53 protein-coding genes (1 of these 53 running past the window's edge) are annotated in these 57671 nt (G+C 30.0%); 5 read left to right on the top strand and 48 right to left on the bottom strand.

The window, feature by feature from the left end; genetic code table 11:
- The 9 genes from clpA to CLCHR_RS12865 all read right to left on the bottom strand — a co-directional run.
- On the bottom strand, nt 1–179 hold the 5' end (the start) of the coding sequence (gene clpA / locus CLCHR_RS12905; protein ID WP_079440215.1) for an ATP-dependent Clp protease ATP-binding subunit ClpA. The gene continues 2101 nt to the left of window position 1, outside the view; only the first 179 of its 2280 coding nucleotides appear in the window; its start codon is at nt 177–179; its stop codon lies off the left edge, out of view.
- A 3-nt stretch (nt 180–182) separates the two neighbouring features.
- A complete protein-coding gene (locus CLCHR_RS12900) occupies nt 183–482 on the bottom strand; it encodes an ATP-dependent Clp protease adaptor ClpS (protein WP_079440214.1) in 300 nt (99 codons plus the stop codon).
- 104 nt (nt 483–586) lie between these two features.
- A complete protein-coding gene (locus CLCHR_RS12895; RefSeq protein ID WP_242966027.1) occupies nt 587–2041 on the bottom strand; it encodes an aminotransferase class I/II-fold pyridoxal phosphate-dependent enzyme in 1455 nt (484 codons plus the stop codon).
- Between the two features lie 92 nt (nt 2042–2133).
- Nucleotides 2134–3156 carry a threonine aldolase family protein gene (locus CLCHR_RS12890; RefSeq protein ID WP_079440212.1) on the bottom strand — a complete coding sequence of 341 codons (1023 nt, stop codon included), beginning with the start codon at nt 3154–3156 and terminating at the stop codon, nt 2134–2136.
- A 13-nt stretch (nt 3157–3169) separates the two neighbouring features.
- On the bottom strand, nt 3170–4411 hold the full coding sequence (locus CLCHR_RS12885; RefSeq protein WP_079440211.1) for a M16 family metallopeptidase: 1242 nt from the start codon (nt 4409–4411) through the stop codon (nt 3170–3172).
- A 527-nt stretch (nt 4412–4938) separates the two neighbouring features.
- Nucleotides 4939–6300, bottom strand: coding sequence for a thioether cross-link-forming SCIFF peptide maturase (gene scfB / locus CLCHR_RS12880; protein ID WP_079440210.1), 1362 nt, complete (start codon nt 6298–6300; stop codon nt 4939–4941).
- 218 nt (nt 6301–6518) lie between these two features.
- On the bottom strand, nt 6519–6656 hold the full coding sequence (gene scfA, locus CLCHR_RS12875) for a six-cysteine ranthipeptide SCIFF (RefSeq protein WP_009172015.1): 138 nt from the start codon (nt 6654–6656) through the stop codon (nt 6519–6521).
- A gap of 817 nt (nt 6657–7473) precedes the next feature.
- The gene (htpG, locus tag CLCHR_RS12870) at nt 7474–9408 is read right to left on the bottom strand and encodes a molecular chaperone HtpG (protein ID WP_079440209.1); all 1935 of its coding nucleotides are present in this window, start codon (nt 9406–9408) and stop codon (nt 7474–7476) included.
- A 144-nt stretch (nt 9409–9552) separates the two neighbouring features.
- Complete coding sequence (locus CLCHR_RS12865; protein WP_079440208.1) at nt 9553–11265, bottom strand: methyl-accepting chemotaxis protein; 1713 nt, start codon at nt 11263–11265, stop codon at nt 9553–9555.
- Nucleotides 11266–11461: 196 nt separating this feature from the next.
- Here CLCHR_RS12865 and CLCHR_RS12860 point away from each other — a divergent pair, with 196 nt between their 5' ends.
- Nucleotides 11462–12223: a MerR family transcriptional regulator gene (locus CLCHR_RS12860; RefSeq protein ID WP_079440207.1), complete on the top strand. Its 762-nt coding sequence runs from the start codon at nt 11462–11464 to the stop codon at nt 12221–12223.
- Between the two features lie 156 nt (nt 12224–12379).
- Here the strand turns inward: CLCHR_RS12860 and CLCHR_RS12855 are convergent, their stop codons facing one another.
- The 15 genes from CLCHR_RS12855 to pdxR all read right to left on the bottom strand — a co-directional run bounded on the left by CLCHR_RS12855 (nt 12380) and on the right by pdxR (nt 28872).
- Complete coding sequence (locus CLCHR_RS12855) at nt 12380–14122, bottom strand: HD domain-containing phosphohydrolase (protein ID WP_207652317.1); 1743 nt, start codon at nt 14120–14122, stop codon at nt 12380–12382.
- Between the two features lie 272 nt (nt 14123–14394).
- Nucleotides 14395–15207, bottom strand: coding sequence for a purine-nucleoside phosphorylase (locus tag CLCHR_RS12850; protein ID WP_079440205.1), 813 nt, complete (start codon nt 15205–15207; stop codon nt 14395–14397).
- A 138-nt stretch (nt 15208–15345) separates the two neighbouring features.
- The gene (locus tag CLCHR_RS12845) at nt 15346–15717 is read right to left on the bottom strand and encodes a GerW family sporulation protein (protein ID WP_079440204.1); all 372 of its coding nucleotides are present in this window, start codon (nt 15715–15717) and stop codon (nt 15346–15348) included.
- A gap of 113 nt (nt 15718–15830) precedes the next feature.
- The gene (locus CLCHR_RS24785; RefSeq protein WP_169896792.1) at nt 15831–15998 is read right to left on the bottom strand and encodes a hypothetical protein; all 168 of its coding nucleotides are present in this window, start codon (nt 15996–15998) and stop codon (nt 15831–15833) included.
- An 84-nt stretch (nt 15999–16082) separates the two neighbouring features.
- The gene (locus tag CLCHR_RS12835; protein WP_079440202.1) at nt 16083–17876 is read right to left on the bottom strand and encodes a sensor domain-containing diguanylate cyclase/phosphohydrolase; all 1794 of its coding nucleotides are present in this window, start codon (nt 17874–17876) and stop codon (nt 16083–16085) included.
- A 282-nt stretch (nt 17877–18158) separates the two neighbouring features.
- Nucleotides 18159–20186, bottom strand: coding sequence for an ABC transporter permease (locus tag CLCHR_RS12830; protein ID WP_079440201.1), 2028 nt, complete (start codon nt 20184–20186; stop codon nt 18159–18161).
- On the bottom strand, nt 20176–20943 hold the full coding sequence (locus CLCHR_RS12825; protein ID WP_079440200.1) for an ABC transporter ATP-binding protein: 768 nt from the start codon (nt 20941–20943) through the stop codon (nt 20176–20178). The genes CLCHR_RS12830 and CLCHR_RS12825 overlap by 11 nt, the downstream gene beginning before the upstream one ends.
- A 243-nt stretch (nt 20944–21186) precedes the next feature.
- Nucleotides 21187–21903 (bottom strand): cell wall-binding protein, encoded by a 717-nt coding sequence (locus tag CLCHR_RS12820; RefSeq protein ID WP_079440199.1) that lies wholly within the window; start codon nt 21901–21903, stop codon nt 21187–21189.
- An 89-nt stretch (nt 21904–21992) separates the two neighbouring features.
- Nucleotides 21993–23006, bottom strand: coding sequence for a sensor histidine kinase (locus tag CLCHR_RS12815; RefSeq protein WP_079440198.1), 1014 nt, complete (start codon nt 23004–23006; stop codon nt 21993–21995).
- Nucleotides 23003–23674: a response regulator transcription factor gene (locus CLCHR_RS12810; protein WP_079440197.1), complete on the bottom strand. Its 672-nt coding sequence runs from the start codon at nt 23672–23674 to the stop codon at nt 23003–23005. The genes CLCHR_RS12815 and CLCHR_RS12810 overlap by 4 nt, the downstream gene beginning before the upstream one ends.
- Before the next feature lie 35 nt (nt 23675–23709).
- A complete protein-coding gene (locus CLCHR_RS12805) occupies nt 23710–24636 on the bottom strand; it encodes a DMT family transporter (protein ID WP_079440196.1) in 927 nt (308 codons plus the stop codon).
- 128 nt (nt 24637–24764) lie between these two features.
- On the bottom strand, nt 24765–25559 hold the full coding sequence (locus CLCHR_RS12800; protein ID WP_079440195.1) for an AraC family transcriptional regulator: 795 nt from the start codon (nt 25557–25559) through the stop codon (nt 24765–24767).
- A 646-nt stretch (nt 25560–26205) separates the two neighbouring features.
- Entirely contained in the window at nt 26206–26997 is a 792-nt protein-coding gene (locus tag CLCHR_RS12795) for a carboxymuconolactone decarboxylase family protein (RefSeq protein ID WP_079440194.1), read from the bottom strand.
- The gene (locus CLCHR_RS12790) at nt 26975–27364 is read right to left on the bottom strand and encodes a MerR family transcriptional regulator (protein ID WP_079440193.1); all 390 of its coding nucleotides are present in this window, start codon (nt 27362–27364) and stop codon (nt 26975–26977) included. The genes CLCHR_RS12795 and CLCHR_RS12790 overlap by 23 nt, the downstream gene beginning before the upstream one ends.
- A gap of 98 nt (nt 27365–27462) precedes the next feature.
- A complete protein-coding gene (gene pdxR / locus CLCHR_RS12785) occupies nt 27463–28872 on the bottom strand; it encodes a MocR-like pyridoxine biosynthesis transcription factor PdxR (protein ID WP_079440192.1) in 1410 nt (469 codons plus the stop codon).
- A gap of 131 nt (nt 28873–29003) precedes the next feature.
- On the opposite strand from pdxR, the gene CLCHR_RS12780 reads away from it, so the two are divergent.
- Both CLCHR_RS12780 and CLCHR_RS12775 read left to right on the top strand, forming a co-directional pair.
- On the top strand, nt 29004–29915 hold the full coding sequence (locus CLCHR_RS12780) for a DMT family transporter (RefSeq protein WP_160357988.1): 912 nt from the start codon (nt 29004–29006) through the stop codon (nt 29913–29915).
- 131 nt (nt 29916–30046) lie between these two features.
- Complete coding sequence (locus CLCHR_RS12775; RefSeq protein WP_079440190.1) at nt 30047–30682, top strand: glycosyltransferase; 636 nt, start codon at nt 30047–30049, stop codon at nt 30680–30682.
- A gap of 167 nt (nt 30683–30849) precedes the next feature.
- Here the strand turns inward: CLCHR_RS12775 and CLCHR_RS12770 are convergent, their stop codons facing one another.
- The 9 genes from CLCHR_RS12770 to CLCHR_RS12730 form a co-directional block, all read right to left on the bottom strand.
- Nucleotides 30850–31482 (bottom strand): amino acid ABC transporter permease, encoded by a 633-nt coding sequence (locus CLCHR_RS12770; RefSeq protein WP_079440189.1) that lies wholly within the window; start codon nt 31480–31482, stop codon nt 30850–30852.
- 2 nt (nt 31483–31484) lie between these two features.
- Nucleotides 31485–32213: an amino acid ABC transporter permease gene (locus tag CLCHR_RS12765; protein WP_079440188.1), complete on the bottom strand. Its 729-nt coding sequence runs from the start codon at nt 32211–32213 to the stop codon at nt 31485–31487.
- Complete coding sequence (locus CLCHR_RS12760) at nt 32213–33031, bottom strand: transporter substrate-binding domain-containing protein (protein WP_079440187.1); 819 nt, start codon at nt 33029–33031, stop codon at nt 32213–32215. The genes CLCHR_RS12765 and CLCHR_RS12760 overlap by 1 nt, the downstream gene beginning before the upstream one ends.
- 53 nt (nt 33032–33084) lie before the next feature.
- Entirely contained in the window at nt 33085–33807 is a 723-nt protein-coding gene (locus CLCHR_RS12755) for an amino acid ABC transporter ATP-binding protein (RefSeq protein WP_079440186.1), read from the bottom strand.
- A gap of 20 nt (nt 33808–33827) precedes the next feature.
- Complete coding sequence (locus tag CLCHR_RS12750; protein WP_079440185.1) at nt 33828–35501, bottom strand: acetolactate synthase large subunit; 1674 nt, start codon at nt 35499–35501, stop codon at nt 33828–33830.
- Between the two features lie 240 nt (nt 35502–35741).
- Nucleotides 35742–36632, bottom strand: a complete 891-nt coding sequence (locus tag CLCHR_RS12745; protein ID WP_079440184.1) for a response regulator — start codon at nt 36630–36632, stop codon at nt 35742–35744.
- Between the two features lie 27 nt (nt 36633–36659).
- Nucleotides 36660–37922, bottom strand: a complete 1263-nt coding sequence (locus CLCHR_RS12740) for a sensor histidine kinase (RefSeq protein WP_079440183.1) — start codon at nt 37920–37922, stop codon at nt 36660–36662.
- A 138-nt stretch (nt 37923–38060) separates the two neighbouring features.
- On the bottom strand, nt 38061–38381 hold the full coding sequence (locus tag CLCHR_RS12735) for an AzlD domain-containing protein (protein ID WP_079440182.1): 321 nt from the start codon (nt 38379–38381) through the stop codon (nt 38061–38063).
- The gene (locus CLCHR_RS12730) at nt 38378–39112 is read right to left on the bottom strand and encodes an AzlC family ABC transporter permease (RefSeq protein WP_079440181.1); all 735 of its coding nucleotides are present in this window, start codon (nt 39110–39112) and stop codon (nt 38378–38380) included. Before CLCHR_RS12730 ends, CLCHR_RS12735 begins: the two co-directional genes overlap by 4 nt.
- Nucleotides 39113–39232: 120 nt before the next feature.
- On the opposite strand from CLCHR_RS12730, the gene CLCHR_RS12725 reads away from it, so the two are divergent.
- Entirely contained in the window at nt 39233–39784 is a 552-nt protein-coding gene (locus CLCHR_RS12725) for a helix-turn-helix domain-containing protein (RefSeq protein WP_079440180.1), read from the top strand.
- Here CLCHR_RS12725 and CLCHR_RS12720 read toward each other — a convergent pair.
- Nucleotides 39765–41333, bottom strand: coding sequence for a bifunctional lysylphosphatidylglycerol flippase/synthetase MprF (locus CLCHR_RS12720; protein ID WP_079440179.1), 1569 nt, complete (start codon nt 41331–41333; stop codon nt 39765–39767). The genes CLCHR_RS12725 and CLCHR_RS12720 overlap by 20 nt on opposite strands.
- A 237-nt stretch (nt 41334–41570) precedes the next feature.
- Here CLCHR_RS12720 and CLCHR_RS12715 point away from each other — a divergent pair, with 237 nt between their 5' ends.
- Nucleotides 41571–42206 carry a VTT domain-containing protein gene (locus CLCHR_RS12715; protein WP_139376237.1) on the top strand — a complete coding sequence of 212 codons (636 nt, stop codon included), beginning with the start codon at nt 41571–41573 and terminating at the stop codon, nt 42204–42206.
- Between the two features lie 173 nt (nt 42207–42379).
- Here the strand turns inward: CLCHR_RS12715 and CLCHR_RS12710 are convergent, their stop codons facing one another.
- The 14 genes from CLCHR_RS12710 to CLCHR_RS12645 all read right to left on the bottom strand — a co-directional run bounded on the left by CLCHR_RS12710 (nt 42380) and on the right by CLCHR_RS12645 (nt 57305).
- Nucleotides 42380–43294 carry an AEC family transporter gene (locus CLCHR_RS12710; RefSeq protein WP_079440177.1) on the bottom strand — a complete coding sequence of 305 codons (915 nt, stop codon included), beginning with the start codon at nt 43292–43294 and terminating at the stop codon, nt 42380–42382.
- Nucleotides 43295–43905: 611 nt separating this feature from the next.
- Nucleotides 43906–45594, bottom strand: coding sequence for a sulfate adenylyltransferase subunit 1 (locus tag CLCHR_RS12705; protein ID WP_079440176.1), 1689 nt, complete (start codon nt 45592–45594; stop codon nt 43906–43908).
- A gap of 1 nt (nt 45595) precedes the next feature.
- A complete protein-coding gene (gene cysD, locus CLCHR_RS12700; RefSeq protein ID WP_079440175.1) occupies nt 45596–46495 on the bottom strand; it encodes a sulfate adenylyltransferase subunit CysD in 900 nt (299 codons plus the stop codon).
- Nucleotides 46496–46583: 88 nt separating this feature from the next.
- Nucleotides 46584–46901 carry a 4Fe-4S dicluster domain-containing protein gene (locus CLCHR_RS12695; protein ID WP_079440174.1) on the bottom strand — a complete coding sequence of 106 codons (318 nt, stop codon included), beginning with the start codon at nt 46899–46901 and terminating at the stop codon, nt 46584–46586.
- Nucleotides 46885–48594 (bottom strand): adenylyl-sulfate reductase subunit alpha, encoded by a 1710-nt coding sequence (locus CLCHR_RS12690; RefSeq protein WP_079440173.1) that lies wholly within the window; start codon nt 48592–48594, stop codon nt 46885–46887. Before CLCHR_RS12690 ends, CLCHR_RS12695 begins: the two co-directional genes overlap by 17 nt.
- Nucleotides 48595–48742: 148 nt before the next feature.
- On the bottom strand, nt 48743–49807 hold the full coding sequence (locus CLCHR_RS12685; protein WP_079440172.1) for a sulfate/molybdate ABC transporter ATP-binding protein: 1065 nt from the start codon (nt 49805–49807) through the stop codon (nt 48743–48745).
- Nucleotides 49808–49810: 3 nt separating this feature from the next.
- Entirely contained in the window at nt 49811–50626 is an 816-nt protein-coding gene (cysW, locus tag CLCHR_RS12680; RefSeq protein WP_169896793.1) for a sulfate ABC transporter permease subunit CysW, read from the bottom strand.
- Nucleotides 50627–50653: 27 nt separating this feature from the next.
- Nucleotides 50654–51478: a sulfate ABC transporter permease subunit CysT gene (gene cysT, locus CLCHR_RS12675; protein ID WP_079440170.1), complete on the bottom strand. Its 825-nt coding sequence runs from the start codon at nt 51476–51478 to the stop codon at nt 50654–50656.
- A 60-nt stretch (nt 51479–51538) separates the two neighbouring features.
- Complete coding sequence (locus tag CLCHR_RS12670; protein WP_079440169.1) at nt 51539–52576, bottom strand: sulfate ABC transporter substrate-binding protein; 1038 nt, start codon at nt 52574–52576, stop codon at nt 51539–51541.
- 428 nt (nt 52577–53004) lie between these two features.
- Nucleotides 53005–54054, bottom strand: a complete 1050-nt coding sequence (locus tag CLCHR_RS12665; RefSeq protein WP_079440168.1) for a sulfate ABC transporter substrate-binding protein — start codon at nt 54052–54054, stop codon at nt 53005–53007.
- 353 nt (nt 54055–54407) lie between these two features.
- On the bottom strand, nt 54408–54572 hold the full coding sequence (locus CLCHR_RS12660) for a FeoB-associated Cys-rich membrane protein (protein WP_079440167.1): 165 nt from the start codon (nt 54570–54572) through the stop codon (nt 54408–54410).
- Nucleotides 54573–54635: 63 nt separating this feature from the next.
- Nucleotides 54636–56792, bottom strand: coding sequence for a ferrous iron transport protein B (feoB, locus tag CLCHR_RS12655; protein WP_079440166.1), 2157 nt, complete (start codon nt 56790–56792; stop codon nt 54636–54638).
- Nucleotides 56793–56861: 69 nt separating this feature from the next.
- A complete protein-coding gene (locus CLCHR_RS12650) occupies nt 56862–57083 on the bottom strand; it encodes a FeoA family protein (protein WP_079440165.1) in 222 nt (73 codons plus the stop codon).
- A gap of 12 nt (nt 57084–57095) precedes the next feature.
- On the bottom strand, nt 57096–57305 hold the full coding sequence (locus CLCHR_RS12645; RefSeq protein WP_079440164.1) for a FeoA family protein: 210 nt from the start codon (nt 57303–57305) through the stop codon (nt 57096–57098).
- Nucleotides 57306–57671 lie beyond the last annotated feature (366 nt).

The raw sequence follows: 57671 nt of genomic DNA, 5'->3' as shown, positions 1-57671 counted from the left end.
CTTAAGTTATATCTTAAGCTTTCTAAACTGCCGCCACATTCTTTAATAGCATATTCAACATTTTTATCAAATGTTGCTGCGTATAGAAGATGCTCTGGAGTAATGTACTCACAATTCTTCTCTTTAGCTTCTTCATATGCTCTAAGTAATATCAAATTAACCTCATTAGTAATCTTCATATTTTACGCCTCCTCCACAGTAAGCTTAAATGGAAAGCCTTGTTCCTTAGCCATAGACATTGCAGTTCCAACCTTCGTTATTGCAATATCATAGCTATATATTCCGGCTACCCCCCTGCCTTTTTCATGTACATCCAGCATTATCTTCTCAGCCTCTATTAACTTTTTATTAAACACACTTACTAATATATTAATAACAAACTCCATTGTAGTATAATCATCATTGTACATAACAACTTTATAATTTTTAGGTTTCTTGACTTTAACCTTATCTTTTTGTTTGGTTACAACATTTGTCTCCATAATATAATCTCCAATCCCTCCTTCATCGCATCACAATATATATTATTCTAAATAGATATATTTTAACACAATATAAAAATCCATATCAACATAATAAATTTTCTTTATTTCAAGTTGACAATCTGAGTCTTTCCGTTTTTGATTCCTATTATTGTTTTCTTATTGATGATGTATTCTTTTATTATTTTTATGGAGCTTGCAGATATTCTTTCACCAGAGCACACTAATGGTATTCCAGGTGGATATGGAATAATAGCTTCTTTGGCAATACAATTCTCGCATTTTTCAATTTCTATCCATTCACCACTTAACTTGAATACCTGATATGGCTCCAAAACTTTTTCTGGAATTTCAGATGAATACTTTGATTCACTTTCTCCACAAATATCATTTAGCTCTAACCTTAAAATACTACCATATATTGTTTTAAAATCTTCTTCATTATTAAATGGAGACAAAATTAAAACAACGCCTCTAGAAAAACTCATTTCTGCTTGTATCTTTTCTTTTCTTAAATATTCAAAGAGCTTATGTCCGCTATATCCCTGAGGAAGAATTAATATATATCGAGTCAAATCAATATCATATTCTTTGGAGTGATCTTCAACTTTTTTTATCATTTTATATCTATGCTCTCTATTTAAATCATTTTTGCTTAATATATGTACTTTATTTAATTTATTTATTTTTTCTTTCCATCTTTCAGCATTATTTATTAACGCCTCATATTCTCTTTCACCATAATTATCTAGATAATGTCTAGCATAATCTAAGGATGCCATAATTAAATACGAAGGTGATGTTGTTGTAAAAGCCTTCAAATAAAATTCTAATTGCTCATTTTCCTCATTTGCCAAAAGATATGCCCCTTGGGTCAAAGCTGGCAAGGTTTTATGGGCGCTTAAAATTGTATAATCTACTAGCTTAGCAATAGACTTAGGCAACCTGTCATTTATACCAAAATGTGCTCCATGGGCACAGTCTATAACAACTTTCATTCCTTTTAATTTTAAATCTATTACAATCTCATCAATATCATAGGTAATTCCAAAATAATTAGGATAAGTCAAAATTATACCCTTAGGATTTAAGCATTTATATAGCGCCTTATAAATATTCTCCTTGTCTGGAGGTAAAAACACACCATTTTTTTCATCTATAACCGGCTCAATATATATAACCTTTAACTTCCTCATAATTAACCCGTTATAAATTGACTTATGACAATTCCTTTCAACTAGAACTTCATCCCCCTCATCAAATGCCGAGAACATGGCTGCCATATTCCCTGACGAGCTTCCATTTACTAAGAAATAGGCCTTTTTCACTCCATAGGTTTTCGCTAATAATTCTTGCGCTTCTTTTATTACTCCTTCTGGATAGTGTAAATTATCTAAAGGTTCTACCTCAGTTATATCTAAAAAACCTAATCTGCCTACAAATTGTTCTCCTAGCTCATCGTTTAAAAAACCTGCACCTGATTTATTTCCTGGCATAGAAAGTGGCATATTTTTTTCATCATGGTATTTTAGCAATTGCTCCAACAGTGGTATTTTCAAAACTTTCCCTCCCATCCAAATTCTTAAAAAGCCTCATATCACCGCTAAAATGATACAAAGCTTTCTATATAATATCCTTATTTAAACAAACACTAAATACATTTTAAGTATTCTATAAATTCTATTACATTTTCTTTTTTTGTTGCCCAAGATGTAACTAATCTAATTGCAGTAGTATCCTCATCAATTATTCTCTCAATATTAAATGAGTACTTCTCACTTATCATTTTAACAACATTATTAGGTAAAATAGGGAACTGTTGATTTGTACTCGAATTAGTTAAAAATTTATATCCTTTTTCTCTTAAAGCATTTTTTAAAAGAATAGCCATTTCATTAGCATGCCTTGCAAGCTCAAAATATAAATCATCTTTAAATAGTTCTTCAAATTGTATTCCAAGTAGTCTTCCTTTTGCAAGTAATCCACCTTTTTGTTTTATGTAGTATCTAAAATCTTCTTTTAATGCATCGTTACAAATTACAAGTGCTTCTCCAAAAAGAGCACCATTTTTTGTTCCCCCAATATAAAAAGCATCAGTTAAATTAGCTATATCTTCTAAAGTCAAATCATTTTCTTCAGATACAAGAGCAGATCCAAGACGTGCACCATCTAAGAATAATAATAAGTTATTTTCTGTGCAGCATCTATGTAACTCAACTAACTCTGATTTTGTATATAATGTTCCTAATTCTGTAGAATTTGATATATACACTAATTTAGGTTGAACCATATGTTCACTTTCATGAGAATCTAATACTCTTTGAATTAATTCCTTAGTAAGCTTTCCATCATCAGTTTTTGTTGTAATAACTTTATGTCCAGTTGCCTCAATTGCTCCAGTTTCGTGACAGTTAATATGACTTGTATCAGCTCCTATCGCTGCTTGATGTGGTCTTAAAAAAGCTGATATCGCAGTAAGATTCACTTGTGTTCCACCTACTAACAAGTGAATATCTGCATCTTCTCTGCACATTTTCTTTTTTAATAATGCTTTAGCATTTTCTGTGTATTCATCTGTGCTATATCCATCTGTTTGCTCGTAGTTTGTTTTAATTAATGCATTTAATATTCTTTCGTGTGCACCTTCACTATAATCATTTTTAAAACTATACATATCTTACCTCCATCTATTCCGTCTCAATTATTTGTATTGTCAGCTTTTCTAATACTTTTGTACCTACTTCAAAAATATCATTAACAGTTAACTTTTCTAATTCTTCAACCTCATCAGTGTATATTTTATAATTTCCAAACATTGAATCATAAGTTGCTAGTTCCTTTGCTAAAACTATACTTTGTTCTTCTCTAAATAACCTTTTTAATTTAAAGTTTTTAATCAGCTTTCCTAATTCATCCGTATTGACGCCTAATTTCAGCAATTTTAAATTCCTTATGCACTCCTTGATTAAAGATATTGATTTACTTACATTCTCCTTTGAAGTGCTAAAAGTAATTTTATATAGCTTTATATAACTTTCATGTGCAATTTTAGTAATCACATCATATATTAATCCATTTTGAGTTCTTAAAGTATCATAAAGAATTGAATTAACACCATCTCCAAAATATTGATTAAAAATTCTCAGACATTTAATTTCTTTGTTACTTAAACCATCTATAGGACATAGCATCTCAATTTTACACGACTTTATGCCAGTTCTTTTATTGTTAAATATCTGCACTTTTGGCTTTTCATATTCAATACTTTCAGTATTCACTTCTTCGTTATTTATTTTTTGATAACAAGACTTCTCCCAATTTCCGAAATAACTACATATAATATCTTTAACTTGCTCAAATGCCTTTGATGATATAATAACAATAGATGTATTTTCCGGGAAATAATATTTATTATAAAACTTCTTTATATCCTCCATTGTTATATTTTCCAGACTAACCTTTGTGCCTATAATAGGATACTTTATTCTTCTATCCCTAAAACAATTAAAAAACAACTTATCCTCGCAATATTGTTCTAATTCTTCGTCCCATTCGTAAAGCTCTTCTTTAATTACATCCATTTCTTCTCTAAATCCGTTTTCATTAAAGCTAGGATTACAAATTATATCACTTAATAGTTCTACACCTTTTTCTAAATCATCTTTTAGCAAAGTTCCATAATATATTACATAAGGGTAATTAGTCATTGCATTATTAAATCCAAAAAGATTGCTTAATTCTTCATTAATATCTTTTTCAGTTCTATTTTTAGTTCCCTTGTATACCATATGTTCAGTTGCATGAGCAATCCCATATTTCTCTGTCTCAACTCCAGCACCTGCATTTAAGGATATACAAATTGATGTAAGTTCAGAATCTGTATTCTTATATATCAACTTTAAATTATTCTCAAAAATATACTCTTCCAATCAATATTTCTCCTTGCATATTTCAATTGATAGTAACATGCTTTAATAAAATAACTATTTCATTTATCATACACTAAATATGATTATAAAATATAAAATTAGTATTTTCTATTTTTACATCATGAATTTTCAACATAATTTCCATAATACTTACGCGCAAAAAACACTCAACTAAATTTTCAATCTATATTTGTATATTTATTAACTGATAAATGAATTTTCTATTTTAATATATGATGATCTTAAATATTTATCTGATTAAAATTCATATTACATCTATACAAACTTAAGCGTACATCCACCTAGAAATCAGATACATTTTTCTGAAATAGGCATATGAAAATAAGTTAATTAAGTTTCTTAATGGCAGGTTGTTCCATCTTTGCTTGTCCGAATGAATATTCGGAGCAAGCAAAGATGGGTGCAACCTGCCATTTAGAAACTTACAACGAAATTTTCATTAGTCCTATGGAAGAACAATGTATCTGATTTCGGTTTACATACGCTTAGTCTACGTGTTATATAAATTAATTTTCCTCAGCTTTTAGTGCGATTGCACATTCGATTCTCTTCTTTTGCATTTTACATCCAATTTCATATGGAATATTCATATCCCCGTTGAAATTAAAGTTATTTGCTTGGCAGCCGCCACTGCAATAGAATTTAGCCCAACAGTCTCTACACTTAGGCTTGTTATATATATGAGCTGTCTTGAATTTCTTAGCTAAATCGGTATTGTATGTATCATCATAGATACTTCCTAATTTAAATTCTTCTTTTCCAACAAATTGATGACATGGGTATACCTCACCTTGAGGAGTTATAGCCACATATTCAAATCCCGCACCACATCCTGAAATTCTCTTATAAACACATGGGCCGCCTTGAAGATCTATATTAAAATGGTAAAACTTAAATTCATCTTTGCTTTCTCTTTTTCTTCTTGCCATTTCTTCATACAATTTATCATAATTATCAAAAATTGTATCTATATCTTCCTCTCTAAGTGCAAGCGGATGACCATTTTCTAAAACAACTGGCTCTATCGATAATTCTCTGAACCCTTCATTTACCATAGCCATTACATCTTCATAAAAATCAGTATTTTGTCTTGTAAAAGTACCTCTTACATAATAAGTTTTGCCCTTAGTTCTTCTTTTGATCATTTCTTTGATATTAGGAATTATATCATTATATGAGCCGCTACCATCAGCCTTAATTCTAACATTATCATTAACATCCTGTCTTCCATCTAATGATAATATAATATTCCCCATTTCCTTGTCCATAAAATCCATCATTTCTGGAGTTAGAAGAGTAGCGTTTGTAGTCATAGTAAATCTAACATTCTTCTTCCACTTTTCTTCATTGTCTCTTGCGTATTGAATTATTTCCTTTATGGTATCCATTATTAGAGTTGGCTCTCCACCAAACAAATCAATTTCTATGTTTTTTCTTGGGCCGCTTCTTTTAATAACATAATCAATTGCTTTTTTCGCCGTATCAGCACTCATGACACCACCGTGTCCATGATATTCACCCTCATCTGCAAAACAATATTTGCATCTTAAGTTACATCCATGAATTACATTTAAACAAATAGCTTTTATATAATCTCTATCATCCATAGAACTATGTGCTATTTCTTCATATTGGTCTTCTGAATAAAGAATACCTTCCTCCGCTAATTCTTGAATTTCATCATAAGCTTCTGAAAGTTCTTCTTCGTTATACTTACTGTTCAGCTTATCTAAAATTTCCTTCTTATTTCCTAATTTATTATCATCTAATATATCATAAACCATTTCATCAACAACATGCACTGCACCTGTATTTACATCTAAAACAAAATAGTTTTCACCTTGCTTAAATTTATGTATCAAAGACAAATCGATTTCCTCCTAAACATATAAAGTAAGCAGTAACTATATAGTTACTGCCTGAGGCACTATCAAGAAAATAATAGACCAGTATGCCTGTATATTTCGTGTCATACTGCGTCAGTAAAGTTTGCTAATAAGCTCACTATGAGCAAACTTTACTTCCTTGTCTAGCACGAAATATACGTTACATCTTTGGTCTATTATTTTATTTCATATGCCTAAATTTAGTTTTCACATTCTAAGTTTGCAACTGTACAAGATGTCTTACAAGCTGATTGACATGAGTTTGCACATTCTTTGCATCCTGGCTTACATAAACTATTCTTAATATTTGGTTTGTTTATTGTTTTTATATGTTTCATAAATAAAAACTCCTCCATTTAAAAGATATCCTTAAGTATTATAACATTACAGCTAACAATTTACAATGTAGATATGCAATTCAAATTAAGAATTAAATTCCCAGAAATTGACTACTTCTTCCACTACGTAGATAAACAATATAAAGGTATTGTTTATCACCGAAATATAAAAATACTTGCAGTAGGAGATTAATTTAAGTTTACTACTGAACAACCGAAAGTGGATATATGTGTTTACTCCGGTTCCTTGAAGATTTTTCTGGATGATTCTAAGAATATAAGTTGTGCCCAAAGTGCTTGCTTCAAGGACTACACCTTGAACAAGCACATTTGAAACAACTTATATTCTAAGAACCATAGCCAGTAAAATCTTCTGATAAACACTGCGTAAAAACATATATCCACTTTCTTTGTTTAATAGTAAGCTTAAATAGCAATATATTTATAAAAGTATTTATATATATCTCTGGTTACAATACCTTTAATGAATGAATATTCAAGACTTTTCATACAGTTTATATATTCATAATACAATACTCATATATTCTTTGGTATGTATATGTGAAATAATTAAAGTGATAGCAAAACAAAGAAATAGAAGACATATATGTGAAGCAGGCATTGAAAAATAAGCTGCTGAAATATCTTAATTAAAAGTTGTTCCGCTTTCGCTTGTCCTGTGCATGTCACAGGAGCATGCAGAAGTGGTGCAACTTTTAATTTAGATATTCCCAGCGAGATTTTTCATAGTCCTGAGGAACATATATGTCTTCTATTTCGGTTGCTCTCGCTTCACTTTAAGTGCTTCACAATAACTTTATAGTGCAACAACTTTAGTTAAAAGCATGTTATTTCTCTTTATAAACTCATCCATCTCAGCAGCATCTAATTCTTTATTTGCAATCTTAGCTAAATCTAAAATGTGTTCACAAATAAATTTAACATCTTCTTTCTTAGTTTCATCTTTATAAACTTCTAAAAGTTTTTTAATAATTGCATTCTTATTATTTACAACTAAAGTCTTTTCTTCATCAAACATACCAGGGAAGCTCATTCCTGATTTTGCGTACATTTTACTCATTTGAGCCATTCTTCTTGACTCTTCTGAAACTAAAATAAGTGCTGGAGTCTCTTCATTCTTTAATCCCTTAATAGATAAATTCTTTATTTTATCTCCAAGTGAATCCTTAAACAAATCTTCTATTTCTTTATTTAGCGCTTTTACAGTTTCATCATTTTCATCATTTTTACTTCCTAATGTATCTGAAATATCAGAATCTATTCTATTAAACTTAACGCCTGACTCATGCATCTCTAAGAATGAAATAAAGTGATCATCTAGTGAACAATCTAATATAACAGCATCTAAATCATACTCTTTAAACATCTTTATATATTGAGATTGTTGCTTTTCGTCATTAGCATAAAACACTTTATTTTCATGCTTTTCTTTATTAGCTTCAAGATAATCCTTTAATGTTACGAATTCACCCTTTAAATTCTTAAAGATTACTATTTCTTTAATCTTATCATAGAATTTCGGATCTCTTAAGCATCCATATTTAATAAATATTTGTATATCTGGCCAGAACTTATTAAATTCTTCTCTATTATTTTTAAATAAATCGACTAATTTATCAGCTACCTTTTTAACTATATGATTAGAAATTTTTGAAACTTCCTTATCATTTTGAAGGAAACTTCTTGATACATTTAAAGGTAAATCCGGACAATCAATAGTACCTTTTAATAATAACAAGAATTCAGGTATTACTTCCTTAATATTATCCGCAACAAAGACTTGGTTATTGTATAACTTAACTTGACCTTCTGTCGCTTCAAATTCATGAGTTAATTTAGGAAAATATAGTATTCCTTTTAAATTAAATGGATAATCTACATTTAAATGAATCCAAAATAACGGTTCATTGAAATCCATAAATACTTTTCTATAGAAATCCTTATACTCTTCATCTGTACAGTCCTTAGGTGCTTTTACCCATAAAGGATTCGTGTCATTTAAAGGTTTTTGTGCTTCTGGCTCTACTAGTTCTTGATATTCAGTTCCATCTTCATTTTTCTTAGTTTCATATTTAGGTTCTTCTTTGGGTTTATTTTCATCTTCTAAATATATTTCTGTAGGTAAGAACGAACAATATTTCTTTATTATTTCTCTAACCTTATATTCTTCTAAAAACTCTGTGCTTTCATCATCAATATACAATGTTACTGTTGTACCTCTTGTTGTTCTTTCATCAGAAGATCCAATCTCATATTCAGTACCGCCAGAGCATTCCCATTTTACTGATTCTGCCCCTTCTCTAAAGGATAAAGTATTAATTTCCACCTTAGTAGCTACCATAAAAGTTGAGTAAAATCCAAGTCCAAAGTGACCAATTATATCTTTACCTTCATCCATCTTATCTTTATATTTTTCCATAAAGTCGGTTGCACCTGAAAACGCAACTTGATTGATATACTTCTTAACCTCTTCCTCAGTCATTCCAATACCATTATCACTGAATTTAAGAGTCTTCTTTTCTTTATTTATTGATACAACAACTTTATATTGCTCGTCTCCGTTTATTGTTGCTTCTCCTAGAGAAACTAACCTTTGAAATTTACTAATCGCATCACATGCATTGCTTATAACTTCTCTGATGAATATGTCTTTATCAGAGTATAGCCATTTCTTAATAATAGGAAATATGTTTTCTGTGTCAATTGATATGTTACCATTTTCTTTAATCATAATATTACCTCCTGTTATTTTTTCTAAAAAATATTTTAATGCAAAGATTATTTATTGTCAAATTCTTCTTATTTCTGAATATAGTCCACTTCCAATATAACACTCTGATAAGTTCCAACTACTAAATTAAATATATAATAATTATTATAATTTAAATTTTTGTACCATATCATTAAGTCTTTCTGAAAGTTCAGCTTGGCTATGTGCAGATTTAGCTATATTATTAACAGCTTCATTTATTTTGCCAATGCTATTTAATACATCCTCCGAACCTGTTTCCGCTTCTGCTGCTGTTGTTGATACATTTTGTATTGCATTATTTATCTGATCTATAACTTCATTTATCTGTTTAGAAGAATATGCAAATTCCTTTGTTATATTATCAACAAATTCTGCGTCTTTTTCGTATTGAATTCCTGTATTCATTAGCAATTCATAACTTGGCTTTACATGTTGTCCAATATAATTAAGTATATCTTCTCCACTCTGAGATAAATTTTCAAAAGCTGACTGTACTTGTAATACCATTTCTTGTATACTCAAAACCGCTTGAGAAGACTCCTCTGCAAGATTTCTCACTTCATCTGCCACTACTGCAAAGCCTTTTCCATTTTCACCAGCTCTTGCAGCCTCTATTGCAGCATTAAGTGCAAGAAGGTTAGTCTGTGATGCTATATCTCCTATAGCTTCTGCCATTGATTTCACCTTATTTACGATTCTTCCATCTTCAATTGCTTTAAGTATATTTAATTTCTTTTCCTCATAAATTCTATTTCCTTCTCCTATATTTTCTGTTGCTTTTTCTTTTATTTGTAGCGAACGTTTTTTAATTTCATTCACTGAAGTAGCTGCATCATTAGCTCTATTAGCAATTTCACTTGTAGTTGCTCCAATTTCTTCAGCCGACGCACTTACTTCTTCTGTAGCTGTGCTTAAATCTTGAGCTCCATTCGAAATCTGTTGAGTTGCTTCATTTATTTCTTCCATTTTAGCTGAAACTTCTTCTGTTGTGGCTGATAATTCTTCCCCAGAAGAATTTATCATGTTGGCACCCTTTATTATTTCTCCTATCAATTTTCTTAAGTTATCATTTGCGTTATCTAATGCTTTTGCCAATATTCCAATTTCATCCTTAGAGTTAATATTTATTTTATGAGTTAAATCCCCATTTTCTAAAAATTTTGCGTATTCTAAAACTTTTTTCAACCTATTAGTAGTAATTGTAGTTACAAAAACTCCTAGAATTATTGCTATAGCAAAGCCTAAAAGAATATCCATAAACATATATTTAATGAATTTACTTCTTATATTATCATTTGATGTATTTATTTCATTTGCGTTTGTTTCAACATGTTCTACTAACTTATCAATACTATTCGTTAGTTTTTCTCTTGTTTTTGCACTCTCATTACTTAGCTTAGTTGCCTCATCATAATTTTGCTCAGATACCAATTTTATTATCTTATCAGACTCACTTCTATATTGAGTTAACTCTTTTTTTATGTCGTTGTAAATTTGCTTTTCATTATCATTTAAAATAGCTTGATCATAACTTTTGAGTATTTCATCATTTTGTTTTCTAAAATCACTTATTTTAGATTTAGCTTCTTCAATTTTAGATATATCTCCATTATTTATAAGATTCAGAATTTCAATTCTTGTATGTAAAGTATTTGAATTAAATTGCTGAAGGGCTTCTAATTCTTTAACTCCCTCTTCATATAGTATGTTAGAATTCGAACTCACTTTATTTATATTGAATACAGCTAATCCTCCAACAACAGCTATAAATAGTGCTACTATCCCAAAGCTAAGCATTAGCCTAGTTCTTATTTTTAAATCATTAAACCACTTCATGATTTTCACCACTTTCTTTTTTATTAATTGATACTCAATATCAATATAATAACACATTTTAACTATTAGTGCATACATTATTTCTTTATCATATTAAATTCCAAAGCCTCTAAAAACTTCTTTTTAAATTTATAAAAATCTCATTGACATTAACGCTACGTAAAGGTGTAAAGTAATCTTGTAAGGAGGTAATCACATGGAATACACAGTGCAGAAACTAAGCAAATTAACAGGTATCAGTACTCGTACCATTAGATATTATGATGAAATTGAAATTCTTAAGCCGGCAAGAATAAACTCATCAGGATATAGAATTTATGGTCAAAAGGAAGTAAATAGATTGCAGCAAATATTATTTTACAAGGAATTGGGTGTTGATTTAGATAGTATCAAAAAAATATTATTATCACCTTCCTTTGATAATAGCAATGCACTAAAAGAGCATCGTGAAAAGCTCCTTGCGAAAAGACAACAATTAGATATATTAATAGCTAATGTTGATAAAACAATAGCTTCAACTGAGGGGAGTATTATAATGAGTGATAAAGAAAAATTTGAGGGATTTAAACAAAATATGATAGATAAAAATGAAAAAAAGTATGGTAAAGAAATAAGATCTAAATATGGTGATAATACAGTGAATGAATCAAATAAAAAATTCAAAAATATGAGTAAAGAACAATATGAAGAATTGGAACAATTGGGAACTAAAGTTATAGATACCTTAAAAGAGGCTTTCGCAACTAATGACCCTTCCAGCGAACTTGCCCAAAAGGCTGCAGATTTACATCGCCAATGGTTAACTTATTCTTGGAGTGAATACTCAAAGGAAGCCCATGCAGGTCTTGCTCAAATGTATGTAGATGATGAAAGATTTACTGCCTATTATGATAAATATCAACCTGGTCTTTCTGCCTTTCTAAGGGATGCTATTTTTATATACACTGGAATGAAATAATAAGTATATACATGCAAATATATCAGTGGCAATATTATTCAAAATCTAATTAATGGCTGTCGACTTTGTCGACAGCCTAAAGAAATTACTATACAATGATCTATATTTTAATAATTATTATTACAATCTTCTTAACTTGTCAACTATGCAATTTTTTTACTGAGTCAATACTTTTTCAATAAACACATTTACTAATTCAGGATCAAATTGAATTCCTGAATTTCTTCTTAATTCTGCTATAGCAAATTCTTCTGATAATGCTTTCCGATAAGATCGCTCACTAGTCATAGCATCAAATGCATCTACTATAGCTATAATTCTTGATTCAATAGGTATATCCAAGCCTTTAATACCTTTCGGATACCCTTTTCCGTTCCACATTTCATGATGAGAAAGCACATACTTCGCAATTTCTGACATTTCATTTACCGTACTTAATATCCTATATCCTATTTCAGGGTGACGTTTGATTTCATTATACTCGTCCTCTGTAAGCATGCCTGGCTTATTAAGAATACTTTCTTCTATTGCTATTTTACCTATATCATGTAACAATCCAGCATTCTCTAATTCTTGAATTTTTCTTTCAGGCAATCCAATATTCTTTCCCATAAGTTCACACAACTCAGAGACTCTAACAGAATGTTCTTCTTCCCTCTTATTCTTCTCATTTAGAGTATTTATTATTGTATCAATTGTTTTTCCTCTCATATTTGAACTTTCAAAAAGTTTTCTCTTATACATGTAATCTTCAGCTTTTGTGAATATTTCTTGGATCATTTCCTCTTCATGACATTTGGTTTCATAACCAAAAGAAATGGATATATCTAGATTTTGTATTTCTTCTTTTTTAGCTAAATTGTTAATATTTTTAATAATTTTCTCTGCTTCATAAGTATCTGTTTTAGGCATTAAAATAATAAATTCATCTCCACCAAGTCTAATAACAACATCTTGGGATCTGCATCCATTTTTTATTATTTGTGCTGATTTTTTAATCAGCTCATCACCTACCACATGCCCAAATGAATCATTAATCAACTTCAGCCCATTCACATCACCTAACACAATAGTTAAAGGATAATTTTTTTTTACATCTAAACGTTTTAATTCCTCATCATAAAATCTTCTATTATATAATCCCGTTAGTTGATCATTATAGGACAAATATTCTAGTCGCTCTTCTAATTTCTTTCTAATAGTAATATCTCTTAATACCGCTAAAACATGGTTTTCTCCACTTTTAACCATTCTAATCTCACAATAACTATCTAATAGCTTGTACTCAAAACTATGTAGCTCACCTGTTTCAAAAACTAAATTTAAATTCTCATGAGCTAGTTCAGCAATCTCTTTAGGCATAACTTCTGATATTGTCTTACCCATAAACTTTTCCTTTGGCATAATCAATATATCCTCATCCTTAGCTTCGGTATCTATAAAAACACCGTTCACGTCAAAAGTAAATAAAACATCTGGTATAGCTTCAATAATTGCTTTACTTTTTTCTCCGATTTCCTTTATTTTCAATTCATCTTCGCGTATTTTTTCATATTGAATTTTCAATTCATCTTCATAATCACTCAATTGTTGAACATATACTTCTAACTCTTTATAGCTATTTCTAAACTGTTGCTTTGTACTATGTATCTTTTTTAACCCCCTATTTATTAATATATAAAGAACACTTGTAGTTACAATCACGAATAAAAAATCTTTATAGATGCTAAATTTTAATACATTATCTTGGTCATTTATGATTAGCTTAATGATTGAATTCGAACAAAAAGCCCATATCAAACTAATTAATGCATATATTGAGCATATTTTAATATTTTCACACTTTAAGGAATAATTATTCTTCAATAAACGCGATAAAATTTTATTTTTAATCAACATAAATATTTTTATTCTCCTATTTTTATTATTACTCTTCCATTATACCTTAAAAATATTAATATAAACATAATGTTTTTGTCCGTTTTACATAATTAGTAAAAACATTTTCAATTATATTCCTTTTACGCTCATAATTTATAAATTTTAATACGAACAACAGCCCAATTTACATAATATTATATAAATTGGACTGTTGTTTATTATTACTAAATATAATAAGATCTTTAAAATTGAATGAATTTATCAAACTACCTTAAGATTACAAATAACAATTAAATCTCTTTTATAAGTTCTGATACCCATCTACATAAATCAACAGAAGCCTTCTTAGCTGTTTCCACTACTCTTTCATGTGAATGCTTTACTTTTTGTATGCCTGTAGCCATATTAGTAATACATGCTATCCCAAGTACATCCATGCCTAAATAATTAGCTACTATTGTTTCTGGTACTGTTGACATTCCAACTGCATCAGCTCCATGCCTTCCAATCATCACAATTTCCGCTGCTGTTTCATAGTAAGGCCCCATAAATCCTGCATAAATACCTTCAGCATATTCTATTCCCAATCTATCTCCAACTTCTTTTGCTTTTTCTATAAGCTCTAACTTATATGGTTCTGACATATCTGGGAATCTTGGTCCTAACCTGTCATCATTTACACCAATCAAAGGGTTATCTCCAAACAGATTTATAAAATCGTTAATAAGCATTAGTGTTCCTGGTTTAAAGCTCTTATTTATACCGCCGCATGCATTAGTTACAATAATTTTTTCAATGCCCAATTTTTTCATTACATATACAGGATACGTAACTTCCTTCATTGTGTATCCCTCATAATAATGAAATCTTCCTTGCATTAGAAGAACTTCTATATTATTTATTTTACCAAACACCAATTTCCCTTCATGCCCTTTTACAGTTGACACTGGGAAATTTGGTATACTTTCATAAGGTATATCTTCTATTTCACTAACTTCGTTAACTAAATCACCTAATCCAGACCCAAGTATTATTGCAATTTTAGGATTTCTATTTATTTTTCCTTGAATATAATTTACTGATTCCATTATTTTATCGTACATTTTATTCCCTCCTAATGTTTAAACTAAATAATGATTACACAATATATAATTTACAATATTTCGATGAAAAACACACTAAAAATTTTATATTCTGGTGTGTTCAAATTAATTAAATCATTAAAATGTACAAATCTAATACTATTGCTCTTCTATTTTCTTATCATTTTCTTTATATTTTTTCACGTTAATTTTTGAAATTATATCGGGTACCATATTTCGAAGATTATCAAGATTATTATTTTCATTTATAGGTAACATTGTAACCTCATCTTTTTTAATCACTAAAATAGCGTTTGGTGATATTACAGCCCCCCCGCCTCCTCCAGAACCTGTTCCATTCATTCCTTTAATACCTTCACCTGTACCAATTCCAAACATAACACTTACGATTGGTACAAGAGTCACTTCTCCTACAGTAATAGGTTCTCCTACAACTGTTTCTGTTTTTATAAACCTTCCTAAATTACTAAATAATGACTCTAAATTTTCTTTCAAAGCATTATTCTCCATTGTTACTTCCTCCCAAATTTATGATTTATTCCAATAACTGATACACATATCTATTTTAAAAAGTTTCAGGATCCTTTAATTATTTAGTGGCTTCTTATATCTTTTCTTATAATTTATTTAAATGACCCCTTTAGTAAATCCTTGCCAACTTTTCTAAATTTAAATCCTTTTCTTTGTTTTCTTTGTTCTTTCATATATTCTACAAATAATTTTTTAGTATAAGCATTTAATTTATAAACTTTGATTTTTAAATCCGGCTCATTTTCACCTCTTATAATCATAATTTTGTAATAAAAAGATGTTTCGAAATTGGTGTAATCATTTCGAAACATCTTTTTAAACAAACTCAAAATTAAAATAAAATTTCAATATACATTAGTTAAACTATCTTCAATATTTAAACTATCTATAAAACATTCAACTATTTTAGGATCAAATTGTGTCCCTGAACATCTTATTAATTCCTTAACAGCCTCCTCTTTACTCATAGCCTTTTTATACACTCTATCATTAGTCATTACATCGTAAGAATCAGCAACATTTATTATTCTTGCTATTAAAGGTATTTCTTCTTCTTTTAGACCTAAAGGATATCCTGTACCATTCCATTTTTCATGATGTGTTAGCACGCATTTCGCTATATTACCAAGCTCACTTGATGCATTAATGATTCTATACCCTTTTTCTGTGTGAGTTTTCATTATCTCAAATTCTTCTTCGGTTAATTTTCCAGGTTTTAATAATATATCTTCATTAACTCCTATTTTTCCTATGTCGTGTAAGCTGGCGACCAGCGCTAATTCATCTAAATCTGATATTTTTAACTGAAGTTTTTTCCCTATAGCAAGCGCATATTGAGATACTCTTTCAGTATGCTCATTTGTTTCCATATTTTTTTCTTCCAAGCTTTTTTTTAGCGATTCCATTATTGAGCTTCTAATACTTTTCTTTTCTAACAGCTTCTGGCGATATACTTTTTCCTCTACCTTAGTGATACAATCATATATATTATCCTCTAAAGAATGTTTAATAGCTTCTCCTAATGCAATACTTAATTGCATAAATTTATGTTCAGCTTGTTCACATTCTTTAGTAATGTCTCGAATAATCTGCTCACACTTTAATTCATTGCAGTTTGGAAGAAGTATTATAAATTCATCTCCACCCCATCTAAATACATATCCATCCGGCTGGCATATATCCTTGAGTATTTGTGCTATGCTTCTTAATAAATTATCTCCGTCTAAATGTCCTAATGCATCATTAACTAATTTTAGTCCATTAACATCTCCCATTATTATTCCTAGCGGAAGATATTCATTATAGTTTAATTCCTTAACTTTCTCTTCAAAACTATATCTATTATATAATCCTGTAAGTATATCTGTTTCGCTAAGGTATCGAAGCTTCTCCTCCATAATTTTTCTGTCAGTTATATCTCTAGACAAGCCAACTAATCCCCATACGTCTCCCCTCTTATCTATAACAGGTATCTTTACATTCTCTTCTACAACTTCCCTGCCATTTTCATTTTTTATCCTCTGTTCAAAATAAGTTGCCTTCTTAGTATTCATAATCTTCTCATCTTGTTCAATGAACTTTGAGGCCACTTCTTTATCATTATATATTTCTAAATCCGTCTTACCGATTATATCGGTTACACCTCTTTTATTGTAAAACTCTTCGAACTTTTTATTATATCCTATAAACCTGCTTTCCTTATCTTTATAAAAGATTGATTCTGGAACTGCATCTATTATTGTTCTTAATATATTTTTTTGCTCTTCAACCTCAGCCTCTCTTAATTTTCTATCATTTATATCTACTATTATTCCTGCAACCGCGTAAGGCTTGCTCTCCTCATTTAATATTGGAAAGATAAAGCACTCAACAACTGCTCCATTTACTATTCCTTCCACAACATTCAATTCGAGATTATTAAGGCATTCCTTTATTTGCTCATTATATATTTTTGCTTTTTCTATCGGAAAAACCTCTTCATTTTTCTTCCCTATAACATCTTCTAATCTTACATTATACATTTCTTCATAACGCTTATTAAAAAATATTATGGTAGAATCAATTTCTTCAATCCATACTGGCCAAGGTATGTAATTTAGAAATGATCTATATATCTTCCCTAAACACTTTTCATCCATACTCTGGTGTTCCCCTTTATTAGTTATGTTACTTAAATTCAATTTTACCCTCTCATAACATAAATGTCTATAAAAGCAACCACAAATATTATAGATTTCCAATGCAAAAGCTAGGATTAAGTGGGCATAATTACATGAAAAAAGGTACCCTGTTGCCTTGTTGCTATAAAATACAACGCTCTGCAAAAGAATACCCTCTTTTTCTAGTATTGAGTATGTTTTAAATATATATAAGTTACAAATCCTAATTTAAATCAGTTTATAAGCTTTATATACTTAAAGTTAATTATATTCACTATCAGTTATATTTCTATATGATACATATGTTGCATATAAATATCCACCATATACAACAACCATCATTAAGGCCGTTATAATAATTGGTTCAAGCTTATTTCCAGCACCTAGTGCAACTAAATATTGATTCACTACTTTGATCCCAACATATGAGTGAACTATCGAAAGTGCTAATGGTAAGATAAAGAATATAGACACTTGCTTAAAAATACTTCTATTAATCATACTTCTTGTTGCACCAATTTTTCTTAATGATCTATACCTTTCTAACGAATCATTACATTGCGATAATTGCTGAATTGCAAGAACTGCTGCACTTGATAATAAGAATACAATTCCCATATAAATAGCTATAAACAATATCATTGCAGATAATCCTCTGCTCATATCATATGCCATTTCTCTAGTACATCCATGAATTATAAAGTTTAAGTTTTTATACGCAGAATTATTATCAAATGCAAAATTACTTAAAATAGCGGTCAACTCTTTTTTAGATTCTTCTCTATTATCACCGACAAAATTCAAGTTAATTGTTTCATCAGATACTTCTAATCCTTTTACTAAATCATCTGGTACTATTAAATTAAATATGTTATCACTTGTAGGCGATGTTGTTAGAGCTTCCGTTTCTATTTCTCCGTCTTTTATTTTATATTCTTTGTCCGCTATATTTATTGTCTTTTCTTTTTCAACAAATGATTTAAGTATGCCTTTTAGCGGCTCATAGTTTGAAGATACAATTATTTCATTATATTGCAAATTCACACTTGGCTTTCCTTTTAATTTTCTTATGTCATTATATTCTGACAGCTTAATCATATTAGTTTTCTCAAATACTTTTAAGTTTATGATTTGTTTATCCTCATTAGTTGTGGCATATTCATCTAATAAATTTTTAGTGCTCATATTATATTGATATTGCTCAAATATAACATACTCAGCGTTACCTTCTAAATTATAATCTAACTGTTTCAAGGCGTCCATTATTGAGACTTTCTTATTATTATCATCAACTGCTTGAAACGATGCATCAAATGGAGTTTGATTTTTTAATGTACCTTCTAAAGAATTCTTTACTCCTAATCCAGTTGATAATGTCCCTATAGTAACAAATAGCATTAAACAAATTATAGTCATAGAAATGAAATTAGTATTAAACTTACTTGAGATTTGTCTTATACTAAAAATATTCAATCCATTTAGATATAAGCTTTTATTCCTTTGAAGCAGCAGAAACATAACTGAAGCTATTCCATAAAAGAAAAATGCTGTACCTACGATTCCAAGTACTATTGAGGCTTTAAATCTGGTATCATAAAAATCTAAGCCCGCAAGATTAACCAAGTAATATGCGTATCCTAAAATAGCTAATGATAAAATCAACATAGTTGCTGCAATATAAGTATTTCTTATTTTTACTCTTTCATTTTTTCTGTCTGCGCATATTAAATCAATTAATTTATATCTTGAAACAATGATTACATTAAATATCATAACTAATAGATACATTATTCCAAAATATAAAATGGTTTTAAGTATCGCACTCGTAGAGATAACAAAACTATATTTAGTCATTTGTATAGCAAAAAGTTTCGCTGTAAATATTGAAAGTATTTGGGCAAATAACATTCCAAGTAATAATCCTGCAATTAACGATATTATCCCAATAAATAAAGTTTCAAAAAATAATATCTTTGACATTTTCCTTTTTCCCATGCCTAAAACCATATAAATGCCAAACTCTTTTTTTCTCTTACTAATCAAAAATTTAGTAGCATATATTATTAACCCACCTAATATGACTGAAACTCCAACTGATATAACAGAAATAAGCCTTTCCATAGTTTTAACATACTCAGTTTGTCCTGCGTTCATATCTGCCATTACAGATTGAGATCCAATTGAATTAAAACTATAAAATATACATACTGCAAAAGTTAAAGTTAAAAAGTAGATAGTATAATCCTTAAAACTTTTTTTAACATTATTTAAGGCTATTTTAAAATACATCTTTTGAGTCACCTCCAAGAAGTGTAACAATATCTATTATCTTGTTAAAAAATTCTTTTCTTGAATCTTCGCCTCTTACAATTTCGTTAAAAATTTTACCGTCCTTTATAAATAATATTCTATGAGCATAACTTGCTGTAAAAGCATCATGAGTTACCATCAAAATGGTTGCATCCAACTCGTGATTTAATCTTTCAATAGAATTTAGTAATAATTTTGCTGATTTAGAATCTAATGCACCAGTAGGTTCATCTGCTAAAATTAATTTAGGGTTATTAACTATTGCTCTCGCCGCAGCTACTCTTTGTTTTTGCCCTCCTGACATTTGATATGGATATTTATTTAACACATCCAATATATCTAAACTCTTAGATGATTTCTTAACCAGTTCATCAACTTCATTTCCCTTTTTTCCCGCTATAGTTAATGCTAATGCTATATTTTCATATGCAGTCAATGTATCTAATAAATTAAAATCTTGAAATATAAAGCCTAACTTATCTCTTCTGAATTTTTCTAATTTTTTATTCTTTAACCTCGTGATATCATCTTCATCAATTACAATAGCTCCAGTTGTAATTTTATCTATAGTAGATATACAATTTAAAAGGGTCGTCTTACCACTACCTGAAGGGCCCATTATTCCTACAAATTCTCCCTTCTCAACCTTGAAACTTATATTATCAAGCGCCTTTGTCACATTCTCTTTATTTCCATAATATTTTTCTACATTCTGTACATTTAAAATATTTTCCATAATGCTCCTCCTAATTGGTTAATTAATAAGCAGATATAATCCAATTTTATTATCTTCTTATTTGCTCCATGAATATATTTTAAAACTAACTGTATCTATTTCATATTGAAGTACCTTTCAACTAACTTACAATTTTGTAAGTTAATTTTCCTAACTCAAAGTATATCAAATAATCTATTACTAGACATAATAAAAGAGTAAGGACTTATACTCTTCCCTTACTCTGCTTGTAATCTCTACATTTTATATCATAGGTCTAACTTCTCTAGTAGTCTTATTTACATAATACCAGCTATTAGATTCATAATAGTATCCCTTATCATCATAGCAATGAACCAAATACGATTCTCCATCATCAGAATCTACTTTAATTATTTGTGGGATATATTTATAACCTTTTGAAAGATAATCCTTTATCACCTGGACAGCTTGCTCTTCAGTGAAAATATTAAATACTTCATGAGTTGCAAGGTTTGTAAGATTACCATTCTTCATTTCATATACGTTGCCAGTTAATACGTGATAATAGAACTGTCTAGTGCCCCCGTTATTCTTACTTATGAAACACATAAATATATTTCCATCGATATTATTCGTCCATTTATAGGTTATTTCTTCATTTACATATTGCTTTATTTTCTCATAAATATTATTCAATTCTTGTGGATAGTTCGATGTTGTTTTAGAATGGACCATATCACCATCAGCACTTAAATAATACCACTTATTGTATTGAGTGTCGTAAAACCATCCTCTCTTCATGGTCCCATCTTCTGGGTTAAAATAATACCACCTATTATCTATTTCCTGCCATCCTGTTACATATCCATAATCCCCAATATATTTCCATTGATAATTATCTTCCTCCCATAATGCATAAGCATTGGTTGAAACGCAGCTTGCAGTAATTACTGCTGCAAATAATATTAAACAAATAAATTTCCTGCTCATCCGATACATTCTAAAATTCCTCCCTAAATCTAATATCCCAGTATATAGGCCTCAACTTAATAAATTAACTTTATATTCAAAAACAAATGTATTAAATATTACCGTATATTTGTAAAGTCACCAATCGGAAAAATTACATTAACTCTGGTTCCCTCACCTTTAACTGAACTTAGATTTATTCCAATACTCAATTTATCACTAAGCTTTTTACACAAATAAAGTCCTATTCCTGTAGATTTTCCATACTTTCTCCCATTTTCCCCTGTAAATCCTTTATCAAAAACTCTATTAACATCACTTTGTGGAATCCCTATTCCATTATCCTCAATAGCCAATATTAAGTTATCTTTTCCAAGTGTTGTACTTACTCTTACCATTGCATTTTCACTTCTACTATATTTTATAGAATTAATTATAATTTGGTTTATAATAAATTTCACCCATTTAATATCTGTAATAACTGTCCCTGATACTTTTTCAATATCAACAGATATCTTTTTGTTTATAAAATCGCGTCTATTATTTCTAATGGCCTCTTTAACTGCTTCTTTTATCTCAAATTCCCTTACTATATAATCATTATTGACATCTGTGCTTCTAGAATAATATAGAGCTTGATTTATGTATTCTTCAATCTTTCTAATTTCATCTCCTAGAGCATTTTTCTCTTTACCTTCACTGTTTTCAATAATCAATTTAGAAGAAGATATTGGTGTTTTGATTTCATGAACCCAAGTTTCAATATACTCTCTATATTCGTTTTGAAGATGCTTATAAAAATTAACGTGCTCATGCATATTTCTATTACAATCACTCAAAACTTCATAAATAATTTTTCCTTCATAATAATTAGGAGATCTTATGACTTCCGGTAAAAGGTATTTTTTATCTAACTTATCAAGGATTCCAATAATATCATCATAAAATTTCTTCTTAGCAAAAAAATCAATCAGAATATATATGATTAATGGACAAAACCAAATAAGAAAAATCACAAACATTATTACACTTGGTGTTTTTACTACACTCATTATAACCAACGTTAATAGGTATATTATCAGATTCATTATGAGATATGGAACTTTTGAAGCAAAATAGTCTTTTATTTTCATAATAGTATATATCCGAGTCCTCTCTTTGTTTCTATTCCATCGTTAAAACCTATTTCACATAATTTCTTTCTAAGCCTAGTCACATTTACGGATAAGGTATTATCATCAACGTAAAGATCTGAATTCCACAAATAATCCATTAAGTCTTCTCTACTCACTATACCTCCCTTGTTTTTTAGCAAACAGAGTAGTATCTTTAACTCATTTTTAGTAAGGTCAATGTTATTTCCATTAAAACTCACACTTCCGTTAGTAACATTCAGTTTTAATCCTTTATGTTCGACTATTTCTTGGATTGAATTATTGCCAGAAACACGCCTTAATACGGCTGCTATTCTGGCAAGTAATATTTGAGTATTATATGGTTTTGTTATAAAATCATCCGCTCCAAGATTCATACTCATAATTTCATCCATCTCACTATCTCTGCTCGTTACAATTATTATAGGTATATCTTTTTCTTTTCTAATTTCCCTGCATATATAATATCCATCATAGTAAGGAAGATTTATATCAAGTAAAATCAAATTAGGTTCGTCATCTAAGGCTATCTTTACTATATTTTCATAATCGCTTGGTGAATAAGCATCGTATCCATAACGTGTTAAAAATTCAATAAGTTCTTTTTTCATATTTTCATTATCTTCTACTATCATAATTTTAGACATATGAATTATTCTCCCTTTTTATACAAATGCAAATCTTAAGATCCGCTTATATTATCGGCTTTATTAATTTTGAAGTTAAGTATATTATTCCCCCATTTACCCTGGCTTACATAAACACCACAAAATATTAACATTCCTCCAAGTATCATTAATCCGCTGATTTTTTCACCCAAAACAATGCTAGATGATATCATTGTGATTATCGGCACAAAATATATATAATTTGTAGTTTTTACTGCTCCTATAACCTTTACCGCTTTATTCCACATTAGAAAACAAAGTACTGATGCAAATATTGAAAGAAACAATAAATTCAAAATAATATCTGTCCTCAAATTTGGCACCTTTGTTATATTAACCTTTGTGATAAATAAAATAGGCAGCATAGTTATAACACCATAAAAGAATGTCTTTTTCACTATTAAAAGCTGATCATATTTATTATCTACCTTTTTTATTAAAACTGAATATATAGAAAATAAAATTGCAGAAATTATTGCCATAAAATCTCCCCTTGGGTTTAATCTTAATACTTTTCCATTATATATAACAATAGATATTCCTATAAATGCTATAATAAATCCAAATAACATATTAACTGTGAATTTTTCATTATTAAATATAAAATGAGAGATTAATGCTGTAAAAATAGGTATAGAAGAAGATATAAGACCAACATTTGATGCATACGTATATTTTAGTGCTAAATTTTCAGTCCAATAGTATAAAGATATTCCACTAGCTCCTAGAAGAACAAATAGCATTTCCTCTTTTAACGGTAGAAATTTAAAATTTTTAGGACAAATAACAATTAAAATAAGAAATGCTATAAAAAAGCGATAAGCCAAAATTTCTTCTGGCGAAAGCTCGGTTAACAATATTTTAGTTGAAATAAAAGTTGTCCCCCAGATAAGTATAGTCAAAATAGCCATTAAATTTGCAAAAATAATCTTACTTTTCATTTATAATTACTCCTTTAGCTTTTTAATTAATTACCTATTAGAGTAATTAATTATTATTTAGTCCTGCTATGAACCTAAGTAATTATAAATTTAATTTTAAAATTAGTATTGTAAAAAATTGAACCGACTTAGATATTTCTTTTATATATCATTGGTGTTACCCCAGTATACTCCTTAAAATTCTTTATAAAATGACTCTGATCATAAAAGCCACTTTCAATAGCTACACTAACAAAATCTTTATTAGTTTGTAATAATCTCTTAGCATGATTTATTCTCAAATTAGTTATATATTGATGTGGAGATAAACCATAATAATCATTAAATTTTCTGATTAAATAAAATTTACTTATATTTATTATATTAGACAAATCTTCAAGTCTTATATCCTCCAAATAGTTTAAGTCTACATATTCCTTAATCTTTCTAATATTTGAATTGATATTTTCTGATACATTTTCATCCAGATACAATTTGTCATTGTTGAGTAAAAGAGAAATGTAATTTAATAATTTTGATTCATTATCTATAGTACTATTTCCCTTTTCAATATCATCAATTAATTTAACTACATCTAAAAATATCTTTTCATTTATTTTCATATAATCAAATCCTATATCTTTACTATTAGTATTGAATCCTGATTTAAACCATTCTGTATTAATATATAACATTTTAAAATTCCAATTTTCATAGTTTTCTGGATTACATCTATGAGAAATATTGGGAGGTATTATTAGAAATGTATTCTTTGTAAGGTCGTAGATATTTCCTTCTATTTCAGTTTTAGAACTCCCACTTTCAATTAATCCTATAGAAACTTCTTCATGAAAGTGAGTCTTTGATGAATGTATAGCGTTATTACATCTTTTTATTTCAACATTTCTATTATTACTATTAAAAGAATATCGTATCCCAGTCATTTCTCTCCCCCAATATTACTCTTATTAAATCACTTATATAATATACTAATTATATACCATATTTACCAATTACATTTAGCATTTTCGTCGATTTATTCATAATCCTCCGAAATTATCATGCCCTTTAGGATGCAACAATATTTCTACTTTATGGCGGATTATAGCATAAGTCTAGGTTACGTGCTTGTTCATAGATATTCAAATTAGTATTCTACTTATAAATAAATATTTTTAAAATCTCGGTAAAACTTTTGTTACTATTTTCACTAAAAATTATAAATATTTTCATAGTTTTTCGGAATAAAAATATTTATAATTTCGGTAAGTTATATGTTAGATATCTATATAGATAAACAAATTAAGACTTAAACTTATACTTTGAAAAATATCTCAACTAGAAATAAGAAACATACTTTTGTGGAATGTTTCATTGGGAATTTTGATGGATGTAATTCTTAGGCTATAAGTTGTTCCAAATGTGCTAGTTCAGAGCTTGTTCTTTGAGGCTAGCACTTTGGGCACAACTTATAGCCTTAGAATTGCCCATAAAAATTCCCTAGAAACTGGAACAAACGTATGTTTCTTATTTCGTTGAGTTATATACATAAGTCTAAGTTATATGTTGTTTATCTATGATGGACTTATTTTATCTTTCATTCACAACTTCTTTTAAAGTATTTGCCCCATTTATTGCTGCTGGAAATCCCGCAAACACAGTCATCAAAAGCATGATTTCATTTACCTCATCTATTGTTAACCCAATATTCAGTCCTGAATTTATATGAAACTTCAATTGTGGTTTAGCATTTCCCAAGGCTGTTAACGCTGCAATTGTAGCAATCTGCCTATATCTTTTACTCAAATTATTTCTGCCAATAATATCTGCATAGCTATTTACTACAAGCTTAACTAAGTCTGGTGCAAAATCATTATACGCTTCTTCAAGAACTTTCACTTGATTACTATCTAATTCTGAGAGCTCCTTCACCCCAACTTCATACCTCTCTGATGGCAGTATTTCATTTGTAGGTTCGTCTCCAACAATATCATTCATACCTTCCATTTTTCGTTCATTAATCACGTCTTTTAATGCATTCATTGCATTTATAGATGTTGGAAAACCAGAATATCCTGACATTTGAATTATCACTTCTTTAATCTCATTAATTGTACACCCAACATTTAGAGCTCCATTTATATGAACTTTTAACTGCGGCTGCGCATTTCCTAATGCTGTTAATGCTGCAACTACTGCAATTTCTTTTGACTTTAAATCAAGTCCATCTCTTGAATAAATATCACCAAAGCTGTACTCTATGATATATCTGCCCAAGTCAGGAGATATATCCTTCAAACCATTTTCTACCTCTTGACCAGCTTTTCCATCTATCTCAAGTAATTTTCTATATCCTCTTTCAAATCTGCTTTCCTCTTTCATTAATCTTTTCCTCCATTTCATTATAAATCTTGATTTTATTTTCTACATAGTCTTTTGCTTCCAATAATTTTTTAATTTCTCTATTTATTGATTCCAAATGATTTTCCATCATATTTTTTCTTTCTGAGATTGTATCATCTCCCATATGTCTTAATCTTGCATATTCTTTCATCTTGCTTATATTCATTCCAGTTTCCCTAAGTCTATTTATCACTTCAAGCCATTTCAAATCTTGTTCAGTATAAATTCTTTTTCCCGCTGAATTTCTTTTAATATCTTTAATTAATCCAATACTTTCGTAGTACCGTAAGGTGTGAGCTTTTAATTTGGTTATTTTCGATACCTCACTTATTTCAAATTCTAACATATACTTCCTCCTACAAAAAAAATAATATCACTTAAAGCGCGCTTTAAGTCAATGTGAAAACTCAAATTGGTTCAAATTTTTTAAATTAGTTAATATAACTAATTTCTATATATATCCTTCTTTAAAACCTTCCCAATCCTCATAATTCCTTTTTCTATTTCTTCAACACTCAAATGTCCATATCCTAAAATAATTTCATTTTGATGATATCCTTTATGTATTGCATAACTTTCAACTGGATATACTTTCACTCTTTCTCTTGTAATTTTATTCAATACTTCTTCTGTAAAAGTTATATCTTCGAACTCAACCACCAAATGCAAACCAGCTGCTTGTCCTTTTATGATATACTTGTTAGGAAAATTAACATCTAAATTTTTAATTAATTCCTGTCGTTTCTTACTATATTCTTTTCTCATTTTCCATATATGCTTTTCTAACTTTCCTTCGCTTATAAACTTTGCCAAAACAAGCTGTGAAATAGATTCAGTATGTACATCTGTGTACATTTTTAAATTCCTATATCTGTGTAATAATTCTTTAGGTAATAACATATAACCTAATCTCAATGCTGGAGCCAAAATCTTACTAAAAGATCCAATATATATTACTCTATTTGGCTCCAATTCATAGAGTGAACTTATTGGTTGCCCCTCATAGCGAAACTCACTATCATAATCGTCCTCAATAATATAACAATTATTCTTTTCTGCAAATTTAACAAGTTCTATACGTCTCTGTATTGGCATAACTCCACCTAATGGAAATTGATGAGATGGTGTTACATATATGAATTCGACTTTGCCTGTTGGATTTATCATATCCGTTTTTAATCCTTTATCATCAACTGGAACAGCATTTATTGAATATCCACAAGATAAAATAACATTTAATAGCCCATAATGAATAGGGTCCTCTGTAACAACTTCAGAATTAGGATTATATAGAATTTTTGCTATCAAAGATAGTCCTTGTGTAGAACCTGAAGTAATCACTATTTGTTCCGGACTACACTGTATTCCTCTTGTTCTAAATAAGTACTCTGAAAGTTCTTGTCTTAATTCCATTACGCCTTCAGGACTGCAATATCTAAATATTGAATATGAACTATTAGTACAGATTTTATTAAATAAATTTCCCCATTCCCTTCTAGGAAACATACCTAATTCTGGTATTCCAGATCGAAAATCAATTATATTATTGTCATATTCTTTTAAAATCTTGCTTGAAATAACTTGATTTTTCTTTATTGTCTCTCTTTTAAAATAAGTGCCTTTTGAAACAACTGTACCTGACCCATGCCTACTTTCAATATAACCTTCGGCCATAAGCTGTTCATAAGCTTCCAAAATAACATTTCTAGATATTTTTAAATCTTCTGAAAGCCACCTTGTTGATGGTAGCTTACTTCCCTCAACTAATTTACCTTGCAATATAAGTAATTTTATTTGTCCATAAATCTGTCTTATAAGTGATACATCACTATTTTTATATATACTTAACCACATTACTTAATCATCTCCTAATAAAAGTGGTACTAGAAAAAACCATATTAAGTGGAACTACATAAACCACTTTATAGGTGCTACTATTATAAAATAAATACTATAAACTTACAATGATAGAAGGAGAATCCAAAATGAAAAATAAATTTAGTGCTTATCTAGAACTAACATTAGCAATGTTTATTGCTGGCAGCTCAGTTGTAGTAAGTAAATTATTAGTTCAAACCTTGCCTATTTTCTTAACATCAGAATTAAGCCTTATAACAGCATTGATTGTATTAATACCTTTGACTTTCAGAATAAAAAAAGAGCTCCCTAAAATTGATAAGAGAACAATGCTTATGTTATTTTTTCAATCCACTACCGGAGTTTTCTTATTTAGAATTCTGCTTTTTTTCGGATTAAAATTCACCTCTGCATCTGAAAGTGGCTTAATAACAAGCACTTCACCAGCTATAATTGGGATATTAGCCTTCTTTATATTAAAAGAAAAGCTATATTTAAATAGAATCTTAGGAATTGTATTTGTTGTCTTTGGAATCTTATTAATAAATATTTATAGCTTATTCATATTACCTTCAAGTAATGTAAATTTTATTAAAGGAACTCTGTTAGTTTTTTTAGCGGTATTATGCGAAGCTCTTTTCTCTATATTGAGTAAGAAAAATGACATTCAAATTCCACCAATATACCGAACAACCATAATTACAATATTTTCAACCTTATGTTTCATTCCCTTTGCTCTACATGATCTTCTATCCTTTGATTTTACTAACTTAAATACTACAATATACCTATCAATAGGATATAACGGAGTATTTGTTTCTGTAATTTCTTATATATTGTGGTTCAAAGGAATTAGAAAAGTGGATGCGAATAATGCTGCTGTATTTTCAGGAGTTATGCCAATCAGCTGTATTTTGCTCTCTAGTATAGTATTAAGAGAAAAAATATTACCTATCCATATTATTAGTCTAATCTTTATCCTCCTAGGAATTTATTTTTCTTGTTCTAATATTCTAAGTGGAGCTACAACCAGAAGATAGATTATAAAAATGCATGGATATTAGTTTTACTTATTTTCCCTTGCTTAAAGCTTCTTTTCTATTACTAGTATATTATTAAAACATTAGGAAAAAATGAAATCAGTATTATCGCAAAGGAGTGTTAAATTATAATGAAAAAATTCTTTTCTACTTTTATACTATTTATTTTACTTAATACACTAATAACACCGATAGAGGTATATAGCATTGATAATAAAAATATCCTGACCACTTCTTCAGTCACTTTAAAATCAGATGAAAGAAAACTCTGGATTGATCATGTTTTATGGACTAGGAATTTTATTATTAGCGATTTATCTTCTCTTCCCGATGAAGATTTTATATTACAAAGATTACTTAAAAATCAAGATGACATTGGAAATTCAATTAGCCCATACTACGGTGAAGAAGCAGGAAATAAGCTTTCTGAGCTTTTAAGGGAACATATTTCAATTGCAGGTCAAGTTGTTGACGCAGCTAAAAACAACAAAAAGGCTGAATTAGATAAGTATAATACATTATGGTACAAAAATGCTGATGAAATCGCTGACTTTTTATCAAAAGCAAATCCTAACCTACAAAACACTGAATTAAAAAACATGTTACATAAACATTTAGAATTAGTTACAGATCAAGCCGTAGCCAGAATAAATAAACTCTGGCCTGCAGATATTGAGGCTTATGATACAGGTGAGAATCACATGATTCATTTTTCTGATATAATTTCAGACGCAATTATAAAACAATTCCCTGAAAAATTCAGATAATTAGTGAGATAGATATACACTATGTAACTTAGATGGAAGAGTAGAACTTTAATGAGGAATCTGTCTAATATCATATTGTATAAATATTTAAATCGAGTAGAAGTTAAACCATTCGCTTTAACTCTACTCGATTTTCATATAATAAATATTCTAGTTCTTGCTTAATCTTAGTACTCGGTCCTAATTGTTCTAACACAACATGATATTGCAAAATTCATAATAAAATACGTTGCGGCTATAGCTCCAAATAATAAGAATATCTGAAATGATGAAACAAAACTTCCCATAAGAATCATACCTTTTCCTGTAAATTCCTCAATACCCACTGCCCATAAGAAAGAGGTGTCTTTTATTACAGTAACCGATTGAGACAAAAATGTTGGAATACATCTCCTAAAGCTTTGAGGCAAAATTATATATCTCAAAGTCTGAAATTTTGAAAATCCTTGAGAATAAGCTGCCTCATATTGCCCTGTACTAACAGAATTCATTCCCCCCCTAAATATTTCCGCCATAACAGCAGAAGTAAACAATGTAAAAGATAAAATCCCTGAATACATAGGCTTTATTGGAACTAAAAACCTGATAGCTAATATCCATAATAAGTTTGGTGTATTTCTATAAATTTCTATATATATTGTTGCAATTTTTCCTAAAATTCCTTTTGAATAATTTCTTAACACTGCAAGAATTGTTCCAAAAAACATACTTAGAATAATTGATATAAAAGCTATTGTTAAAGTCAATTTTATTCCCTGTAAAAGAAATTCTATATTTGCTTGATTAAATACACTTGACATTATTATAGCCCCCCTTCTGCAGCAACAGTTTGAGTCTTTATAGAATCCTCAATATTAATTGATATTTTTCTCTTTTCTTTTAATTCAAGTTTTCTTGATAATACTGCTAATGGGTAACAAAGTATAAAGTAAAGAACCCCAGTTATAACATATGCAGGACCATAATACATATTTGAACTTGACCACGAGTCTGCTCTATACATTAAGTCCCCACCTGCTATCATTGCTAATACAGAAGTATTTTTTATTAGATTTACCAATTGATTTGCAAGTGGTGGTATTATTATCTTTACTGTCTGAGGCAAAATTATATATCTCATGGTTTTAGTATGAGAAAATCCTTGTGACTTCGCTGCTTCAAATTGACCTTTGGGTATTGACGTAATACCTGTTCTCACAACTTCTGCTATATATGCCCCATGGTAAACTCCAACTCCAAGTACTCCAATTAAAAATACTGGTAAGACAATCTTTATATAAGGAAGTCCGTTGAATAAAAAGAATATTTGAATTACTAGCGGTGTATTTTGAATTATCTCTACATATATCCTGCTTATAACTTTAAAAATCTTAATTTTGCTTGTAGAAAGAACTCCAAATATAATTCCTAATACTAATGCAAGAGTAAGTCCTAATATTGAAACTTCAAGTGTTGTTATAAATCCCTCAAAAAATACGCTAAAGTCTTTAAAAACGGCCTCCCATTTAAATAGTGAAAAAGGACTATTCATTATTTAATTTCCCACTTTTTAATTAATTTATCTATTTCACCTGAAGTCTTCATTTCACTTACTACTTCATTTATTACTTTAGCAAGTTCAGTATTGTCTTTTTTACTTGCAATACCATATTCTTGAGGATTATATCTATCATTTAATATTACTGTTGAATCATCAACATATCCATTTAAAATAGCTGCATCAACTGCAAAGCAATCTACTCTGCCTGAATCAAGTGCTGCTTTAATTTCAGGGTAGCCACCAAGTTCTGAGAATTTAAGAGTAATCCCTTGCTTACTTGCCTCTTCTTCTAATGCCTTCTTGGTTGTTGCACTTTGTGCTACTCCAATGGTTTTTCCATCTAGATCTTTTAGAGATGATGCACCAAGACTCTTTTTAACAAGCAATCCGATACCATCCTTCATATATGGATCAGAGAAATTATAGCTCTTTTTTCTTTCATCTGTTATTGTAAAAGTAGCTGCAACCATATCGATTTCTCCATTATCAAGAAGTGGGCCTCTTGTTTTAGCTGTTACCCCTTGAAACTCAACTTTACTTTCATCCCCTAATATTTTCTTTGCCACTGCTTTTGATAGATCAATTTCAAATCCCTCTATTTGTCCAGTCTGAGGATTTTTGTAACCATATTTAGGTACATCAACTTTTACTCCAACTTTTAATACACCTCTATCTTTTATAGCTTGTATTTCTTTTGCTTCAACAGTATTGCTACCTGTTGCGCTGCTTGAAGTAGATGCAGAACTACATCCTGCCATCATTACACATATACCTAATCCTAATGCTAAAAATACTTTTCTTAATTTCATATATTTTTCCCCCTATTTTCTATATTTTTATTTGATTTTTTTTGAATTGCGCTTTATCTTATGACCTTATTTAAAAATGCCTTAGTTCTTTCATTCTTTGGACTCGAGAAAAATTCTTCTGGTGGAGCTTCTTCAATTATTTGGCCTCCATCCATGAAAATAACTCTGTCTGCAACCTGTTTTGCAAATCCCATTTCATGAGTTACAACAACCATTGTTATATTTTCCTTAGATAATCCAACTAAAACATCTAATACTTCCTGAATCATTTCTGGGTCTAATGCCGATGTTGGTTCATCAAATAACATTATTTTAGGATGCATATTAAGAGCCCTTGCAATAGCTACTCTTTGCTGTTGTCCACCAGATAATTGGTTTGGATAAGCATCTGCCTTCTCTTTTAAGCCTACTCGTTCTAAATACTTTAATCCTGATTCTTCTGCTTCTTTTTTACTTACATTTTGAAGTTTTATTGGAGCTAAAGTAAGATTTTCAAGCACAGTCATATGCGGATATAAATTAAACTGTTGAAAAACCATTGCAGTAGATTGCCTAACTTTAGCCAAATCTTTTTTTAGGCTTAAATCGTACTCATCTATTGTTACTTTTCCAGACGTAGGTTCTTCTAAATAATTCATACATCTAATAAGAGTAGATTTTCCTGAACCACTTGGTCCTATTACTACTAATTTTTCTCCTTCTTTAACTAATAAATTTACATTTTTCAAAACATGAACATCGCCAAAATTCTTAACTATATTCTCTAACTTAATCATTTATTACCCCCCTCTGATTTTTATCCTTTATAAATTTTCTTTAATTGTTCAGTTAATCTTAAATTCTCATCATAATCAACAGGACAATCTATGATAACAGGAACTGTTTGCTTAAAAGCTTCCTCTAAAGTTGGAATTAAGTCTTCTGCCTTTTCTATTCTGTATCCTTTAGCATTCATTCCTTCCGCTAATTTAACAAAGTCTGGATTTGTAAACTCCACATAACAGCTCTTTCCATATTGTTCTTCCTGCTTCCACTTAATAAGACCATAATTATTATCATTGAATACAAGCGTCACAAATGGAGTTCCGATTCTAATAGCAGTCTCAATCTCTTGGGAATTCATCATAAAGCCGCCATCCCCAGTAATTGTTAATACTTTTTTATCTGGATTTATTAATTTTGCTGCGATTGCTCCTGGTACACCTATTCCCATTGTGGCAAAACCATTAGATATTATACACGTGTTGGGTTTGTAACAATTATAGTGACGTGCAATCCACATTTTATGTGCTCCCACATCTGAAACTATAATATCATCTGGTCCCATAACCTTTCTTACATCATTTAAGATCTTTTGTGGCTTCATAGGAAATGATAAATCACCCGAATAACTTTCATGCTCTTTTTCTATTTCTTCCTTTATCCCTAGTGCACATACAGGTTCATTCTTTCTTGAGGTCCTTAGAGCAACTTTTAATAATGAATCTGAAATATCACCAACAACTTCAACCTTGGGTTGATACAATTTGTTAATATGAGCTTGACTACTATCAATGTGTATGATTTCTATGCTCCCATTTGGATTCCACTTTGCTGGAGCATATTCAACAATGTCATAACCAACTGCAATAACAAGATCAGCATTTTCAATTACCTTATTTACATAATCTTTTTGCGGAATACCAATAGTAGATATAAAATAAGGATTATTACAAGGAATAATTCCCTTTGACATCATTGTTACGATAACTGGAATTTTTAAATCTGTAGCAAATTTAGTTAATGCTTCACTTGCTTGAGCTCTTACAGCACTGCTTCCAGCAAGTATTACAGGATTCTTAGCTTTAAATATTTCAGCTGCTGCCTCTTCAATTGTTTCAAGTTCAGCAAACTCTTTAGGCTGCACTTTTTTTAATAAAGGTTTTTCGCATGAATCAACAGGCATCTTAGCTATATTTACAGGCAAGTCTATATGACAGGCTCCAGGCTTTTCGCTTTCAGCATACTTAAATGCAATTCTTACAATTTCATTTACTGTATTAGGTCGTACTATCATCTTTGTCTTCTTCGTAATTGGTTCAAACATTTTACATAAGTCTAGAAACTGATGAGAAGTAATATGCATCCTCTCTGTTCCTACTTGTCCAGTAATAGCAACAAGTGGTGCTCCATCACTGTGTGCATCCGCAACTCCTGTTACTAAATTTGTTGCTCCCGGCCCTAGTGTAGCTAGACAAACTCCTGCCTTACCGGTTAACCTGCCATATATATCAGCCATGAATGCTGCTCCTTGTTCATGTCTGGTAGTAATGAATTCAATGGTCGAATCATATATTGCATTCATAACTTCAAGATTTTCTTCTCCTGGAATACCAAATATATATTTAACCCCCTCTTCTTCTAGGCATTTAACTAGCAATTGAGCTGTATTTAAACTTACTTGTCCTAATTCATTACTCTTACCATCCATAGTTCATATCTCCATTTCAAAAAATATTCTTACTTAAACTTTTATGCAATAAAAAAAGAGCCTTGGCATGTATACCAAAGCTCCATCGCTTTTTCTTAAATCTTGAACTGATTATATAATTTAATATAAATATAGTCAATGGATTTTAACATTCTGTGTTTTCTGTAGTTTTTTGAAGTTTATATCTTTATACACATTCAATAAAATAACAAATCCACTTTCCAGCATATTTTCATTTTCCTAATTTAAAATTTTAATTAACACACCTTCAATAAATTTTTTAGTATTTATCTTACCTTGATTAAATGATGACTGCTTTAAATGTTTCATTTCTTGTTTTACTTGCTTTATCTCAAAAAGAGAAGATGAATATTCTTTATAAATATTATTATCCACATCTTCAATCCCCAAGCTAGCTACAGAAGTCATTGCCTTAGTAATAGTTCTTCTAATCCGCTGTTCCATTGCTTTAAAATTTATAACTGCCAGTGTATCACCATATAATTCTTTAGCAACTTCCATATAGATTTCTTTAAGCTGATAGGATTTAGATGGATTCAGTTTCTTTTTATTAATTATATGTAATATTACAAGCCTCAATTCCTCTACTCCAGCGCTGCCAATAATATTTATATCTGAAAATATACGTGCTAGTTTATCCTCCGCAGAAAGATTATCTGCTGCATTTTTAATTTCCTTATGCTTCGCAATGTTTTCCGGAAATATTACACTTTTAATCATTAACATGGATTTCTCTAACTCAACTTGTTTTTTCACATTATTAATAACACTGATGGTTTCAATCATATTAATAGGTTTATTGATGTAAAAAATTATTCCACTTTTATAAGCATTTGAAATCATTTCTCCTTCTTCAACTTGAGATAACATTATAATTTTGCCAGTATAACCATTGTCAAAAGTCCTTTTTACAATTTCTATTCCATCTACCTCAGGCAGTAACAAATCTATTAAGACAATATCTGGATTTAATTTTAAAATAGCCTCTTTTGCCTCTCTTCCCGTTGTAAGTATTGATATGACCTTGCCTAAATTGTTCTTCTTAATTGCTTGTTCCAAAATCTTGCATATTGCTATGTCATCATCAATAATGACAAATGTTGTTTCCATAAATAGCCCCCCTTATTATGAAAATTTCTATAGACTAGTTAGCGGTATACTAACTGTAAATTTAGTTCCTTTTCTTGTATCACTATTAACTTCTATTATCCCTTGTAAATCATCTAGTAGATTTTTAACATGGCATAATCCTATTCCTGTAGACATTGCACCAGTATTCTCATCAAATTTAGTGGAAAAACCAATATTAAATATGTATGGTAATATATCTTCTTCCACGCCTGTCCCATCATCTGAAACACTAATTAATAATATTTTTTCTGAAATCTCCCCAGTCACATTAATTGTATTATTTTCTTTACATGCTTCAATCGCATTAATAATTAGATTGTTTAAAATAGCAAATATATCATAATACCTTTTAATAGAATAATCATTTTCCACTTTAAATTTTATATAAATTTGAGCGTTAATATTATCTATTAATCTCTTAGTACTATCTGATATTATAGAAAAAATTTCTGAAATAGTCATGTATTCTGCTTTCTCAACATTTTTTACTAGCTCGTTGATTCCCCTAAGCACACGATCATTATTTTTACGAATCTCATGCGCATTTTGTGCAATAGCTAATGCCTTAGTTGAAAATTCTGATTTACTTTTATTCATTTCATACAAGTAATATGCTTCCTTCATCACATTGTTTAAATCATCTGTGGATTTTTGCAAATAGAAGGCTTCCGCGTATATTTTAGAAACCATCAAGTTTAATTCGGCATAACGCTTTTGATGTTCTGACTTTTTAATATATAACTTCTGGTAATTGTATATTAGAAATGCAGTACATTGAATAAATGCCCGAATAAGTCCTGTAACAATAATTACTTTTAGTGTTGATACCGAAAACATATTTCTAACTAATATTTCTATAATATTGCAGGCTACATCAAAACATACTAATGCCATATATAAACGTATTATAGATTCATTTTTCTTACTCAGTGAAAATATAGTTCCAAATATTCCATAAAAGATATAAAAAATAGCTGCTGGAGCAAATTGTAGTATAATATCATTTGAATAATTATGTGAAGATATTAGTAAACCCATGCCTCTTATAAATGCAGTTAAAATTCCAGCTGTAACCCCTACTATAAATGGATATATATTTTCAGTTACAGCAAATACAAAACCAATTACGACAACTCCAATTCCTAAAACAAATTTACTGTTAAATGGATATATGTATATCTGTGCGAAAATACTAATTACAATAGAAAATAATATGCTATTTTTTAGGCAAACCTTAGTTCTTGATGTTAACTTCATTTTATCTTTCATTATACTTTTCCTTTTAACTCTAACATACTCATTATTATCCTTAATTTTACTTATAGATGATGATACACTGATATAATTATCAAGTCAATAAAAAAAGGCATATTCATCTCTGATATGCCTTTAATTTATTGATTATTTCTAAAATACAAACCTTAAAATTGCTATTGATACTACGCCAACAACCACTGTTAATAATAAATTATTCTTTTTCATAGCAACTAATATTGTTGGAATTGCTGCTAATAATTCTAAAGAGTTATCTTGAAATGTAAATTTATTATTTACTGTAAAAAGCTCCACAGCTATTAATGAAGCTAATATTGATATTGGAATATATGTTAAAAATTCTTCTACTTTTTTATTTAGTTTTACCTTTGATAATATAGTAATTGGTAATACTCTCGGAAGTACAGTTACAATGCACCCTCCTATAATTACACTCCATACATAGAAATTCACTCTTTAATCACCACCCCAATTAATGCCCCAATAATTGCTGATATAATAACGCCAATACTAGTAGAAACAAGTATGCTACTTATTATCAAAACTATTGAACTGGTAACAACTATTATACCAGCCTTTTTAATCTTTAAATTCCCCTTTATAGCTATAATCAATAAGCCTATAAACATCGCAGTTAATGCAAAATCTAATCCAAAAACTTTATAATCTGGTATAAACCCTCCAATAAAAACTCCAATACCTGTAGCTAAAATCCAATTGATATATGCTGTAATATTTAAGCCTGCCATCCAAAAGTTATTAATCTTCTTTTTCTTATAACCCTCGACAGATGCAACAACAAAAGTTTCATCCGTTAATAGTGTGCCTATAAAAAGATTTTTTAGAAACGAATTATTCTTAAAGTATGGAGCAATTGCCGCACTCATAAACAAATGTCTAAAGTTAACAAAGAAAATAGTGAATATTATACTTGGTACAGATGCCACTGATAAAATCATACTTGATGCTATAAACTGAGATGATCCTCCATAAACAAACGCACTCATACCCATTGCTTCCCAAATTGTCAATCCACAAGATTTACCCAAAACTCCGCAAGCAATTCCTAAACTTATGTACCCAAAAATAGTCGGAATACAATCTTTTATTCCTTGAATAAAGTACCTTAAATTACTTTCCCCCTCTTTTTCTAACGGATTATCTGGTATTTTCCCCAATTCCATAAAATGCCCCCTTGATAATTTATATATAAAATCGTAAGATATATTATATAAATAGTACGTTATATCTTATCATATGTTATATCTTACTTTTGTACTTTATATTTGTCAAGGAGTGAAAATATGAATTTAAATAATATTATTGCTAGTAATCTAAAAAGACTAAGGACTGAAAGGCAGCTAAGCCTAGGAAAACTTTCTGAGATATGCGGTGTTAGTAAAGTAATGCTTGGACAAATTGAGCGAGGTGAATCTAATCCAACCATAAACACAATATGGAAGATTGCTAGTGGATTAAAAATCCCATATACTTCTCTTATTGATGAACCAATAAAAACAGATATTTTAATAAAAAAAGAAGATTCCACTAAACAAGAATCTCCTGATAAAAAATATAGAGTTTACTGTCATTTTACTAGTAATGTAAATAGAAACTTTGAACTTTTCACTGTAGAGTTAGATGGAAATAGTTCCTATGAATCTAATTCCCATGGTGAAAAGACTCAAGAATATATAATACTTTACAGGGGGCAATTGTCATTAACTGTTGACAACACAAATTATATTTTAAATCCTGGAGATTCCATAGTATTTGATTCTTCTAAGCCCCATTCTTATTCTAATTTGAGTGATGATATGGTTCAAATGGCTTTAATTAATTACTATTTGGTTTAAGAACTGCTAATAATCTTTCAAATAAAAGCCTTCTTATCCCTTGGGGGTGCTTTGCCTTTATCATAGCATACCCTATAGATAAAATAGATGCCTCAGCTGAAAATGCTATAAATTTTGATTCCCAAACTGATGGATTATACTTCTTCTTATAATCATATAGCGCCTTAAATCCATAAAATGAATTCATATATTTATACATGAATTTAAAAAACTTATAGACAGTAATTCCCTCTATACTATGACTACTTTGAATATCTGCCAACGGAGCTAGTCCTAAACTAACTTCTTTAACTTCATCTTCTTTTAAAACTTTACATATTTCTATAGTTAGTTTTTCCATAATTCCGAGTGGAGCATCTTTGCTTCTTCTTGTTATATCAATAAAATATCCTTTGTGTGATTCATATGGAAAGCATACTATAAATCCTAATAGCTCCCCCTCTGGATTTGATGCTATAAAATACCTTCTATCGAAAGGTTTGTCCAAAGATATAGTCCCTAACATAAAAGAAAGTTCACTACTTTTCTTCATTGTTAACCACTCATTAGAAACATTAACTATCTGCTCTTCAATTTTCTGATTTCTTTCAATAAGAGGTTTATATTCGGTTACTTTAATACCTAACTTATCCATCTTATTGTTTGCCCATCTAATTTTTGAAGTCTTAGAACCACTTATGGTATAGGTATCTAAATGAATAATAGCTTCTTTTCCATATTCTTGCACTATAAAATCAGCATTCTTCAGAACATTAATATACTTTTCAGAAACTTGGCAAAAGCATATCGATAATGAATTATCTGAGCAAAAACTTTTGAATTCTAGTAAAATATTATTCATATCCTTATCGCTGCATATAGGCTCTCCAGCTACAATTGCTATATTGTTAATTACAGTATAACCTATAACGCCTTCACAAAATTCAGGAAAGAAATACTGCTTGTCATCTTCTAAAATAATGGCCGATACAGGATTTGTTGCAAATTTTCTTAGCATCTCTTGAACTTTAAGCTTATCCTCATATGAATGCGCTTCTTTGAAAGTATTTGGCTCTAAAATTAGTTTTATAATTACCAATAATACACTTAAATTTACAAGTACATTTATATGATTAAAAATATTTATTGAGGTTAAGCTCACAATAGCATTAATAAACACTAAAAGGCATGATAATATAATCCCCACCTTTAATTTTACTGGGTTAGCTTTTGCTTTAAACCAGTTATTTTGAATTACTAAAGATAATAGTATGTAACTTAATAAAAATACATTAAACTCAAAATATACAATCTCAAAGAAATTGGATATGATAAATAATGATATAATAAATACACTAATAACCAAGGCGGCTCTCAATCTTTGCAATAAACCTTTTATGAGAAATAAAAAGCACACTCCTAACAAAAAACAATTTAATATATATATATAATTAAAGCTCGATGATTTACCAAAATTGTCAGCAGAATTTAGTAAATCTAATATTTCTTTTATAATTAAAGTAAACATTAATATAATAAAAGAAACAATATGGTATTTTTTATATTTCATAGTCCCTCCCAAAAATAATCTTTTGAAAAATATATAGTCCTCATTAAATTTTATCTAAAAATAGTATAGACCACATAGTAGAATATCAGTAAACTATCCTGTATAATCTATATTATATTGTATGTTCATATATAATGACAATATAAATTATAATTCTACATTTTCCTTATCTTGTTTATGACTACTTATATTTTTGAATTAAATCACTAAAGTAAAATAAAAAGGAGTTCTATGATAATGTTTTTTTACAGTTTACCCCTTTCACTATCTATTGATACTTTTCTAACAGAATTCGTAAGAAATTACAATAATTATACTTACCTGTTTTTGTCTACTATTGTATTTTGTGAAACTGGCCTATTTATGGCACCTTTTCTTCCTGAAGAATCACTATTATTTGTTACAGGAACTTTAGCGTCAAAAGGAGCATTAGACATTGAAAAAATAACTTTTATATTAGTCATCTCAAATATTATAGGAGAATGCGTAAATTACTATATTGGAAAACGCTTTGGGACAAAAATTTTTAAAAACAATAATTCTATAATCTTTAATAAAAAGCATATAGAAAAAGCTCAAACCTTTTATGATACTTATGGAGGTAAAACAATAATTATTGCTAAGTTTATTCCCCTAGTACGAACTTTCATACCTTTTATTGCTGGCACAGCTGGTGTACAATTTAGCAACTTTATAATATACAACATGATAGGTAGCATCCCTTGGGTAGCTTTATTTATTATTGGCGGTTATTTTTTCGGTAATATACCTATTGTTGCGAATAACTTTGAAATTGTGATTATATTAATTGTTTTAATTTCAATATCTCCAGCTATAATTACAACACTGTTAAAAAGAAGAAGAACAAACTAGTATATAATTATTTTTAATGCAATACAGACCAGAAAAAGAAGCGTATCTTTCTGGTCTGTATATATTTAAAATTGTAAATCTTATTCTATTAATTATTCATCTTATTAGGATAATTTCGTCTTAGACTTATCTTTATATATCCAATAATCCACTTCACTTAAACTTACTTTTTTTCACCAAACAATATTAGCAATGTATAAAATTATTGGTATTGTAACTAATGACAATAACGTGCTTAGTCCCACTAACTTTGCTCCGTATTCATAATCTCCACCATACATCTGAGAAAACATTGGTACAGTGAGCCCTACTGGTGTAGACATAGCTATCAATACTACTTTTTTTATTTCCGATAAAGATGAAGGTAAAAACTTAAATAATATAATCATTATTATTGGAATTATTATCAATTTTACAGATGCAACAAAATAAGCATGTCCATCGTTAAATAGCGTAATAATTTTAGATCTTGCGATATACGTACCAAGCAAAATCATAGCTATAGGTGTATTAGTTTCCCCTACTAAATTAAATGCATCATATATAAGTTTTGGAATTTTTATTGGAGAAATAAAAACTAATAAACCGAGTGCTACAGCAATAATTCCTGGATTTAATAATACACTCTTTACCGTAACTAGATTCTTATTATTTGATACCATGTATATCCCATATGTATAACTTAATATATTAAAACAAACCAGGTATGCTGATAAGAAGAAAACTTTATCTATCCCCATTATACTGGTTACCAATGGTATCCCAATGAATCCTGCATTAGCAAATCCAATGGCAAATTTATCGATTCGTTGCTCTCTCTTAAAAATAATCCTTCCAATTAAAAATCCCAAAAGCATTGCAAATAAAGAAACTATAAAGGAAATCCCAAGCTCCTTTAATTTATCTATTGAAAATTCCATCTGATAACGAGTCAGCATTATTAGTGGATTAATCACCCAAACCAACAAATTCGATATTTGTTTAGCTCCTTCTTCATTAATTAATTCTTTTCTGTAGACAATAAATCCAATAGCCATTAATACATACATAATGCCTACTTGCCCAACTATTGTAGTAATAATCTCCATAACATTTTATCCTTTCGTAAAAAATTCCCTATACGTAAACAAAATATAGCCTAAACTTATGCAATAAATTCACCGAAAGTAGAAACATTGTTGTTTCGCAGGACTATGAAAATTTCGCTGAAAGAGCTAAATTGCAGGTTGCACCACTAATGCTTGCTCCCAATTGCATTGTGACAAGCATTAGTGGAACAACCTACAATTAAGCTCTTTTAACAGCTCATTTTCAAATGCCTGCTGCACAAAAATGTTTCTACTTTCTAGTATGTATTTATTGCAAAGTATAAGTTAAATTCATATTCTAGTTATCTATATTTATTTTACCACAAATTAGTGTACTTATTTCAAGCTATCGAATTATTTATAGGTATATTTTAAATTATAACCTAAGATTATTTTGATATATTAATGTATTGATTAACTTTTGATAGGCATGCATTCTATACATAAGTTCAAATTCTCATTACAGCTAAAAAAATTGACACATTCTTAAACTAAATTTGAATTGTCATGTATACATCAATTATTTTATTACATAGATTTTCACTAAAAATAAAAAGTATTAATAGGTTAAAAACCCATTAATACTTTTTTATTTTTAGTTATTATATCTTCTAGTTAGTGCTGTGAAAAACTACTTTTCTATAAGTTTCAAATTTAACCCATTTATTCAAGAAATCACCTAGAGTTTTTTCGTTAGTTTCTTTATATTCATTTAAGAATGTTGTAACTTCCTCATTAGAATTTACCTTAACTTCAAATCCTCTACCATTTATAACTGGAACTTCTTGATACTTATAATCATCGATTGAATTAATGTTAGCAATTTTCTTATCACGAACTTCAATTGCTACTCCATCACGAAGAACTAGTAAATCAAAATTCTCTGGATATTCATAACTATCACCTTTTATTGGAAGCTCATTACCTACAGTGTAAGTTTTTTCTTCTGGTTTATATTTGAAGATAGATAAAGTTTCTGTATCATAATAGAATTCTTCAAAAATATCTCCTCTTGCTTTTAATTCATTATATTCAAAAGCAAACTTTCCATTTTTAGCATCATTATTATGAACATCTTCTATAACACCACAAGCTGATGTCATGTTAGTAATACGATCTATTAAAATAAGTTCTCCTAAAGTTTTATGTGCATCGAACTCATCAACAACTATTTTTTCTGAAAGTAAAATATCACATGCTGCTATTTCATTTTTTGTTAAATAACCAGTTGGTAAATGCTCACCTGTGTTTACATCGATTTTATACTTTACATCTGTAACAACACCAGTTAACATCTTAGTTCCTACTTTTACAAAGTACTCTTTACCTGCTGTTAATTCTGAATCATCCATCCAAAGAATTTTTGCACTAAGCAGTTTGCTTGGAGCAATGCTAGTTCCTTTTGTAAGTACACAGCCTCTTGATACATCTACTTCTTTATTAAGCTGTATTGTGACAGCCTGCCCTTGCCCAGCACTTTGTGATTCCTTATCAGTAACATGAATACTTTTTACTAATGCTTTCTCATTGCTAGGAAGTGTTGTGATTTCATCTCCTACTGCAATACTTCCAGCTTCAATTTCCCCTTGGAACCCTCTAAAAGTATGATTTGGTCTACATACCCTTTGAACTGGCATATAGAAACCTTCTTCTGATTTATTATCAATCTCTACATTTTCTAGATGTGTTAAAAGTGCTTCCCCACTATACCATGGAGTATTTGCTGACTTCTTTGTAACATTATCCCCTTCTGTAGCTGATACTGGAATTATATGAACATTTTCTAACGAAAGTTCTTTTACTAATTCTTTAATTTGCTCTTCGATTTCTAGAAATCTTTCATGATTATAATCTACTAAATCTATTTTATTAACTGCAAATACAAAATGTTTTACACCCATTAAAGAACAAATTCTTGCATGTCTTCTTGTTTGAACAAGTACACCTTGCTTTGCATCTAATAATATAATAGCAAGCTCTGCAAAGGATGCTCCTACTGCCATGTTTCTAGTATATTCTTCATGCCCTGGAGTATCTGCTACTATAAAACTTCTGTTATCAGTTGTAAAATAACGGTATGCAACGTCTATTGTAATTCCTTGCTCACGCTCCGCCATTAAACCATCTAATAGTAGAGAATAGTCTATTGCTCCTCCTCTGCTACCAACCTTACTATCCAATTCTAAAGCTTTTTCTTGATCTGCGTATAAAAGCTTCGAATCATACAAAATATGCCCAATAAGAGTAGACTTTCCGTCATCTACGCTACCACATGTTATAAACTTTAATAAGCTCTTCATCTTAGAAATACCCCTCTCTCTTTCTTCTTTCCATACTACCTGCTGCTTCACTATCTATAACTCTAGTTGTTCTTTCAGATGATACGGCACTAAGGGTTTCCTCAATAATCGCATCTAAAGTAACTGCATCTGATTCAAAACCACCTGTTAATGGATAACATCCAAGTGTTCTAAATCTTATTATTTTATGTTCAACCTTTTCTCCTGGTAATAGCTTTAATCTATCATCATCCACCATGATAATATTGCCATCACGCTCAATGCACGGTCTTTCTTTTGCAAAATATAAAGGCACGATATCAATATTTTCACGTTTTATATATTGCCATATATCATTTTCAGTCCAATTTGAGATTGGGAAAACTCTCATACTTTCGCCTTTATTTATTTTAGTATTATAAAGTTTCCACATTTCTGGTCTTTGATTTTTAGGATCCCATGCTTGTGCTTCATTTCTGAAAGAGAAAATTCTTTCTTTCGCACGAGATTTTTCTTCATCACGACGTCCACCACCAAAGGCTGCTGTAAATCCATATTTACTCAAACCTTGTTTTAAAGCTTGCGTCTTCATAATATCAGTATACGCTGAACCATGCTCAAGAGGATTAATTCCTTGCTTAATACCCTCCTCATTTGAATGGACAATCATTTCTATTCCTAATTCTTTTGCTTTTCTATCACGGAATTCTACCATTTCTTTAAACTTCCATGTTGTATCAATATGCATGAAAGGGAATGGCGGCTTTTCAGGATAAAATGCCTTCATTGCAAGATGCAGCATAACTGAACTGTCTTTACCAATAGAATATAACATTACTGGCTTTTCGCATTCTGCAGCTACTTCTCTAATAATATAAATTGCTTCTGCTTCTAATTTATCAAGATGTGATAATTCACTCATATATTAGTCCCCCTATTATCTTAATTAAAATTCTAAAAATTTATCTAAAATACATGAAAAAGTAATATTATTTTTCATATGTTTTTTATCAATATTGATTTGAATCTTTACGATTTATCTTAATTGAATGCTCTTTCCCATCAATTTCTTCAATCTTCCAGTCTGCAATATCATCTTTTAATTCAACTGTAAGTCTGCTTCCTCTTCCACCCATATCTGCTCCTAGATATAATGAAATTGAACCTGTAGGGCATTCTTTTATACAAGAAGAGCATCCCCAACAATCCTTAGGATATTTTATATATACTTTCTTTCCATCGTCAGTTGATTTTATAAGACTTCCTGGACACACAGCTAAACATCTTTTGCATCCTATGCATTTATTTTTATTAATTGCTATGCTCATATGTTTCACCTCTTCCCACTAAATCTCTATATAACATTGTAAGTTTACCATCTATAAGCTTTGAGTTAACATACTTAAGCCATTCATTGCTTTTTTCTGGATAATCAAGATTTTCTGCAAAGCTATGCCATCTAGTTTCTTTTCTTGCCTTTAAGTGAGCAATTACTGATTTACAAATAATAAGTCTCTCTTTAAGCTCATATACAAACATCAATTCATGCATATCTTCCGCATGCAGATTCTCGCTTAATTTCTCAATTTGCTCAATTTTCTCAGCAGCAAGTTCAAGCTGTTTCTCATTAAATTGATAACTGCTTCCAATACCACCTGCATAGGTATCCATTACCTTTTGCATTGCTTCTTCAAGCTGCTCTACATTAAATACCTGATTTTCAGAATTTAATACTTTTTCAACTTCTGCTTTCTTTTTCTCTATAAGTGAAACTTCTTCAGCTTTTGATAAAGTAATATTATTATTTCCATCACCACTTATTGCTTCTACTGCTGCCTTAGCTGCGATTTCACCTTCTACTAATGCGCCTGTGACATATTTTTGTGGGCATCCACCAGCCACATCACCAGCTGCATAAAGACCTTTTATTGTTGTTTCTCTTTTAGTATCAATCCAGTATCCACTAGCAGTATGTCCTCCTACTATGTATGGTTCTGTTCCTTCAATTTCTACATTTTGCTCACTTGGATTTCTTCCTGATTCTAACCATTTTAATGTTTGGCTAGGTGCCATATTTAAATATGCTTTCTTTAATTCCTCATCTTGAGCAGAGCTAATACCTTCTGTTCTTAAATAACAAGGTCCTCTACCTTCTTGGTTTTCCTTTACTGTACCATAAACTCTTTCAGATGTAGTTAATCCATATTTTGTTTCATATACTTCACCTTTTGAATTTACTTGCTTTGCCCCTACCCCTTGTGCAATTGTGCCTGTAGGTGCAATTGTATCTTTGCATCTTAGAGCAATGAATCTCATTTCAAAAGTAGTCATTTCAGCTCCTGATTTTATACCCATGGCATATCCTGCCCCAGTATTAAATGGAGGATACCACATTTTATGTCTTGAGAACCCTGGGTTATTAGGCTTATAAAGACCAGCGGCTCCACCAGTTGCACATATTACCTTTTTTGCTTTAATTTTATATAGAATTTCTTCCTCAACATTAACTGCAAATGCTCCAAGGATTTGATTATCTTTTACAATATAATCAATAACATTAACTTGATTCATAACTGTTACATCTGGAAGTTTCTTAACTGCATCTGCTAAAATAGGCTTAATATTTTCACCATTAATTTTTATATTTCTATTTCCTCTAGCTACATATTCGCCATTTTCATCCTTTAAAATAACAAGACCTAAATCTTCTAGTTTCTTTGTTACCTTATTTAAACCTTGTGACATTGTAAGTAATAAATCTTCTCTTACAATATTATCTGCATCCTTTTTAGCATAATCTACATAGTCTTCCGGAGTTCTTCCTTTTACTATATATGCATTGATTGCATTTACCCCAGCTGCCAAACAGCCGCTTCTCTTAATATTGGCTTTTTCAAGGATAAGTACGGATGCATCAGAATTTTCTTCGCGTATTGTTAGCGCTGCATAACACCCAGCAGTACCCCCGCCAATAATCAATATATCTGTCTCTAATTGTTTTACTTGAACGTTCTTACTCATAGCATATCTCCTTTTTTTAAGGTCAATATTTACTAAATAAACACAGAGTTATAATTATTAACTTCTGCATTTTTAAGTACTAATTTTTATTTTCTTCAAATTTGAAGTCATTAAGTTTTCACGTTTTTTCTTATTTATTAAAGAATACTTATATAACTACAGATATTTCTTCTGTTTTAATCTTATTTTCTACAACATTTGCACTATTTTCATTAAATGCATAAACTCTATGAATTAAAACTAAAACTTCTTCACCAATTTTTAGTTCTTCGTCCTCTAAACTACGATATGCATAAAGTATTTGATTTCCAACCTGAACATCTATTTCAAGGTTATTTCCTCTAAAAGCAATATCTTTAACTATTCCTTTTTCTGCTGCAAGAGGAGTTAATATTTCTTTATCGTTTTTAGCAATTTGTATAAATTCAGGACGTACAATTGCTTTCGTTTCTTTAGGATCTACAACTTCAAATCCCTTTAACTTTGTATAATCTTCTATTAGATTCGATTCACCAATAAATTGTGCTACAAAAGGAGTCTTTGGATTTTTATATATCTCAACTGGGCTTCCTTTTTGCTCAATTCTACCTTTATTAGTTATTATTATTTCATCTGCTACTTCAACAGCTTCATCTTGATCATGAGTTACGAAGATACTTGTTATCCCTAATTTGGATATAGTCTCTCTAAGCCATCTTCTAAGTTCTTTTCTTACCTTTGCGTCTATAGCTGCGAAAGGCTCATCCAATAATAGTAGCTGTGGGTTTGGTGCAAGTGCTCTAGCAAAAGCTACACGTTGTCTTTGTCCACCAGATAATTGGCCTGGATATCTTTTTTCAAGACCTTTAAGACCAATAAGTTCTATAAGTTCCATAACTCTTTCATATATAAAATCTTTTTTAGCTTTTTGTACTACAAGACCAAAAGCTATATTATCATAAACTGTCATATGACGAAATAAAGCATAATTTTGAAAAACAAATCCTATTCCTCTTTTTCCTGCTTCTATATCATTAACTTTAACCCCATTAATAATGATATCTCCTTCATCTGGAGTTTCAAGGCCTGCTATCATTCTAAGTATTGTAGTCTTACCACTTCCACTAGGACCTAAAAGACCAATCAATTTTCCTTGCTCTATTCTAAAGTTAACATTATCAGATGCTTTATAATCTCCAAACCTTTTGTTAATATTCTTTAGTTCCACATACATATTCTAGACCCCCTTCTTACTTTTCCATTCCACAATGTTACGTAATACTAAAACTATAATTGCAATAATAACTAATATTGAAGCAACTGCAAAAGCTGCTGAAAATTGATATTCATTATATAAAATTTCAATGTGTAATGGAAGAGTATTTGTCTTTCCTCTAATATGACCAGATACTACTGATACTGCTCCAAATTCTCCCATTGCTCTTGCTGCACACAGTATTACTCCATATATGAGTCCCCATTTAATATTAGGAAGAGTTATTTTTCTAAATATATTAAACCCACTAGCTCCCATCATAGCTGCTGCCTCTTCTTCATCAGTTCCTTGTGCATTCATTAAAGGTATTATTTCTCTTGCGACAAATGGGAAGGTAACAAATATTGTTGCTAGTATTATTCCTGGCACAGCAAAAACAATTTTCATATTATTTTCAACTAAGATATTTTCCAAAAAACTACCTTTTCCAAAAGTTAATACAAATATCAACCCCGCAATAACTGGAGAAATTGCAAAAGGTAAGTCAATTAAAGTTCCTAATAGGTTCTTCCCTCTAAACTGAAATTTTGTAATAGCCCATGCAACACATATCCCAAATATGGTATTCATAATTGTTGCGATTAACGTAGCTATTAATGTGAGGTTCATAGCTTTAAGAGTGTATCCATCTGAAACGGCTTTTAAATATGCATTAAATCCTTTAGCCAAAGCTTCCGAAATTATCGATATTAGTGGAATAATAAGCATTAATACAAGAAATAATACACTTATGCCTATTAAACCATACTTCATGAATTTATTTTCACTTCTATGCATTGATGTCTTCTTCACTTACTACTCACCTCATATCTTCTTTAATTTACTATTATATAGTTGGATTCCATTTATAACAAATAATATTAAAAATGAAGCTCCCAACATAACCAATGCTATTGCTGTAGCACCGCTATAGTCGTATTGTTCTAATTTTGACATAATTAAAAGAGGTGCTATCTCTGTTTTCATAGGAAGATTTCCTGCTATGAAAACTACACTACCATATTCACCAACACCTCTAGCGAAAGCTAATCCAAAGCCTGTTAATAATGGTGCTGATATTTCTGGAAATATTACTTTAAAAAAAGTCCTTGCTCTACTAGCTCCAAGCATTGCTGCTGCTTCCTCATATTGACTATCTAAATCCTCAAGAACTGGTTGAATTGTCCTTACAACGAACGGAATTCCAATAAATATCAATGCAATGACGATCCCTAAAATGGAGAAAGATGATTTTATTCCAAACGAATAAAATATTTTTCCTACCCATCCATTTTCAGAATATAAAGTAGTAAGCGAGATACCTGCAACCGCTGTTGGCAGTGCAAATGGTAAATCAATAATACCATCTATAAATCTTTTAAACGGAAAATCATATCTTACTAAAACCCAGGCTAAAATCACACCAAATATACTATTTATTATTGCTGCTATGAACGCTGCTCCAAAACTAACTAAGTATGCATGTAATACTCTAGAATTTAATACTGTACTAAAAAACTTATCTAATCCCATTCCCCCTGACTTTATAACCAAAGCTGATAAAGGAATTAGGACAATAAGACTTAAGTAAACAAGAGAAAATCCCATAGTTAATCTAAATCCAGGAATAACTCTTTTTGACTTGCTCATATTCATCCCCCATTCTAACAAAATAATTAATACCTTTCAAAATTTCTTATCTACTTATCCTTAGCCTTTTGGAATATAGATTTGATCAAATGTTCCACCATCGGAAAAATGTGTTGATTGAGCCTTTTTCCATCCACCAAATAAAGGATCATCTATAGTTACAAGATCTAACTTTGGAAATATATCCTTGTACTTCTCTGCAACTTCTTTATCTCTTGGTCTAAAATAGTTTTCAGCTACTAATTCTTGTCCTTCTTTAGTATATAAATATCCTAGATATGCTTCTGCAACATCTTTAGTTCCCCTTCGATCAGTAACTTTATTTACTACTGCAACTGATGGTTCTGTTAAAATACTCAATGATGGAGTAACTACTTCATAATTATCCTTTCCAAGCTGCTGTAATGATAACATAGCTTCATTTTCCCAGGCTATCAGTACATCTCCTAATCCTCTTCTAACAAAACTAGTTGTTGCTCCCCTTGCACCAGAATCCAGCACTACTACATTTGAATATAACTTTGACATAAAATCTTTTATAGACTTTTCATCTCCATTATATTTTTTTGATGCATATGCCCATGCCGCCAAGTAATTCCATCTAGCTCCTCCTGAAGTTTTTGGGTTTGGTGTTACAATTGAAATACCATCTCTTGTTAAATCATCCCAATCCCTTATATTTTGAGGATTTCCTTTTCTAACAAGAAAAACAATAGTTGATGTATATGGTGCGCTATTTTCCTTAAATCTACTTTGCCAATCATTGTCTATGAGACCTGACTTACTAATAGCATCAATATCATATCCTAGTGCCAGAGTCACAATATCAGCGTCTAATCCTCCGATTACTGCTTGAGCCTGTGAGCCTGATCCTGCATGAGATTGATCAATTGTTACATCTTGTCCAGTTTTTTCTTTCCAATACTTCACAAAACTTTCATTATACTTCGTGTACAATTCTCTTGTTGGATCATACGACACGTTCAAGAGTTCCACTGGTTTTATTCCATTGCTAGCCTCTTGCCTTCCACATCCTGCAAAAACCCCAATAACTATAGCAGCTGAAAGCATTAAACTTAAGATTCGACTTTTTTTCACAATGTCCGCCCCTATCTTTTATAGTAATTTTTAATATTCATATATGTTTAGTAGGGTTTGTGGTAATAAATATACCAAGAATACTTAATCATATTTCCATATAAGCTCTTCACTATAATCTTAAGAGAAATTATACCCCAATCTATGAGTTAATTATATTCTTGGTCAATAATATAAAACCATCGTTCCATTTCCTACTAATTTTATAAACTTTATATGAAATATACTATAAGGTAATTTCACCATTTTGTCAATAAATTTGCTCGAAAAATATTATAATTAGACCAAATAAAACCTGAGAATAAAAGTTATTTCTTTTATTCTCAGGTTTATGAATTATTTTATAGTATTACATCACATCTAATGCATATTATTTAGGAAATGCTTACAACAATACTAATAAGAAGTCCATTTTTACCCAGAAAATATTATTTCTTTGGAACATAAATTTGGTCAAATGTTCCTCCATCAGCAAAGTGTGTTGATTGTGCTTTTGCCCATCCCCCAAATTCATCATTTACTGTAACTAATTTAAGCTCTGGAAATGTATTTTTATATTTTTCAGCAACTTCCTTATCTATAGGTCTATAGTAATTTTGTGCTATTAGTTCTTGCCCTTCTTTTGTATATAAATACTCTAAATAAGCTTGTGCAACTTCTCTTGTTCCTTTTCTATCAACTATCTTATCCACTACTGCAACTGGTGGTTCAGTTAATATACTTAAGGAAGGAGCAACTATTTCATATTGATCTTTTCCAAGTTCATTAAGTGATAAAATTGCTTCGTTTTCCCATGCTATAAGCACATCTCCTAATCCTCTTTCAACAAAGCTTGTTGTTGCTCCTCTAGCTCCTGAATCAAGTACAGCAACATTTGAATATAACTTAGACATAAAATCCTTTATAGCTTTTTCATCTCCATTATATTTTTTTGAAGCATATGCCCATGCAGCTAAATAATTCCATCTAGCCCCACCAGAAGTTTTTGGGTTCGGTGTCACTATAGAAACTCCATCTTTAGTAAGATCATCCCAATCTTTTATATTCTTTGGGTTTCCTTTTCTGACAAGAAATACAATTGTTGATGTATATGGTGAACTATTGTCTTTAAATTTACTTTGCCAATCACTATTTACTAGACCTTCCTTGCTTATAGCATCAATATCATATCCTAATGCTAGAGTCACAACATCAGCATCCAATCCTCCAATAACTGATTGTGCCTGTGCACCAGATCCCCCATGTGATTGATTTATTGTTACATCTTGTCCGGTTTTATCCTTCCAGTACTTAACAAAACTTTCATTAAACTTTGTATACAATTCTCTTGTTGGATCATATGATACATTTAGTAATTCTACTGGCTTTTTACTATCATTTGTATTTTCGCTCTTAGCTTCTTGCTTACCACATCCAACAAATGCCCCCATAATTAAAGTAGCTGATAGCATTACACTTAATATTCTTGTCTTTTTCATTATATTTGCCCCTCTCTTTTATTATTTACCATATATGTTTAGTAGGTTTTACATTAATAATATCTTAACTAAATTTGATAATAATTTTATAATGAATACACTTCTAATTAAAATTATTTTCTATAGCTTATTTCTTTCCAAATCTTTAATTCCTTACTAATTCTATATGTTTTATATGAATTATACTATAATTTATATTATTCACATTGTCAATACATTTATTCCATAATATTATTGACTTAATTAAATTCTTTACATTCTTAAAATTTTCTAGCCTTAATAATATAAAAAACCAAGCAATTATTTAAAATAATTTACTTGGTATATATGCTTCGATTAAATTTTTAAGTATTCTATTTTTGTTGTATTTTTATTCCGTGACATGAACTAGCTGAAGAACATCCTGAACATCCACATCCACAACTACTTTCTCCACTTTTAGCTTTCTTAATTTGTTTTGCTATTATAAGTGCTGTAAGGCCAAATATAATACCACCTAAGATAATTGTTGCTATCATGAATATCACTCCTTATTTTAAAATTCAAGTAGGTAGTTATTATTAAACTTACCTACTCAATCTTTATTTGTATTCTGTATAACTTAATTGTCCACCAACTTGTTTTTCCTTTGAACTTCTTCCTGTTAATATAACTATAGTAATTACTAAAATCGCTATTACTACTGATGTTATAGCTCCAGTCAGACTTCCAATTCCCAAAATATAGCTACCAACTTGATTAATGATAAGTGCAACTATATAGGCAGTAAATGTTTGGAATCCTAGAGTAATCCATGTCCATTTCCACGAACCCATTTCACGTCTTATTGCACCTATTGCTGCAAAGCAAGGAGCGCAAAGTAAATTAAATGCCATAAACGCGAACGCACTTGCTGCTGTAAACATACTTGCAACATTTCCAACAAGCGCTGGATCATCTTCCACTGCATCAGCTATACCAAATAGAACTCCAAATGTTCCAACTACATTTTCTTTTGCAATAAGTCCAGTAACTGTTGCAACAGCAGACTGCCAATTTCCGAATCCAAGTGGTGCAAAAATTGGTGCTATTATATTACCTAAACTTGCTAATATACTATCTCCTGCATCAACCATCTCAAATGACCAATTGAATGATTGTAAAAACCATATTGTTACACAAGCAGCAAATATAATTGTACCAGCTTTATAAATAAATGATTTTCCTCTATCCCACATATGCATCAAAACACTTTTTAAACTTGGAATATGATATTGTGGAAGTTCCATAACAAACGGCGAAGGATCTCCTGCAAATAATTTAGTTTGCTTTAATACAACCCCACAAATAATAACCATTGCTATTCCCAAAAAGTATGCTGAAGGTGCAACCCAAGATGCTCCTCCAAATAATGCACCCGCAATTAATGCAATTATCGGTAATTTAGCACTACAAGGAATGAATGTAGTTAACATAATTGTCATCTTTCTATCTCTATCATTCTCCATCGTACGGCTTGACATTATTCCTGGAACTCCACATCCTGATGCAATTAACATAGGAATAAATGATTTACCTGATAATCCAAACTTACGGAAAATTCTATCCATAATAAAGGCTACACGAGACATATATCCACAGTCCTCAAGAATTGATAGTAAAAAGAATAAAACCATGATTTGTGGAACAAAACCAATTACAGCTCCAACTCCACCAATAATACCATCTATTATTAATCCTTGTAACCAGTCTGCAACATTTACTGATGCAAGCCAATTTGATACATTACCTTGTACTATTTCTCCTACTAATACGTCATTAGTCCAATCTGTCATTATTGTTCCAATAGAACTTACTGCTATGTAATATACACCAAACATAATGGCAGCAAATATAGGAAGAGCTAAGAAACGGTTTGTAACAATTTTATCTATTTTATCAGATGTTGTTTCCCCACTATTATTGTTCTTTTTAATTGCACTTGAAACAACATCACCTATAAATGCATATCTGTCACCTGTAACAATACTTTCGCTATCATCATCAAGCTCATCTTCGTATTTCTTTATTATCTGTTCTATTTTACTCAAAATAGTTTCTGAAAGTTTTAACTTTTCTAAAATATTTTGATCACGTTCAAAAAGCTTGATTGCAAGCCAATGACTTTCAAACTCATTATTAGTGATATCATTTTTTACTACTTTTTCAATTTCTTCAAAAGCATGTTTGGCTTCATCTGAAAAAGCTAATACAAAATTTGGCTTCGCTTTTAACTTTGCAAGTTCCACAGCTTTCTCTGCTGCAACCTTTACCCCATTACCTTTTAGTGCAGAAGTTTCAACCACTGGACATCCTAGAACTTTTGATAGTTTATTAACGTCTACTTTATCTCCATTCTTTTCAACAATATCCATCATGTTAAGAGCTACAACTGTTGGAATTCCTAACTCTAAGATTTGAGTTGTTAAATATAAATTTCTTTCAATATTTGATGCATCTACTATATTAATTACAGCATCTGGTTTATCATTTATCATAAAATTACGTGTCACAACTTCTTCAAGAGTGTATGGAGATAAAGAATAAACACCCGGCAAATCCACAATTTCCACATCTTTATTTCCTTTTAACTTACCACCCTTTTTTTCAACTGTTACTCCTGGCCAATTTCCAACGTATTGTGATGAACCAGTAAGTTCGTTGAACATAGTAGTCTTTCCACAGTTTGGATTTCCTGCAAGACCTATTTTAATTGACATTTTCATTCCTCCTTGTCACTAATCTCTCTTTTTCAATAATATTGGGTTTCATATATTCTCTTTCACGGATTATTCCACGATTATCATTTCTGCATCAGCTTTACGTAGAGATAACTCATATCCACGAACGGTTACTTCTATAGGATCTCCTAATGGAGCCACCTTTCGTACATAAACTTCACAGCCCCTTGTAATTCCCATATCCATAATACGTCTACGAATCGCTCCTAATCCATCGACTTTTTTAACTTTAACAGTTTGTCCACATTTTATTTCTTTTAATGTGCTCATTACATAATCCTCCTAAACTATTATTCTGCTTGCCATACCTTTGTCCAACGCTACTCTACTGTCCTTCACATTTATTATAAGGTTCCCTCCAAGCTCAGAAATAATTTTAACTTTCTCACCTGCCACAAGTCCTAAACTATTAAGAAATCTTTTTGTTTCATCATTTCCTGTAATCTTTTTAATATTCATTTCGTTTCCTTTAGCAGCTAATATTAATGGCATATCTGATTCCTCCTCAAAATAATTCTCATAAATTTATATATTTTTTTGGGTCATGCTAGTTTTACTAATTGCTGACGATGCAATCCATTATAAGCTAGACACTTTTTAATTCTTGAAACCCGTTCTATTAAGTATAAATTAAATAATTCCTTTTAATTAAAATCATATTCAATTGATAATGATTTTAATTAATCACTATAATTATAATAGCACTTTTTTCATTTATTGAAAATGATTTTCATTGTATTTATTTAAATAATATCAAATTTCATATGATAACGTTTTTATTTTGCACTATTAATTTTATTTCGCAGTAATATTTATAATTTATTAAAGATAGAGTACATACATATTTCTAATCTAACT

Source organism: Clostridium chromiireducens, assembly GCF_002029255.1.
Lineage (GTDB): Bacteria > Bacillota > Clostridia > Clostridiales > Clostridiaceae > Clostridium > Clostridium chromiireducens.
Note: the sequence above shows the minus strand (reverse complement) of the source record. Positions and strands in the feature narration are given on the sequence as shown.

Coding starts and splice junctions, on each gene's coding strand:
- CLCHR_RS12900 (WP_079440214.1), bottom strand. CDS start 482: ATGGAGACAAATGTTGTAACCAAACAAAAAGATAAGGTTAAAGTCAAG.
- CLCHR_RS12890 (WP_079440212.1), bottom strand. CDS start 3,156: ATGTATAGTTTTAAAAATGATTATAGTGAAGGTGCACACGAAAGAATA.
- scfA (WP_009172015.1), bottom strand. CDS start 6,656: ATGAAACATATAAAAACAATAAACAAACCAAATATTAAGAATAGTTTA.
- htpG (WP_079440209.1), bottom strand. CDS start 9,408: ATGATTAAAGAAAATGGTAACATATCAATTGACACAGAAAACATATTT.
- CLCHR_RS12865 (WP_079440208.1), bottom strand. CDS start 11,265: ATGAAGTGGTTTAATGATTTAAAAATAAGAACTAGGCTAATGCTTAGC.
- CLCHR_RS12860 (WP_079440207.1), top strand. CDS start 11,462: ATGGAATACACAGTGCAGAAACTAAGCAAATTAACAGGTATCAGTACT.
- CLCHR_RS12855 (WP_207652317.1), bottom strand. CDS start 14,122: ATGTTGATTAAAAATAAAATTTTATCGCGTTTATTGAAGAATAATTAT.
- CLCHR_RS12850 (WP_079440205.1), bottom strand. CDS start 15,207: ATGTACGATAAAATAATGGAATCAGTAAATTATATTCAAGGAAAAATA.
- CLCHR_RS12845 (WP_079440204.1), bottom strand. CDS start 15,717: ATGGAGAATAATGCTTTGAAAGAAAATTTAGAGTCATTATTTAGTAAT.
- CLCHR_RS24785 (WP_169896792.1), bottom strand. CDS start 15,998: ATGATTATAAGAGGTGAAAATGAGCCGGATTTAAAAATCAAAGTTTAT.
- CLCHR_RS12835 (WP_079440202.1), bottom strand. CDS start 17,876: ATGGATGAAAAGTGTTTAGGGAAGATATATAGATCATTTCTAAATTAC.
- CLCHR_RS12830 (WP_079440201.1), bottom strand. CDS start 20,186: ATGTATTTTAAAATAGCCTTAAATAATGTTAAAAAAAGTTTTAAGGAT.
- CLCHR_RS12825 (WP_079440200.1), bottom strand. CDS start 20,943: ATGGAAAATATTTTAAATGTACAGAATGTAGAAAAATATTATGGAAAT.
- CLCHR_RS12820 (WP_079440199.1), bottom strand. CDS start 21,903: ATGTATCGGATGAGCAGGAAATTTATTTGTTTAATATTATTTGCAGCA.
- CLCHR_RS12815 (WP_079440198.1), bottom strand. CDS start 23,006: ATGAAAATAAAAGACTATTTTGCTTCAAAAGTTCCATATCTCATAATG.
- CLCHR_RS12810 (WP_079440197.1), bottom strand. CDS start 23,674: ATGTCTAAAATTATGATAGTAGAAGATAATGAAAATATGAAAAAAGAA.
- CLCHR_RS12805 (WP_079440196.1), bottom strand. CDS start 24,636: ATGAAAAGTAAGATTATTTTTGCAAATTTAATGGCTATTTTGACTATA.
- CLCHR_RS12800 (WP_079440195.1), bottom strand. CDS start 25,559: ATGACTGGGATACGATATTCTTTTAATAGTAATAATAGAAATGTTGAA.
- CLCHR_RS12795 (WP_079440194.1), bottom strand. CDS start 26,997: ATGAAAGAGGAAAGCAGATTTGAAAGAGGATATAGAAAATTACTTGAG.
- CLCHR_RS12790 (WP_079440193.1), bottom strand. CDS start 27,364: ATGTTAGAATTTGAAATAAGTGAGGTATCGAAAATAACCAAATTAAAA.
- pdxR (WP_079440192.1), bottom strand. CDS start 28,872: ATGTGGTTAAGTATATATAAAAATAGTGATGTATCACTTATAAGACAG.
- CLCHR_RS12780 (WP_160357988.1), top strand. CDS start 29,004: ATGAAAAATAAATTTAGTGCTTATCTAGAACTAACATTAGCAATGTTT.
- CLCHR_RS12775 (WP_079440190.1), top strand. CDS start 30,047: ATGAAAAAATTCTTTTCTACTTTTATACTATTTATTTTACTTAATACA.
- CLCHR_RS12770 (WP_079440189.1), bottom strand. CDS start 31,482: ATGTCAAGTGTATTTAATCAAGCAAATATAGAATTTCTTTTACAGGGA.
- CLCHR_RS12765 (WP_079440188.1), bottom strand. CDS start 32,213: ATGAATAGTCCTTTTTCACTATTTAAATGGGAGGCCGTTTTTAAAGAC.
- CLCHR_RS12760 (WP_079440187.1), bottom strand. CDS start 33,031: ATGAAATTAAGAAAAGTATTTTTAGCATTAGGATTAGGTATATGTGTA.
- CLCHR_RS12755 (WP_079440186.1), bottom strand. CDS start 33,807: ATGATTAAGTTAGAGAATATAGTTAAGAATTTTGGCGATGTTCATGTT.
- CLCHR_RS12750 (WP_079440185.1), bottom strand. CDS start 35,501: ATGGATGGTAAGAGTAATGAATTAGGACAAGTAAGTTTAAATACAGCT.
- CLCHR_RS12745 (WP_079440184.1), bottom strand. CDS start 36,632: ATGGAAACAACATTTGTCATTATTGATGATGACATAGCAATATGCAAG.
- CLCHR_RS12740 (WP_079440183.1), bottom strand. CDS start 37,922: ATGAAAGATAAAATGAAGTTAACATCAAGAACTAAGGTTTGCCTAAAA.
- CLCHR_RS12730 (WP_079440181.1), bottom strand. CDS start 39,112: ATGGAATTGGGGAAAATACCAGATAATCCGTTAGAAAAAGAGGGGGAA.
- CLCHR_RS12725 (WP_079440180.1), top strand. CDS start 39,233: ATGAATTTAAATAATATTATTGCTAGTAATCTAAAAAGACTAAGGACT.
- CLCHR_RS12720 (WP_079440179.1), bottom strand. CDS start 41,333: ATGAAATATAAAAAATACCATATTGTTTCTTTTATTATATTAATGTTT.
- CLCHR_RS12715 (WP_139376237.1), top strand. CDS start 41,571: ATGTTTTTTTACAGTTTACCCCTTTCACTATCTATTGATACTTTTCTA.
- CLCHR_RS12710 (WP_079440177.1), bottom strand. CDS start 43,294: ATGGAGATTATTACTACAATAGTTGGGCAAGTAGGCATTATGTATGTA.
- CLCHR_RS12705 (WP_079440176.1), bottom strand. CDS start 45,594: ATGAAGAGCTTATTAAAGTTTATAACATGTGGTAGCGTAGATGACGGA.
- cysD (WP_079440175.1), bottom strand. CDS start 46,495: ATGAGTGAATTATCACATCTTGATAAATTAGAAGCAGAAGCAATTTAT.
- CLCHR_RS12695 (WP_079440174.1), bottom strand. CDS start 46,901: ATGAGCATAGCAATTAATAAAAATAAATGCATAGGATGCAAAAGATGT.
- CLCHR_RS12690 (WP_079440173.1), bottom strand. CDS start 48,594: ATGAGTAAGAACGTTCAAGTAAAACAATTAGAGACAGATATATTGATT.
- CLCHR_RS12685 (WP_079440172.1), bottom strand. CDS start 49,807: ATGTATGTGGAACTAAAGAATATTAACAAAAGGTTTGGAGATTATAAA.
- cysW (WP_169896793.1), bottom strand. CDS start 50,626: ATGCATAGAAGTGAAAATAAATTCATGAAGTATGGTTTAATAGGCATA.
- cysT (WP_079440170.1), bottom strand. CDS start 51,478: ATGAGCAAGTCAAAAAGAGTTATTCCTGGATTTAGATTAACTATGGGA.
- CLCHR_RS12665 (WP_079440168.1), bottom strand. CDS start 54,054: ATGAAAAAGACAAGAATATTAAGTGTAATGCTATCAGCTACTTTAATT.
- CLCHR_RS12660 (WP_079440167.1), bottom strand. CDS start 54,572: ATGATAGCAACAATTATCTTAGGTGGTATTATATTTGGCCTTACAGCA.
- feoB (WP_079440166.1), bottom strand. CDS start 56,792: ATGTCAATTAAAATAGGTCTTGCAGGAAATCCAAACTGTGGAAAGACT.
- CLCHR_RS12650 (WP_079440165.1), bottom strand. CDS start 57,083: ATGAGCACATTAAAAGAAATAAAATGTGGACAAACTGTTAAAGTTAAA.
- CLCHR_RS12645 (WP_079440164.1), bottom strand. CDS start 57,305: ATGCCATTAATATTAGCTGCTAAAGGAAACGAAATGAATATTAAAAAG.